This is a genomic window from Methylorubrum salsuginis, assembly GCF_900114375.1.
GTDB classification, from domain to species: domain Bacteria; phylum Pseudomonadota; class Alphaproteobacteria; order Rhizobiales; family Beijerinckiaceae; genus Methylobacterium; species Methylobacterium salsuginis.
The window spans coordinates 112347-170017 of sequence record NZ_FOSV01000004.1 but is presented as its reverse complement, the minus strand read 5'-3'; the positions used below and the strand labels follow the sequence as shown (position 1 = coordinate 170017).

Annotated in this window: 47 protein-coding genes and 1 riboswitch (2 of these 48 cut by a window edge); of the genes, 25 read left to right on the top strand and 22 right to left on the bottom strand. The window is 70.6% G+C overall.

Annotation, left to right across the window (positions count from 1 at the left end):
- Together BM140_RS07515 and BM140_RS07510 are read right to left on the bottom strand one after the other, a co-directional pair.
- Positions 1-333 carry the 5' end (the start) of a phage portal protein gene (locus BM140_RS07515; protein ID WP_091943617.1) on the bottom strand. 828 nt of this gene lie to the left of the window's left edge, so 333 of the gene's 1161 nt are visible here — the first part of the coding sequence; the start codon lies at positions 331-333; its stop codon lies beyond the left edge, outside the window.
- Between the two features lie 67 nt (positions 334-400).
- Entirely contained in the window at positions 401-1705 is a 1305-nt protein-coding gene (locus BM140_RS07510) for a DNA-packaging protein (RefSeq protein ID WP_091943615.1), read from the bottom strand.
- Between the two features lie 631 nt (positions 1706-2336).
- Between BM140_RS07510 and BM140_RS07500 the strand changes: the two genes are divergently transcribed.
- The gene (locus BM140_RS07500; protein ID WP_091943613.1) at positions 2337-2867 is read left to right on the top strand and encodes a hypothetical protein; all 531 of its coding nucleotides are present in this window, start codon (positions 2337-2339) and stop codon (positions 2865-2867) included.
- A 25-nt stretch (positions 2868-2892) separates the two neighbouring features.
- Here the strand turns inward: BM140_RS07500 and cobJ are convergent, their stop codons facing one another.
- Genes cobJ through BM140_RS07450 form a run of 10 tightly spaced genes read right to left on the bottom strand, consistent with a single transcriptional unit; the run spans position 2893 to position 13155 of the window.
- The gene (gene cobJ / locus BM140_RS07495; protein ID WP_091943612.1) at positions 2893-3666 is read right to left on the bottom strand and encodes a precorrin-3B C(17)-methyltransferase; all 774 of its coding nucleotides are present in this window, start codon (positions 3664-3666) and stop codon (positions 2893-2895) included.
- Complete coding sequence (locus BM140_RS07490; RefSeq protein ID WP_091943610.1) at positions 3663-4457, bottom strand: precorrin-2 C(20)-methyltransferase; 795 nt, start codon at positions 4455-4457, stop codon at positions 3663-3665. The genes cobJ and BM140_RS07490 overlap by 4 nt, the downstream gene beginning before the upstream one ends.
- The gene (locus BM140_RS07485; RefSeq protein ID WP_091943609.1) at positions 4457-5089 is read right to left on the bottom strand and encodes a precorrin-8X methylmutase; all 633 of its coding nucleotides are present in this window, start codon (positions 5087-5089) and stop codon (positions 4457-4459) included. Before BM140_RS07485 ends, BM140_RS07490 begins: the two co-directional genes overlap by 1 nt.
- A complete protein-coding gene (gene cobG / locus BM140_RS07480) occupies positions 5086-6372 on the bottom strand; it encodes a precorrin-3B synthase (protein ID WP_091943607.1) in 1287 nt (428 codons plus the stop codon). The genes BM140_RS07485 and cobG overlap by 4 nt, the downstream gene beginning before the upstream one ends.
- Positions 6369-9827 (bottom strand): cobaltochelatase subunit CobN, encoded by a 3459-nt coding sequence (cobN, locus tag BM140_RS07475; RefSeq protein ID WP_091943604.1) that lies wholly within the window; start codon positions 9825-9827, stop codon positions 6369-6371. Before cobN ends, cobG begins: the two co-directional genes overlap by 4 nt.
- Before the next feature lie 13 nt (positions 9828-9840).
- Positions 9841-10722 (bottom strand): DUF4349 domain-containing protein, encoded by an 882-nt coding sequence (locus tag BM140_RS07470; protein WP_244535333.1) that lies wholly within the window; start codon positions 10720-10722, stop codon positions 9841-9843.
- A gap of 38 nt (positions 10723-10760) precedes the next feature.
- Positions 10761-11795: a cobalamin biosynthesis protein CobW gene (gene cobW, locus BM140_RS07465; protein WP_091943600.1), complete on the bottom strand. Its 1035-nt coding sequence runs from the start codon at positions 11793-11795 to the stop codon at positions 10761-10763.
- Positions 11792-12202 (bottom strand): DUF1636 family protein, encoded by a 411-nt coding sequence (locus BM140_RS07460; RefSeq protein ID WP_091943598.1) that lies wholly within the window; start codon positions 12200-12202, stop codon positions 11792-11794. Before BM140_RS07460 ends, cobW begins: the two co-directional genes overlap by 4 nt.
- A complete protein-coding gene (locus tag BM140_RS07455) occupies positions 12195-12950 on the bottom strand; it encodes a CbtA family protein (protein WP_091943596.1) in 756 nt (251 codons plus the stop codon). Before BM140_RS07455 ends, BM140_RS07460 begins: the two co-directional genes overlap by 8 nt.
- Before the next feature lie 28 nt (positions 12951-12978).
- Positions 12979-13155: a CbtB domain-containing protein gene (locus tag BM140_RS07450; RefSeq protein ID WP_091943594.1), complete on the bottom strand. Its 177-nt coding sequence runs from the start codon at positions 13153-13155 to the stop codon at positions 12979-12981.
- A gap of 44 nt (positions 13156-13199) precedes the next feature.
- A riboswitch (cobalamin riboswitch) is annotated at positions 13200-13430 on the bottom strand.
- Positions 13431-13522: 92 nt separating this feature from the next.
- On the opposite strand from BM140_RS07450, the gene cobU reads away from it, so the two are divergent.
- The 4 genes from cobU to BM140_RS07430 all read left to right on the top strand — a co-directional run bounded on the left by cobU (position 13523) and on the right by BM140_RS07430 (position 16296).
- The gene (gene cobU / locus BM140_RS07445) at positions 13523-14044 is read left to right on the top strand and encodes a bifunctional adenosylcobinamide kinase/adenosylcobinamide-phosphate guanylyltransferase (protein WP_091943591.1); all 522 of its coding nucleotides are present in this window, start codon (positions 13523-13525) and stop codon (positions 14042-14044) included.
- A complete protein-coding gene (gene cobO / locus BM140_RS07440) occupies positions 14041-14640 on the top strand; it encodes a cob(I)yrinic acid a,c-diamide adenosyltransferase (protein ID WP_091943589.1) in 600 nt (199 codons plus the stop codon). Before cobU ends, cobO begins: the two co-directional genes overlap by 4 nt.
- Positions 14641-14738: 98 nt before the next feature.
- Entirely contained in the window at positions 14739-15077 is a 339-nt protein-coding gene (locus BM140_RS07435; protein WP_091943587.1) for a helix-turn-helix domain-containing protein, read from the top strand.
- Positions 15064-16296 (top strand): type II toxin-antitoxin system HipA family toxin, encoded by a 1233-nt coding sequence (locus tag BM140_RS07430; RefSeq protein ID WP_091943585.1) that lies wholly within the window; start codon positions 15064-15066, stop codon positions 16294-16296. The genes BM140_RS07435 and BM140_RS07430 overlap by 14 nt, the downstream gene beginning before the upstream one ends.
- Before the next feature lie 83 nt (positions 16297-16379).
- On the opposite strand, the gene fae is transcribed toward BM140_RS07430, so the two are convergent.
- On the bottom strand, positions 16380-16919 hold the full coding sequence (gene fae, locus BM140_RS07425; RefSeq protein WP_091943583.1) for a formaldehyde-activating enzyme: 540 nt from the start codon (positions 16917-16919) through the stop codon (positions 16380-16382).
- Between the two features lie 281 nt (positions 16920-17200).
- On the opposite strand from fae, the gene BM140_RS07420 reads away from it, so the two are divergent.
- Complete coding sequence (locus BM140_RS07420) at positions 17201-17434, top strand: hypothetical protein (RefSeq protein WP_091943581.1); 234 nt, start codon at positions 17201-17203, stop codon at positions 17432-17434.
- 67 nt (positions 17435-17501) lie between these two features.
- On the opposite strand, the gene BM140_RS07415 is transcribed toward BM140_RS07420, so the two are convergent.
- Positions 17502-17954 carry a hypothetical protein gene (locus tag BM140_RS07415; protein WP_091943579.1) on the bottom strand — a complete coding sequence of 151 codons (453 nt, stop codon included), beginning with the start codon at positions 17952-17954 and terminating at the stop codon, positions 17502-17504.
- A gap of 450 nt (positions 17955-18404) precedes the next feature.
- Here BM140_RS07415 and BM140_RS07410 point away from each other — a divergent pair, with 450 nt between their 5' ends.
- The 3 genes from BM140_RS07410 to BM140_RS26555 all read left to right on the top strand — a co-directional run bounded on the left by BM140_RS07410 (position 18405) and on the right by BM140_RS26555 (position 21990).
- Positions 18405-19430, top strand: a complete 1026-nt coding sequence (locus BM140_RS07410) for a sulfurtransferase (protein WP_425287046.1) — start codon at positions 18405-18407, stop codon at positions 19428-19430.
- Positions 19427-20716: a YeeE/YedE thiosulfate transporter family protein gene (locus tag BM140_RS07405; RefSeq protein ID WP_342030024.1), complete on the top strand. Its 1290-nt coding sequence runs from the start codon at positions 19427-19429 to the stop codon at positions 20714-20716. Before BM140_RS07410 ends, BM140_RS07405 begins: the two co-directional genes overlap by 4 nt.
- A gap of 158 nt (positions 20717-20874) precedes the next feature.
- On the top strand, positions 20875-21990 hold the full coding sequence (locus BM140_RS26555; protein ID WP_091943577.1) for a GGDEF domain-containing protein: 1116 nt from the start codon (positions 20875-20877) through the stop codon (positions 21988-21990).
- A 347-nt stretch (positions 21991-22337) separates the two neighbouring features.
- Here the strand turns inward: BM140_RS26555 and BM140_RS07395 are convergent, their stop codons facing one another.
- The 3 genes from BM140_RS07395 to BM140_RS07385 form a co-directional block, all read right to left on the bottom strand.
- Entirely contained in the window at positions 22338-22673 is a 336-nt protein-coding gene (locus BM140_RS07395; protein WP_091943575.1) for a calcium-binding protein, read from the bottom strand.
- Between the two features lie 269 nt (positions 22674-22942).
- Positions 22943-24337, bottom strand: coding sequence for a BNR repeat-containing protein (locus BM140_RS07390; RefSeq protein WP_091943573.1), 1395 nt, complete (start codon positions 24335-24337; stop codon positions 22943-22945).
- Positions 24337-25521, bottom strand: coding sequence for a sialidase family protein (locus BM140_RS07385; RefSeq protein ID WP_091943571.1), 1185 nt, complete (start codon positions 25519-25521; stop codon positions 24337-24339). Before BM140_RS07385 ends, BM140_RS07390 begins: the two co-directional genes overlap by 1 nt.
- Before the next feature lie 455 nt (positions 25522-25976).
- On the opposite strand from BM140_RS07385, the gene BM140_RS25080 reads away from it, so the two are divergent.
- The 3 genes from BM140_RS25080 (at position 25977) to BM140_RS07365 (ending at position 37549) form a co-directional block, all read left to right on the top strand.
- Complete coding sequence (locus tag BM140_RS25080; protein ID WP_114435983.1) at positions 25977-31568, top strand: calcium-binding protein; 5592 nt, start codon at positions 25977-25979, stop codon at positions 31566-31568.
- 1338 nt (positions 31569-32906) lie between these two features.
- Positions 32907-34181, top strand: coding sequence for an efflux RND transporter periplasmic adaptor subunit (locus tag BM140_RS07370; protein WP_091943567.1), 1275 nt, complete (start codon positions 32907-32909; stop codon positions 34179-34181).
- A 203-nt stretch (positions 34182-34384) separates the two neighbouring features.
- Entirely contained in the window at positions 34385-37549 is a 3165-nt protein-coding gene (locus BM140_RS07365; RefSeq protein ID WP_091943565.1) for an efflux RND transporter permease subunit, read from the top strand.
- 208 nt (positions 37550-37757) lie between these two features.
- Here the strand turns inward: BM140_RS07365 and BM140_RS07360 are convergent, their stop codons facing one another.
- Entirely contained in the window at positions 37758-38741 is a 984-nt protein-coding gene (locus BM140_RS07360; protein WP_091943563.1) for a LacI family DNA-binding transcriptional regulator, read from the bottom strand.
- A 179-nt stretch (positions 38742-38920) separates the two neighbouring features.
- Between BM140_RS07360 and ptsP the strand changes: the two genes are divergently transcribed.
- The 4 genes from ptsP to BM140_RS07340 all read left to right on the top strand — a co-directional run bounded on the left by ptsP (position 38921) and on the right by BM140_RS07340 (position 45942).
- Positions 38921-41482, top strand: a complete 2562-nt coding sequence (gene ptsP, locus BM140_RS07355) for a phosphoenolpyruvate--protein phosphotransferase (protein WP_091943561.1) — start codon at positions 38921-38923, stop codon at positions 41480-41482.
- A gap of 3 nt (positions 41483-41485) precedes the next feature.
- On the top strand, positions 41486-42430 hold the full coding sequence (pfkB, locus tag BM140_RS07350) for a 1-phosphofructokinase (RefSeq protein ID WP_091943559.1): 945 nt from the start codon (positions 41486-41488) through the stop codon (positions 42428-42430).
- Between the two features lie 73 nt (positions 42431-42503).
- Positions 42504-44234 (top strand): fructose-specific PTS transporter subunit EIIC, encoded by a 1731-nt coding sequence (locus BM140_RS07345; protein WP_091943558.1) that lies wholly within the window; start codon positions 42504-42506, stop codon positions 44232-44234.
- A gap of 211 nt (positions 44235-44445) precedes the next feature.
- Positions 44446-45942 (top strand): carbohydrate porin, encoded by a 1497-nt coding sequence (locus BM140_RS07340; protein WP_207549441.1) that lies wholly within the window; start codon positions 44446-44448, stop codon positions 45940-45942.
- Positions 45943-45966: 24 nt separating this feature from the next.
- Here the strand turns inward: BM140_RS07340 and BM140_RS07335 are convergent, their stop codons facing one another.
- The gene (locus BM140_RS07335; RefSeq protein ID WP_091943557.1) at positions 45967-46833 is read right to left on the bottom strand and encodes a C40 family peptidase; all 867 of its coding nucleotides are present in this window, start codon (positions 46831-46833) and stop codon (positions 45967-45969) included.
- Between the two features lie 260 nt (positions 46834-47093).
- Here BM140_RS07335 and BM140_RS07330 point away from each other — a divergent pair, with 260 nt between their 5' ends.
- Positions 47094-47471, top strand: coding sequence for a hypothetical protein (locus tag BM140_RS07330; RefSeq protein WP_091943556.1), 378 nt, complete (start codon positions 47094-47096; stop codon positions 47469-47471).
- 10 nt (positions 47472-47481) lie between these two features.
- On the opposite strand, the gene BM140_RS07325 is transcribed toward BM140_RS07330, so the two are convergent.
- Positions 47482-48177: an SDR family oxidoreductase gene (locus BM140_RS07325; protein ID WP_091943555.1), complete on the bottom strand. Its 696-nt coding sequence runs from the start codon at positions 48175-48177 to the stop codon at positions 47482-47484.
- Positions 48178-48321: 144 nt separating this feature from the next.
- Between BM140_RS07325 and BM140_RS07320 the strand changes: the two genes are divergently transcribed.
- The 4 genes from BM140_RS07320 (at position 48322) to BM140_RS07305 (ending at position 51984) form a co-directional block, all read left to right on the top strand.
- Positions 48322-49527, top strand: a complete 1206-nt coding sequence (locus tag BM140_RS07320; protein ID WP_207549440.1) for a YihY/virulence factor BrkB family protein — start codon at positions 48322-48324, stop codon at positions 49525-49527.
- 97 nt (positions 49528-49624) lie between these two features.
- Positions 49625-50038: a peptide-methionine (R)-S-oxide reductase MsrB gene (msrB, locus tag BM140_RS07315; protein ID WP_091943554.1), complete on the top strand. Its 414-nt coding sequence runs from the start codon at positions 49625-49627 to the stop codon at positions 50036-50038.
- A gap of 202 nt (positions 50039-50240) precedes the next feature.
- On the top strand, positions 50241-51491 hold the full coding sequence (locus BM140_RS07310; RefSeq protein WP_091943553.1) for a hypothetical protein: 1251 nt from the start codon (positions 50241-50243) through the stop codon (positions 51489-51491).
- 214 nt (positions 51492-51705) lie between these two features.
- Positions 51706-51984 carry a hypothetical protein gene (locus BM140_RS07305; protein WP_091943551.1) on the top strand — a complete coding sequence of 93 codons (279 nt, stop codon included), beginning with the start codon at positions 51706-51708 and terminating at the stop codon, positions 51982-51984.
- Between the two features lie 100 nt (positions 51985-52084).
- On the opposite strand, the gene BM140_RS07300 is transcribed toward BM140_RS07305, so the two are convergent.
- Positions 52085-53011: a DMT family transporter gene (locus tag BM140_RS07300; RefSeq protein WP_244535332.1), complete on the bottom strand. Its 927-nt coding sequence runs from the start codon at positions 53009-53011 to the stop codon at positions 52085-52087.
- Positions 53012-53170: 159 nt separating this feature from the next.
- Here BM140_RS07300 and BM140_RS07295 point away from each other — a divergent pair, with 159 nt between their 5' ends.
- A complete protein-coding gene (locus BM140_RS07295) occupies positions 53171-53431 on the top strand; it encodes a hypothetical protein (protein ID WP_091943549.1) in 261 nt (86 codons plus the stop codon).
- A gap of 6 nt (positions 53432-53437) precedes the next feature.
- On the opposite strand, the gene BM140_RS07290 is transcribed toward BM140_RS07295, so the two are convergent.
- On the bottom strand, positions 53438-54103 hold the full coding sequence (locus tag BM140_RS07290; protein WP_091943548.1) for a MarR family winged helix-turn-helix transcriptional regulator: 666 nt from the start codon (positions 54101-54103) through the stop codon (positions 53438-53440).
- 233 nt (positions 54104-54336) lie between these two features.
- Between BM140_RS07290 and BM140_RS07285 the strand changes: the two genes are divergently transcribed.
- The 3 genes in view from BM140_RS07285 to rfbG are tightly spaced (at most 31 nt apart) and all read left to right on the top strand, a layout consistent with a single transcriptional unit that may run on beyond the window.
- Positions 54337-56499 carry a glycosyltransferase gene (locus BM140_RS07285; RefSeq protein WP_091943546.1) on the top strand — a complete coding sequence of 721 codons (2163 nt, stop codon included), beginning with the start codon at positions 54337-54339 and terminating at the stop codon, positions 56497-56499.
- 31 nt (positions 56500-56530) lie between these two features.
- The gene (gene rfbF / locus BM140_RS07280; RefSeq protein ID WP_091943544.1) at positions 56531-57298 is read left to right on the top strand and encodes a glucose-1-phosphate cytidylyltransferase; all 768 of its coding nucleotides are present in this window, start codon (positions 56531-56533) and stop codon (positions 57296-57298) included.
- A gap of 8 nt (positions 57299-57306) precedes the next feature.
- A protein-coding gene (gene rfbG / locus BM140_RS07275; RefSeq protein WP_091943809.1) for a CDP-glucose 4,6-dehydratase crosses the window boundary here: on the top strand, positions 57307-57671 show its 5' portion. Its footprint extends 739 nt past the window's final position; 365 of the gene's 1104 nt are visible here — the first part of the coding sequence; it begins with the start codon at positions 57307-57309; the stop codon falls past the right edge of the window.

Below are 57671 nucleotides of genomic sequence, written 5' to 3'. Positions count from 1 at the left end.
ATAGGCGTTCCCCGAGACGAGCAGATGTCCGTAGACGCGGTCGAGAAAGCCGGCGCCGCCCTCGCGCGGGTTGGGTCGGGCGAGCAGGGACATCAGCGGATGCGCATCGTCGGCCCCCGCGAGCGTGAGCGGCAGAGAGGAGGCCGCCTCCGCCACCAGCCGCACCGCGCGATGAACCACGGCGTTGCGCTGAAAGCCCTCTCGGGCGAGCGCCCCGTGATCCCGCGATGTCCAGACCGGGCGCCCCTCGCCATAAAGGGCGAGCAAAGGTGCCGCCTTCTGGGCCGGCGCGTAGCCGGCGGCGCGGGCGAGGCGTGCGATCAGGCCAGCCATCGGGACTCTCCGGGCAGCGAATGTTTCACGTGAAATTAACCATGGCGGCCGGTTTCACGGCCTCATTTCAGAGGCGGCGAACCCGCGGCTCGAACGACGGCGCCAGCATCAGGTGCGTGATTGCCCAGACCAGCGCATCGAGCCGATCCGGCGATCCGCCGCCGGACAGGCCGCCGGGACCGAAATCGCACATCTCGTCTTCGAGCGCGGGCAGCGGCCCGACATGGCGGACGCGGCCCTGCGCGTAGAGCAGCGAGACCGGCTCGGCCCGGATCATCTTTCCGCGCGTCGCTCGGACCGGCAATACCGGAACATTGGCGTCCGCCTCGGCCAAGACGGCGGTGACCATCTCGCCGCCCTGATTGACCTCCGCCACGAGGGCGTCGGCCTCCAACCGGTGATAGAGCGCGAGGGCCGCCCGCGCCCAGGCCGCGGGGCTCGCCCGCTCCAAGGTCGCGTCGGCCAGCACGTAGGCGGTGCCGTCGGCGGCCAGACCGGCCGCGACGATCCCGCAGGCATCGGCTCCGGCCCGCGAGGAGGCCGGCGGATCGACCGCGACCGCGATCCGTTGCAGCACGGGCGCTGCGCCGACGCGGGCGCGCTCGATCCCCTCGCGGGTCCAGAGCGCGTCCGGCCGATCCTCGATCAGTTCGCCGTCGAGTTCCTGCCGCCCGAGCCGGGTGCCGGCGTAGCGGCCGACCACCTCCTGCAGAAAGACCGGCGCGAGGTTCTCGGCATTGTCGGCGGTGCGCGAACGCGTGACCACCGTGCGCGGATCGGACAGCAACCGCCGGATGAGCGGCACCGGCCGCGGCGTCGTGGTGACGAGACCGCGGGGGCGTTTTCCGAGCCGCAGCCCGAACTGAATCATGTCATAGGCGGCTTCCGCCTCGCGCCACTTGGCGATCTCGTCGGACCACGCCGCGCCGAACTGAGGCCCGCGCAGGGAATCCGGTTCTTCGGCCGAGAAGGCCAGCGCCACCGCACCGTTGTCGAACACCAGCCGCCGCCGCGACGGCTGCCACGCGGGCGGAACATGGCCGAGCGAGGGCAGGCCGAGCAGGCCCGACGGCCCCTCGATCATCACGTCGCGCACGTCGGCAAAGGTCTCGCCGATGAGCGCGATGCGCCCCACGGCCGCGTCGGTGAAGACCGGATCGCCGTGGGCCAGCCCCCTCACCCACTCGGCACCGGTGCGGGTCTTTCCGGAGCCGCGCCCGCCGATGACGGCCCAGGTGGTCCAATCGCCCGGCGGGGGAAGCTGGTCGCACCGGGCACCGTGGAGCCAGTCGGTATCAAGCGCCTGGAGGTATTTCGGCGGGAGGTTGGCCAGGAACGCCGTTGTCTCGTCGTTCTGCTGCGAAAGCAGCATAGCGTCGCGCGATGTCTGCACGGATCGCCATAAGGTCGAGGGGAGGGCCGCCCGCTCCATGACCGGCCCCCTCTTCCATCCGCAGTTCGTCGAGCAGACTTTTGAGCCCGCGCAGATCCCGCAGCACCTTGGCCGAGTCGAACCCGCTCGGCGTCACCTCGGCCTCGAGGGCGACGTCGAAGCGGTCGATCTGGCGCTCCACATGGGCGAGAAACTTCGCCCGAAGCCGCTTGGCAGTCGGGGCCGGTCGCTTCCTCGGCGGACGTGGCATGGGGCTCGCAGGCGGCTCGGTTCGAGGTTCGGAGCTTCGCGACATCGCGGTGTCTCCATCCACACTTCTTGAGCGTGGGATATCTCTAGCTCAGGAGCGTCGCGCTGTCAACGCTAAAATTCCTATGACAGGCAAATATGCCGGACAGGCGCTTTGCTAGGTCGAAGGCCGCGATCGCCTGTCGCCGGGACCGTTCCGGCCAAAAGATGAGCGCGGAGCGCAGGACTCGACGGCATTTCGTCAGACAAATTTTGCGACGATCCGGCAAATCCACTGAACAACCGGCTCGGTCATCCGCGCCTTCGGCCGGCGTTAACGCGGTCGATCTAGGAAGCCTCCAGTAACAAACAGGGGGCCTCCATGAAGAACATCAGTCATGCGACGACCGGCCGGAACGGCGTGATGCTGGCACGCGCGGTAAGATGTGTCGTCCTCGGCGGCTGTGCGCTGACGCTGTCGGCCTGCATCAGTCCGAAGGAGCAACTGGCGATGGATCGCGGCCGCTGCTCCGATTTCGGCTACGCGCCCGGCACCGATGCTTTCGCCGACTGCATGATGGGCGTGTCGCAGCAGCGCGAGATCGTGCAGGAACAGCGGAACCTCCAGTTCCAGGCGCAGATGGCGGCGGATCGCCGGGCCCGGGAACTGCAATCCGAGCGCGACCGGCGCGCCCGCGATCTGGCGTGGCAGGCCGCGACCGAGCGCAAGCCGAGCGGCTTCGCCGCGACCGTCCCTGCCACCGTTCCGGCCACGGTCCCCGCGACGACCTCGGCGCCCACCTTCTCGTCCGGCTCGGCCTTCTCCAGCACGCCGCGCAATCAGAATTGCACGAGCAACGTCGTGGTCAACGGTAACAACCGTACGACGACGTGGAACTGCCGCTCGAACTGAGAAAGCGGCTCGTCCGGCCGGGCGATCAGCGCCCGGCCACGCTCCGCGGCGTGTAGACGAACGGCACCTGCCCTTCGCGCTCGATCAGCCGCGTCGTCGCGGTGCCGATCAGGATCATCGTCGCCATGTCGGCAGGCGCGGTGCGGGCTTCCGCCAGTGTCAGGACGCGGACCGATTCGTCGGGCCGGGTCACGGCGCGGGCGAAGATCACCGGCGTCGTGGCGGGCAGGATCTCGGCGGCGAGCGCCAGGGCGCGCCCGAGCTGCCACGGCCGCGCGGACGAAATCGGATTGTAGAGGGCGACCGCGAAGCCGGCGCGGAACACCGCCTCGAGCCGGGCGGTCACGACCTCCCAGGGTTTCAGGTTGTCCGAGAGCGAGAGCGCGCAGAAATCACCCCCGAGCGGCGCCCCCAGCCGGGCGGCGGCGGCGAGCATCGCGGTGATGCCGGGTTCGACCCGGATGTCGAGGGCGCGCCACGCCCGCGGACCGTGCTCGACGGCCTCGAACAGCGCCGCCGCCATGGCGAAGACGCCGGGATCGCCCCCCGACACCACCGCGACGTGACGACCCGAGACCGCGAGTTCGAGGGCGTGGCGGGCGCGGTCGAGTTCGACCCGGTTGTCGGTGGAATGGCGGATCAACCCTTCGCGCTCGGCCACGCGGGCGACGTAGGGGTGATAGCCGATCAGGTCCTGCGCGGCGTCCAGCGCGGCGCGGGCGGATTCGGTCAGCAGGCGCGGATCGCCGGGGCCGAGGCCGACGACCGTGACGCTGCCCTCAGAATTTGCCCGAGTCACGGTCGGCGGCCTTCCCCGGGCACCAGCACCATCGAGAAATAGGGGGCGGAATCGTCGGGTTTCTGGGCCAGCGGGATCACCCGCTCGCCCGCCATGGTGCCGCGCTCGACATAGACCGCGCGGTCGAGGAAGCCGGTCTCGGCGAGCACGCCGCGCACCTTCGGCAGATGGCGCCCGAGCTTCATGATGACGGCGGCGTCGGTGCCCTTCAGGCGCTCGACGAGCGCGGCCCGCGGCAGGGTCGCGGGCAGGATGGTGAGCACGTCGTCGCCCCAGGTGATCGGGGTGCCGGCGCGCGTCCAGCAGCCCGACATGCCGGTGACGCCGGGGATCACCTCGACGGGGAAGCGGTCCTTCAGCCGCCGCCACAGATGCATGAACGAGCCGTAGAAGAAGGGATCACCTTCCGACAGGATCGCCACGTCGCGGCCCGCATCCAGATGCTCGGCGAGCCGGTCGGAGGCCTCGTCGTAGAAACCCGCGAGCGCGGCGACATAGTCCGGGTGATCGGGGGGAAGCTCGGTGGTGTAGGGGTAGGCCAGCGGAAACTCGCGGGTGGGGTCGCGCATCACCGCGTCGGCGATGGTGCGGGCATTGCCGCGCTTGCCCTGCTTGCAGAAGTGGACGAGCACCGGCGCCCGCTCCAGCACGCGCATCGCCTTCACGGTGAGATAATCGGGATCGCCCGGCCCCATGCCGACGCCGAAGAGCGTGCCGGTGGTCTGGCGCACAGGGTCCTCCCCCGCGCCGTCGGTCTCGGCCGGGGCGTCGATGCGCACGCTGCCCTCCATCACTCGACCTCGTTCGCGAGCGCGTTGATCGCCGCCGCCGTCATGGCGCTGCCGCCGCGGCGGCCATGGACCACCACGAAGGGCACGCGGCCATCGCGCGCCAGCGCTTCCTTGGATTCCGCCGCCCCGACGAAGCCGACCGGAATGCCGATGACGGCTGCGGGCGGCGCGACGCCTTCGTCCAGCAATTCGAGCAGGCGAAACAGCGCGGTCGGCGCGTTGCCGACGGCGACCACGCTGCCGGGCAGGTGCTCGCGCCACAATTCCATCGCGGCGGCCGAGCGGGTGGTGCCGAGTTCCTGGGCGAGCCCCGGCACGCGCGGGTCGCCGAGCGTACAGACGACCGGGTTGTTGGCCGGCAGCCGCGTGCGGGTGACGCCGTCGGCGACCATGCGGACATCGCACAGGATCGGCGCGCCGGCCTTCAGCGCCGCCTCGCCGGCTTGCGCGAAGTTTTCGGACATCTCGACGTCCTTCGGCAGGTCGGTCATGCCGCAGGCGTGGATCATCCGCACGACGACGCGCTCCGCCGCGCCCGACCAGCGCGCGAGGTCGGATTCGGCGCGGATCATCGCGAAGGAGCGGGCGTAGATCGCGCCGCCGTCGCGGATATAGTCGTGCCGGGCACTCATGGGGGGTCGTTCCGAAAAGCCAGATCCAGCGCCGGGCGACCGGCCGCGGCGGCCTTCCTTATCCGGTCCAGCGCCGCCTCGAAAGCGAGACGCGTTGCCGGCTCGTCGCCGGGCTCGCCGCGGGGCACCACGTCGTAGGCGCCGTCGCGGGCCACCAGCGTCAGGTCGGCGGGGCCGGGATGGGCGCAGCCCTTGTGACAGCCCGAGACATGCGCCGTCACGAGGCCGGCAAGCGGGGCCAGCGCCTCGGCGAGCCGCGCGGCGTGGTCCGGCACCGGCGTCGTGCCGGAGCGGCAGGCCGGCGCGCCGGGGCAGGCAAAGACTGCGCGGCGGGGATCGTCGGGGCTCACGATGAAGCCGGCTTGCCCCAGGGCCGCCTGGAATGCGGCGGTGCCGCCCTTCGGTGCGACGAGGGCGAGGCCGCGCTCGGGGCTGAGGCGCGCGCCCTCCGGCCCGGCGAGCGCCGCGACGCGCTCCAGCCGATCCGCGGTGCAGCGGCCGAACGGCGCCTGGACCAGAACCGCGGCGCGGCCCTCGGGCAGGGGTGCGAGCCCCGGCGCGGCGGGCGCCGGCGCGGGGGCGAGCGGCGCCGGCTCGAAGGGGTGGAAGCCGGCGGAGGCCGCGACGAGGGCACGCTCGGCGGGATCGAGATCGCGCACCCGGCGCTTGCCGGTGCCGGCGAAGGCCGCGAGCGCGAGGCCGAGCGCTCCGGCAGCGCCGCGTTCCGGCAGCAGGCCGCAGCGCAGCGGTCCGTCCGCCCCCGCCAGCCCGAAGGCGACCTGCGCCCGGCCCGTGGCAAAGAGAAAGAAGTCGGCCTCGACGACACCGAGGCCGAAGGCACCGCCGCCATCGACCGCCACCAGGGTCTTGGGCGGCAAGCCCGGCACGGCGAGGCCCACCGCCTCGACCGCACGAGCGAGCGCCGGCACGTCGATGGCCTCACGCTCGTCGAGGCCGGCGAGCGGCGCGGTGAGCGTCAGGCGCTGCGGGCCGCCGTCGTCGCGGGTGTCGGCCAGGCCCGCTTCGGCCAGCGCGCAGGCGAGGCGTGGGGCGCTCTCTTCGCTGACGCCGCGGATCTGGAGGTTGCCGCGGGCGGTCACGTCGACATGGCCGTTGCCGTAGGTACGCGCCCCTTCGGCGACCGCCCGCAACTGCGCGGGGGTGAGGCGCCCGAGCGGCGGGTGGACGCGGGCGAGCAGGCCGTCCCCGGTCGGCATCGGCCGGGCCAGCGACGGGCACCAGCCGCGGCGGGCGCCCTCGGGCAGGGTGCGTCGGGCGCTCATTCGGCGGCCATCAATGCGTCGGCGGGGGCGGCGTTGCGGCGGCTCTGCCAGAGGCCGCGGGCGCGCATCTCCTCGAAGCGTTCGAGAATGGCGCGGGTCGCCTCGGGGTTGGCCGCGCGGAGCGCCTCGAAGGTCTCCGGGTCGGCGATCCAGGCGCCGTAGAGCCGGTCGAGATCGGCGCTCGCCACCGCGTCGGTGGCGGCGGCGAGCACGAACACCGCATCGATGCCTTGAGCGAATTCCTGCGCCCCGCGATAGCCGTGGCGCAGCTGCGCCGCGATCCAGCGCGGGTTGCCGAGCCGGCCGCGGATGAGACGAGCCACGTCCTCGCGGGCGGTGCGGGGGCGCGGCGCCTCCGGGTTCGAGACGTCGAGGCTGTAGAGGGCGGGCGTCCGCCCCTCTGACGCGGCCGCTGCAAAGAAACCGCCCATGGCGTCGGCGGCGGCATCGCCGTCGAGCAGATCGCGCTCGGCCACGTCGAAGGCGTGGACATAGGCGTCCGCCGCCGCGACGCGGGCGGCGAAGTTCGCGTCCTCGCCCTCCGCATCACCGTAGGCGTGGGTGGTGGCGGACAGATACGCTGCACCGAGATCGGCCCGCCCCTCCCAGGCGCCGTCGAGCGCCTGTTCGGCCGCGCCCGCGCCGTAGCGGCCGGGCGCCGCGCCGTAGATGCGGGCTGCGGATTCGCCCCGGCGGCGGGCGGCGGCGAGCGGGTTCTCGTCGTCGTCCTCCTCCTCGCGGGCGGCGACCGCGCGGGCGGCGCGGTCGAGCAGCGCCAGGGTCTCCGGGAAGGTGTCGCGGAAGGCGCCGGAGACCCGGCAGGTCACGTCGATGCGCGGCCGGTCGAGGAGGGCCAGCGGCAGCACCTCGAAGCCGGTGACGCGGGTCGAGGCGTGGTCCCAAACCGGGCGCACGCCCATCAGGCTCAGGGCATGGGCCACGTCCTCGCCGCCGGTGCGCAGCGTCGGCGAGGCCCAGAGATCCATGACGATGCGGGCCGGATACTCGCCCTCGTCCTGCAGGTAGCGGCGCACCACGGCGTCGGCCGCCTTGGTGCCGAGCATGGTGGCGGCCCGCGTCGGCAGGGCGCGGGGGTCGAGGGTGGTGAGGTTGCGCCCCGTGGGCAGCACGTCGGCGCGCCCGCGCGAGGGCGAGCCGGCGGGGCCCGGCGCGACGAAGCGGCCGTCGAGCGCCGCGATCAGCGCCGCGCGCTCGGCTTTCGCCGAGGCCCGCACGGCCTCGGAGGCGTCGTCTGGGGCGCGGCCGAACACGTGCAGGCCGTCGCGCATCGGCGTCTCGCCGAGATCGCACAGATGCGCGTCGAGCGCGGTCAGCGCGTCGGCCATCGGCGTGTCGGCCGCGATCCCGGCGCCCGCAAGCAGCCCGGCGGAGGCGGCCTCGTCCAGGATCGCGCGGGCGATCAGGTCCGCGCGGCGCGGATCCAGCACACTCGCGGCAGAATACTCTTCCACGAGTTCGCGCAGCGCCGCAGCCTCCGGCGTCAGTCCCGCGGCCTCGACGGTCGGGGTGAGATGCCCCAAAGCCACGCCGCCGAGCCGGCGCTTCAGCGGGGCGGCCTCGCCCGGATCGTCGACGATGAAGGGATAGACCACCGGCAGCGCGCCGACCGCGAGCGCCGGCCAGCAAGTGGGGGAGAGCGCCACGGCCTTGCCGGGCAGCCACTCGGTGGTGCCGTGGGTGCCGAGATGGATCAGCGCATCGGCGTGTGTGCGCAGGCCGAGATAGAACGCGAGATAGGCGTGCGTCGGCGGCTCGTCGGGATCGTGATAGCCGGCCTTGCGGTCGGCGGCACGGCCGCGGTCGGGTTGGAGGAAAACAGTCAAGCGCCCGTCCCTCCCCCCTCCGCGGGGGAGGGTGCCTGCGGAGCAGGCGGGAGAGGGGAACCACGGTTCCGCCTGGCCGCGTTCGACAGTGAATTCTCCGGAAACGGCGCTCCCCTCTCCCGACCCGCTTCGCGGGCCACCCTCCCCCGCAGAGGGGGGAGGGTTATGCTGCCCGCGCACCATCCGGAAGCGGAACGCGCCGTCGCGGCAGCACGGATCGGCTTCCGGCGCGCCCCAGCGCTCGGTCAGTTCCACCTGGCGCTCCTCCGCTAGCCCTGCAAACCACGCTGCGTACTCGGCGAGCGAGACTGAAAAACCCGCCTCACCCTCGGTCAGCGCCGCCATCAGCGCCCCGGCCTCCGGCAGTGCACCCGCCGTAAACCCGGCCGCCGCGAGGTCGGTCGCGATGGCGCGTGCGCTCTCCGGCGTGTCGAGGCCGACCGCGTAGCCGGCCCGTCCCCCGCGGGCGGGATAATCGGACAGCACCATCGCGAGGCGGCGTGTTTCGCGCGGCGTGCGGCGCAAGGAAATCCAGGCGGCGGCGCGGTCGGCGAGCGCGGCGATCCCGGCCGCATCCGGCACGGCGCGGCGCTCGGAAAAGCCCTCGACCGCCTCTCCTTCTTCCTTGAACGACACCGGGAACCCTGAGAGCCGCCCGTCGAATTCCGGCAGGGCCACCTGCATGGCGAGGTCGGAGGCGTTCATGCCGCGACCCGAGGCAGCCCAGGCGTCACGCGGCGCGCCGATGGTGTAGGCTTGAAGGACAGGAACATCGGCGGCGTCGAGGACGAAGCCGGCATCGTCGCGGGCCGAGAAGGCGGTGGCGGCGAGCACGATGTCGGGCCGGCGCGCGGCGAGCGCGGCGCGCAGAACGGCGACCGCCTCCGGGTCCTTCAGGCTCGACACCGCGAGCGTCAGGCAACCGATCCCGCGTTTCCGCAGGGCGGCCGTGAGGTGGACGGCCGGGGCGGTCTCGCCCGAGAGCACGGCGGAGCGGTAGACGAGGAGCAACGCCAGCGGCCCCGGCCCTGCCGCCTCCGCCGCCCGCTCGACCGGGACCGGGCCGCAGCCCGCGCACCACGCGAAGCCCCGCGGCAGCGCGCGGGGCGGCTCGGGCGCCAGCGCATGGCCGGCTTCCGAGCCGAGGCGGCGCAGCAGGTTTTTCAGATTGTCCGGCCCGCCCGCGCGGAAATACGCGTCGAGGGTGGCGCAGGTCTCCGGCGGCAGGGTCGAGAAGGCGACAAGCCGCGGGTCGGGCCGGTCGTCGCCGGGCAAAACCGCGAGGCGGACCCCGTGGGCGCGGGCGGCGGCGCTCGCCCGCTCGATGCCGTAGCGCCAGTAATCGAGCCCGCCGAGGCAGCGGATGACGCAGACCTTGGCCCGCGCGATCACGGCATCGACGTAGAGATCGACCGACATCGGATGGCGCAGTTGCGCCATCTTGGCGAGCCGCAGCGACGGAAGAGCGGGGTCAGAAGCGTGGGCCCGCGCGATCGCCGCCAAGTCCGTATCGGTGAACGACAGAAAAACGATCTCGCCGGGGGTCTGGCCGAGATCGACCGCCGCCTCGCCCTCGTCGAGGGAGACCGTATCGATGCGGATCAGGTGCATGGCGCGGGCACCCTCACGGCTCGATCCGCAGGCGGGAAGGACGGCGGCGCCTGCGCCGGAGACGCCAGACCCACCGCAGCAGCAACAGCCCGATCAGAGCGACCGGCAGCCAGGGCAGGCTCGCGACGGCGAAGCGCAGGGCCGAGGCCGCGCTCTGGCCGAAGATCGGGCCGCTGCGCGCCCACACCTCCTGAACAGGCGCGAAGGCGCCGGCCTGCGCCCGTGTCGCGCGGTAGTTGACCGTGACGATCTCGTTGTCCACGCGCTCGTCGAGGCCGCGGCGCTCGCCGTCCACCTCCTCGATCTGGCTCTGGACCTGGGCCAGCTCGCTCGCGATCCTGATGAGGTCCTCGGCCCGGTTGTCGGACTTCTCCGACAGCGCGGTGAGGCGGGTGCGGTAATCGTTGAGCTGGGCGAGGCGCCGCACGGTGTCGGCGAGCGCCCGCGTCAGGTCCTCGGCGCGAGTCGCCTGATCCTGAAGCACCACCTCGTCCGCGGTCTCGCCCGGCAGCGGCGCGGTGGCGGCGGCGACGAAGGCTGCGACCGACGTGTGGGCTAAGCGCACCTGCACCGTCGCCTGCGGCTGGCTGGTGCCGCTGCCGCCGCGGATCGAGGATTGCAGCAGCGTGCAGGTCAGGGCCGCGTCGGTAAGGCAGCGGTCGCGGGCGGCGGCGAAATGGGGCGCGACGCGATCCGGCGCCAGCGCGACGGTGAGATCGTGGCGGTAGGCGAGCTTGGGGCCGTTCTCCTGGGCCCTGGCATCCTGCCGGGCGACCTCGGCGAAGGGCGCGGCCGGCGGCGGGCCCTCCGCGCGGTTGCGCTCGGACCCGGAGCAGCCGGCCAGCAGCACGAGGGCGGGGAGCAGGGCGCAGGCGAGGCGTTGCCGGCCCATCATGGACCTGCCTGCCGTCGCCTGCGGCCCTGCGAAAAGAATCATCCCCTCAGCGCGGCGGCCACCGCGTCCCGATCGAAGCCTTTCAGGCCGATGACGACGAGGCGGCCGTCACGGGGCTCGGCGCCCTTCCAAGGGCGGTCGTAATGGTGGGCGACGCGGCGGCCGACGCCCTGCACCACGAGGCGCATGGGCTTGGCCCTGACTTCGGCAAAACCCTTGATGCGCAGCACGCCTTCGACCTCGGCGGCCTTCTCGACGCGGGCGGCGAGGTCCTCCGGGCTGCCGGCGATGCCGACGGGGAGCGCGACCGATTCGAAGTCGTCGTGATCGTGGTCCTCGCCCTCCCCGTGATGCGAGGGGCGGGCGTCGAGGTCGTCTTCCGCCGCCGCCGCGATACCGAGCAGCACCCGCGGATCGAGGCGGCCGTGCTCGGTCGCGACGATCTCGACGGCGCGCGGCAGATGCGCCTCGATGTCGGCGCGGACCTTGTCCTGGGCCGCCGCGTCCAGAAGGTCGGATTTGTTGAGCACCACGAGGTCGGCGCAGAGAATCTGGTCCTCGAACACCTCCTCCAGCGGGTTGTCGTGATCGACTGACCTGTCGGCGGCGCGCTGGTTGGCCAGCGCATCCGGGTCGTCGGCGAAGAGACCCGAGGCGACGGCCGGGCCGTCCACCACGGCGACGACGCCGTCCACCGTCACCCGCGAGCGGATCGACGGCCACTGGAATGCCTGGACCAGGGGTTTTGGGAGCGCGAGGCCCGAGGTCTCGATCAGGATGTGCTCCGGCGGCTCGGGCCGGTCGAGGAGCTTGGTGAGCGCTGGCACGAAGTCGTCGGCGACCGTGCAGCAGATGCAGCCGTTGGGCAGCTCCACCACCGAATCCTCGGTGCAGCCCTCGACGCCGCAGGCGGCCAGGAACGAGCCGTCGAAGCCGAGATCGCCGAACTCGTTGACGATGACGGCGAGCCGCCGGCCGCGGGCCTGCTCGATGGTGTGGCGCACCAGCGTCGTCTTCCCGGCCCCGAGGAAGCCGGTGACGATGGTGCAGGGGATTTTTTCGACCAAGCTCATGATGCGGTATCCCCTCGAGCCGCCGTCAGCGGCGGGATGCGGGCGACGACGCCCTTGCGGAAGGCTTCGGGGCGCTCGCGCCAGGGCACGAGGCCGTCGGGGGTTTTTTGATAATTGCGCAGGCCCGCCAGGATGATGCGGGCGGATTCCTCCGCACATTCCAGCGCGTCGAAATCGCCGTAGACGTAGGTCCAGCGGCCGGGAGAGGCCACCGCCACCGTGCAGGGCCGCTTGCAGACCGAAAGACACTCGGCGCCCTCGATCCGCAGGCCCGGCACCGGCTCGCGGTCGGCCTCGGCCCGGAGCGCGGCCAGCAGCCGGGCGCCGGCCCGCGGCTCGGCGGTGTCGCCCGTCGCCCGGCAGGTGGTGCAGACCGAGAGGACGGTCTCGGGCGCGTCTTCAGGCATGGGCGCGGCCGCCCGCCTCGCGGCCGAACAGGCCCCAGGCCCAGCCATAGGCCAGCCCGATCAGCGCCCAGAACACGAAGCCGATGGCGAGCGAGCGCGCCACGAACTGCGCCGCGACCGCGGGCGGCACCTGCGAGCTGACCGTATCGATCGATTGCGGCGCGCCCGCCAGATGCGGGGCGACGATCAGGATCAGGCCGCCGAGGATCGTGATCGGCACCCGCCGCACCGCGATCAGGTAGAGGCCGATGCCGGTCGCCGCGACCGTCATCACCCACCAGGTCTGGCGCAGGACCAGCGGCGCGGCGCCCATGCCGGGCAGTTCCGGCGGCAGGCCGATGGCCGGGGCCAAAGCCACCGCGAGGAAGCCACTGATGCCGACCGCCAGACCGCTGCGCGGGGTCGGCTCGCGGCGAAGCGCCAGCATCACCGCGGCGAGGAGCAAGGCGTAGCCGACGCCGCCGATCAGCGTGGCCAGACCGGTGAAGGCCATGCGCTGGAAGCCCTCGGCGGGCTGCCATTCGTCTGGCTTGGCCTCGCCTTCGGCGGCCTCGCCGTGGCCGTGGGCATGGGCCTTCACGATCAGGGAAGCGGGCGCGACGGTCGGTGCGTGAGCATGCGAATGCCCGCCCTCGAACGTCTCGGCCTGGAGGATCAGGGGCGAGGTCAGGGCGAGCTGAAGGCCCGTCGCGACGACGGACGCGAGGAAGCCGGCGACAAGAGCCGCCGACAGCAACCGGACGATCATGGAACCGCTTTCGAGCGTCGGAAAGCGATCAGTGGCAGGGGAAGTTCTGCGCGTGGCGGAAATCGTGCGCCGCGTTGTGCAGCACGCTCGCCGGGGCGAAGCCCGCGAGGAAGACCAGTCCGAGGCCGAGGAAGGCGGCGACGAGCAGGGCGCGGGCGCCCTCGTTGGAACGGACGGCGGAGGTCTGAAGGGTCGCGGTCGTCATCGGGTCACGGGCTCCGGCCGCCCCACCGGCGGCGTTCGAGGAAACGTCTTTCACAGAGGACGGCAGGTCTCCTGGCTCGCGGTTGCCGAGTGCCTCAACGAACCAGTTCGTCAAGGAACGCTCGTTCGCGCCTGCCGCCTTCCCGGGTCGCCCCGGTGGCTCTCGGCAGGAACTCGCCGCTCACAGTTGCGGGGGCAGCTGCGGTTTCGAGGTCGCCCCCTCACCGCATTCCCTTTTCACCCCGTCGCCGGGGCACCGTCCTATCGCTCGCTTCTAGCGCGAGCGGAGGCCCCTTGCAAAGCGCCATTGCGTGAACGGGCGCCTCCGGTGCAAACCGGCCCGCATGGATGCCCGCCCTCCCGACCGGATGACGCTGGTGCTCGGCGGCGCCCGCTCCGGCAAGAGCGCCTATGCCGAGCGGCTGATCGAGGCCTGCCCCGCGCCCTGGCTCTACCTCGCCACCGCCCAGGCCTGGGACGACGAGATGCGCGCGCGCATCCACGAGCACCGGGCGCGGCGCTCCGCCGGGTGGCGGACGCTCGACGTACCGACGGCTTTGCCCGAGGCGGTCGCGGCCTCGACCGGGCCGGTGCTGGTCGATTGCCTGACGCTCTGGGTCACCAACCTGCTTCTGGCCGAGGCCGATCTCGACGCCGCCACCGAGGCCCTGGCCCGCGCCTGCGCGGCGGCGCCCGGCCCGCTGGTGCTGGTGGGGAACGAGGTCGGGCTCGGCATCGTCCCGGACAACGCGCTGGCCCGCCGCTTCCGCGACGCCGCCGGGCGCCTGCATCAGCGGCTGGCGCGCGAGGCCGACCGCGTGGTCCTCACCGTCGCGGGCCTGCCGCTCACCGTCAAACCCTCCGCCGAGAATCCAGGGAATCGCCCATGAGCGACGACGACCGCCACCGCGAAAAGATGGCCAAGCGCAAGGCGGTGCAGGATGCCGAGGTCGCCTCGAAGACGATCGAGAAGGGCCTGCTCATCGTGAATACCGGCCCCGGCAAGGGCAAGACGACCGCCGCGCTCGGCCTCGCGCTGCGCATGCTCGGCCGCGGCCACCGGGTCGGCGTGGTGCAGTTCATCAAGGGCGCCTGGGACACCGGGGAGGCCCGCGCGCTCAAGACCTTCGGCGACCGGATCGCGTGGCACGCGCTCGGCGAGGGCTTCACCTGGGAGACCCAGGACAAGGCCCGCGACATCGCCGCCTGCCGCAACGCCTGGGAGCAGGCCCGCGCCCTGATGGCGGATGCGAGCATCCGCCTCCTCGTCCTCGACGAGCTGAACATCGCCCTGCGCTACGATTATCTCGACCTCGACACGGTCGTCGCCGAATTGCAGGCGCGCCGGCCCGACCTCCACGTCGTCGTCACCGGCCGCAACGCCAAGCCGGCGCTGATCGAGGCCGCCGACCTCGTCACCGAGATGGGCAGCGTGAAGCACCATTTTTCGGCCGGCGTGAAGGCGCAGGAGGGGATCGAGTTTTGAGGGCGCGGCACCGCCACGGCCTCTTTTCGATGGTAAGCGCCCCTCAGAGGTAGAAACTCTACTTTCACATAGAGCGGCTTGCATGCAAGAACGCTTGCATGACGAGCGAACGCGCGGTCCATACGCCCTTCGAGGTCTCGAATGGGCTTCGCGAGATGGGGCAGGCCATCCGGGCCGCGCGCCTGCGTCGGCGCCAGCCGGCCTCCGACCTCGCCTCGCGCGTCGGGGTCTCGCTCCCGACCCTGCGCAAGCTCGAGAACGGCGACCCGACCGTCTCCTGGGGCGTCTTCGCTCGAGCCGTCTGGGTCCTCGGCCTGTTTCCGGCGGTGCGGGACGCGGTCAGCCCCGAGAACGACCGCTTGGCGGCCGCCATCGAAACCGGCCGCCTGCCCCGCCGCGCGCGTCGCCCGCGCGAGGTGAACCTTGACGATCTCTGAGGTCTACGTCCACGCTCGCCACGCGGACGGCGCCACCGACTTGGTCGGCCGGTATCGGCTCGTCGCGCCAGCGGCCGGGCTGTCCTACAGCGAGTTCGCCTATGTCGGCTCCTGGCGCAGGAACGATCACGGCCGAGCCTTCGCCCTCGACCCGGAACACCTGCCGCTTCAGCCGGGGCCGTTCCGAAGCACCGGCCGCGGGCGGCTTCCGGGTGTCCTGGCCGATGCTACTCCGGACCGCTGGGGCCGCCGGCTCATCGAGTATCGGCGACCTCCCGGCTCTCCCTTAATGACGGCGTGCGACTGGCTGCTGACCACCGGCGACGAACGCGTCGGCTGCCTCGCCTTCTCGCAGACCCCGGACCCGCCGCCGCCGCGTCCGGGCTCCGCCACCGAGGCCGACCTCGACGGCATCGCCGACGGGTTCGAGCGGCTGGAGCGGGGCGAGGCGGTCGAGGGGCTGGCGGCCCGCCTGTGGAGCGCAGGCGCGAGCATGGGCGGCGCCCGGCCGAAGGCGGTCGTGACCCACGCGGGCGCCCTGTGGATCGCCAAGTTCCAGCGGCGGGACGACACCTACGACCAATGCGGCGCCGAGCACGCGGCCCTACGCTTAGCCGCCCGATGCGGGATCGACGCCGCCGAGACCAAGCTGCTTGCAGTCGGGCCGCGCAGGGTCGTCCTGGTGAAGCGCTTCGACCGCGATCCGGCGACGCACACGCCGACCTGCCATTACATGAGCGGATTGACCGTGCTCGGCCTGGACGAAACCTCGGATTCCGGCTCCTACCCCGATCTCGCCCTGCTCCTGTTGCGGCACGGCGCGCGGCACGTCTCCGACCGCCGCGAACTCTTCCGCCGCATGGTGTTCAATGTCTTGTGCGGCAACCGGGACGATCACCTCAAGAACCACGCCCTCCTCCGGCGTAACGGTGGATGGCACCTGTCCCCGGCCTTCGACGTGGTCCCTCAGCCGGATATGGATCCCCAACAGGCCATCGGGGTCGGTCGATCCGGAAGCTCCCCGACGACCGGCAATTGCCTGACGCGAGCCCAGGATTTCGATCTCTCGCCGGACGAAGCCCGAGCGATCGTCTCCGACCTAACCGCCCGCATGCGACGCTGGCGGCAGGATTTTTCCGCCGACGGTGTCGATGACGCGACGATCGGGCGGCTCGCACGCGCTTTTTCGAAAGACCTCGACAGACTGGCTGCGCCCTGAAGCGATGCCATCGCCGAGGCTCCGACGTACCGATTTTTCTCGAAAGCGCGGGACGCGGCCTGAGCCGCGCCCCGCTCCCAAAATCAGTAATCGATCACGCCGTCGAGCGCGTAGTGCTTCACCGTCTTGCGGTTGGCGATCAGTTCGTCGATCGTCGGCTCGCCGCGGATCGCCCGGCCGATGGCGAGCTTCGTGGCCTCGTAGTTGGTGCGGTAGAGGTCCTTGCGGTCGAGCTCCTCGTGGCTGCCGCAGCGCTCGTCGAGCCAGATCGTGATGATCATGCACAGCTCGTCGAGGCCGTCCTTGGGCAGGATGCCCTCGATCACGCAGTCCACGATGGCGTCGCCGGTGGCGGCCTGCACCACGCCGCCGAGCAGCTCGGCATATTCGGCGGTGTGGATCGTGACCTTGGTGGTCATGAGGGTGGCGGGGCGGACCAGCTGGTTGAGGTCGCGCACCACGAACATGCGGGTGTGACCCTGGACCTGGCCGAGCATGCTGGCGAAGGCCTGCCCCACGGGGCCGCGGACGGAGCCGATCAGCACCTCCGGCATCGCGTCGGTGTACTGCCCCTCGGCGGCGAGCACGGTCGCCTCGCCGGTGCGGAACCAGATCTCGGACATGGTGGTCGTCCCTGCTCTCTCGTGAAAACGTTTTGCCCCGCGGGCGGGTCGCCGCGCAGACATCATCCCCCGCCGCCGCCGTCAATCGCGCCGTCCGCGGCCCTGCCCGGCCCTCTGGTCCGGGCCGCGAGGACCGACCATGTGAAGGCTCGTACGCCGGGGCCGTGTCCGGCCCGATTGCATCGGACCCGCCACGGCTCTAGGCCTGCCTTCTCACGCGCCGTCTTTCACCGAACCGACATCCCCTTGGTCGGAAAGCGCTTCGAAGAGGATTCGTCCCGATGAGCGAGTCCAACGCAAGCCAACCCCCTGCGGACAAGCGCGGCTGGAGCCTGTCGGCCACCCCGGAGGGCGAGGGCGTGCGGCTCGAACTCGGCCTGCCCGATCTCGATGGGCGCCCCGTCACCGCGATCCTGAGCCTGGAGCGGGCCGAGGCGCGGGCCTTCGCCCGGGCGCTGCTGGCGGCGGCGGGCGACGCGACCGAGCGGACCTTCGTCGGCCCGGCCGAGCCGTAGAGCATCGGCCCGAAAGGTGGGCATCGGCTTTCGGAAAAATGCCGATGCGGCACAAAAACAGAGAAAATCAGCGGTGCAGGCGCCGGCCCGGCAGGCGCGGCACCTTGGTGCCGCGGGGCTCGACCGGCGCGTCGCAGGTATAGACGAACTCCGACTGCAGATCGCTGAACACGGTCTCGCCGGTAATCGTGCAATCCTCGCGCACGGTCTCGTCGAGATAGGTGCGCGCCGCCGTGCGGAATCGGGTGGCGCGGGTCTCGGCGGGCGGGCGGCCCTCGCCGAGGCGGCCGACATCGCAGCCCGTCACTTCCCGCAAGGCGTTCGAGACCACCAGCACCCGCCGCTTCTGGCGGTTGTCGTAGATCTCGTAGGGCTCGTTGCAGCCGATGGTGACGACCTGCGGCACCTGGGCGACGTAGGTCTTGGAGATGTAGGCGAAGCCCGTGCAGCCGGACGCCGTGAGGCCGAGGCCGAGGCCGAGCGCCAGCGGGAGTGCGAACCACCGAATCGTCGTCGCCATCTGCCGCCTCGCGCGCCTCGTCCCCGGCCGGATGGCGGAGCCGGCGCATTGAAACAGCTGAGCTTGCCCGGTCAAGCGCGGTCGGCGGGAACCGGAACGAGGGAGGCCCTCACCGTGTCCCCGGCGCATCCCCCCATGCGGGCGGGCCCCGACCACGTCGCGGCGCCCGGGATAATCCTTCACGAAGTTGGGTCAGGGGGCAGAAGTACTCACGCCTAAGCCCCTGAAGAACGGACGATTATTCCGTTGACCGGACGGCTGCGGCGCGGCCAGATTGGCGTGCGGTCCGGCCACGCCCGGCCCTTCCGAGGAGACGCTTCCCCCACGGCGTTCCCTTCGCGGAGCGGCCGGGACGCCGCCGGACCTGCCCATCTTTTCCCCCATGCGAGACCCCGACGGGGCGGCGCCGAGCCGCCCCGAACGGCCGCCGCTGCCCCTTCGGAGCTTTTCGTGCTGCGCCCATCCGCCTTCCTGTTCACCGTCGCGGCGGCCCTGCTCCTGTCCGCGGCCCCGGCCGCCGCACAGGAGCCGGCGGCCAAGCCCGCCCAGGGAAGTCCCGCCAAGGACAACCCGGCCAAGGACACCGCCGCCAAGGACACGGCTGCGAAGGACACCGCTGCGAAGGACAGCCCGCTGGTCTCCACCGAGTGGCTGGAGAAGAACCTCGACGCCAAGAACCTGCGGATCGTCGAGGTCAGCGTCGAGCCGGGCGTGTTCGAGCGCGGCCACATCCCGAACGCGCAGAACGTCGCGTGGCACACCGACCTCGTCGAGACGGTGAGCCGCGACATCGCCGGCCCCGAAAAGTTCACGGCTCTGGCGCGCCGCCTCGGCATCGATCGCGACACCACGGTCGTGCTCTACGGCGACAACAACAACTGGTTCGCCGCCTGGGGCGCCTGGGTGTTCGCCCAGTACGGCCTCACCGACACCGTCAAGCTGCTCGATGGCGGGCGCAAGAAGTGGGAGGCCGAGAAGCGCCCCCTCGACACCCGCACCGCCGAGGTCCCGGCCTCGACCTTCACGGCGCAGGCGCCCTCGGGGAAGCTGCGCGCCCGCTTCGCCGACGTGCTGGCGGTGGCGAAGAAAGAGCGCGACGAGCAGATCCTCGACATCCGCTCGCCCGACGAGTTCAGCGGCAAGATCATCGCGCCCGCCGGGATCCAGGAGCTGGCGATCCGCGCCGGCCACATCCCCGGCTCGGTCAACATCCCCTGGGCCAAGGCGGTGAATCCGGACGGTACCCTGAAATCGAAGGAGGAGCTGAAGGCGCTCTACGCGGCGGCCGGGATCGACGGCTCCAAGCCGATCATCACTTCCTGCCGCATCGGCGAGCGCTCCAGCCATTCGTGGTTCGTGCTGAGCCGCATCCTCGGCTACGACGCCCGCAACTACGACGGCTCGTGGACGGAATACGGCAACGCGGTCGGCGTGCCGGTGGTCAACCTCGCCGGCACGGTGTGGGGCGGCAAGTGAGCCGATACGACGCTCTGGCGGAGCCGATCGGCTCCGTCGGTTTCGCAGCCAAGCCGGCCCGGCGCCTGAGCGGGGCCGGGGTCGTGCCGGCCCTAAGCAGGCCGGCACCTGTCCCGGCGTCGCGCGGCCTCCCTCTGCGCGCAACAATCGCCGCCCTCGTCGCCGCCGGGCTCGCCGCCGGGGCGTGGCGGCTCTCCGGCGAGGCGGGCGGCACCCGGCTCGCCCTTTCCCTCGTCTTCGGCGCCCTGTTCGGCCTCGTGCTCCAGCGCAGCCGCTTCTGCTTCTATTGCCAGTGGCGCGACTTCCTCGTGCTCGGCGATCCCCGCGGGATGCTCGGCATCCTGGCGGCGCTCGCCACGGGAATTGCCGGCTATGCGGTGGTGCTCGGCGCCTGGATGCCCGACCCGTCGGGCACGCGGCTGGCGCCGGACGCGCATATCGGCCCCGTGGGGCCGGTGCTGGTGCTGGCCGGGCTCAGTTTCGGGGCCGGCATGGCCCTGTCGGGCTCCTGCATCAGCGCCCACCTCTACCGCCTCGGCGAGGGCTCGCCGATGGCGCCGTTCGCGCTGCTGGGCACGGGCCTCGGCTTCGGGCTCGGCTTCCTGACCTGGAACCCGCTCTACCTCGCCAGCCTCTCGGAGGCTCCGGTGCTGTGGCTGCCGCGCCATCTGGGATATGCCGGCACCCTCGGGCTCTCGCTGGCGCTCATCGCGGCGCTGGCCTGGCCGCTGCTGCGCCGCCTGCCCGCGCCGCAGCCGGCCTCGCGGCCCGATCCGCTGCACGCCGCCTTCGTCGCGCGCTGGCCGGTCTGGCTCGGCGGGCTGGCGGTCGGGGCCATCGGCACGCTCAGCTATCTCCGGGTCGGCCCGCTCGGCGTCACCGCCGAGATCGGGGGACGCACCCGGCAGGCGGCCGGCGCCCTCGGGCTGCTGCCGGAGCGGCTGGAAGGCCTCGACACGTTTCGCGGCTGCGCCACGGCTGTGCGAGAGGCCCTGCTCACGCCCAACGGCCTGTTCGTGGGCGGCCTCGTGCTGGCCGCCTTCGCCGCGGCGCTGGTGGCCGGCCAATTCCGCCCGGCCTGGCCGAAGCCGGGACAGGTCGTTCGGGGCCTGAGCGGCGGCCTGCTCCTCGGCTGGGGCGCGATGACCGGTCTGGGCTGCAGCGTCGGCACGCTGCTGTCGGGCATCATGGCCGGGGCGGTCTCAGGCTGGGTGTTCGGAGCGGCGATGTTCGCGGGCGCCGCGGCCACGCTGTGGCTCGGGCGGCGGGCGGGCGTCCTGAGTTGAGGCGGCGTCTGCGGAGGGGCCGCGCCTCGTCAAGTCAAGACGAAAGAGCGGGCACCGCGCGGCCCCCGCGACCAGATTTGAGGCGGCCCGCATCAGTGTCTCGGTAACGCCTTCGTGACAAAATCCTCCGCGGCCGCGACGGCCGCAGGAGGGCCGACGTGCAGAGCCGCCGGGACAGCAGGATCGAGAGCGGGGCGGTCCGCGCCGCGCTCGTCGCCGACCTCGCGTATTCGACGGTGCCGACCTCGATCATGGGCTGCACGCTCGTCGGGATCGCCGTCTACACGTATCTCCAGACCGGGCTGCGCCTCTTCCTCGTCACGGCCCTGTGCGGCGGTGCGGCCTCGGTGGCTCGGATCGTCCTGATGCGATTCCAGGCGCGACGCACGACCCGGGATGCCCTCGATCAGGACGATCCGCGTCCCTGGGAGCGGGCCCATGCAGTCCTGGCCACCATCGTCGCATTGTCGGTCGGCGTCAGCGCCGCGTCGATGTTCCGGCTGCACGATCTGCATCTTCAGATGCTCGCGACGGGCCTGATGTTCGGCTATTGCTCGGGCATCGTCGTCCGGGTCGGCATCCGGCCCTGGATCGCTATTCCGACCCTGCTCATGGCCGCGCTGCCGCCCATCGCCGCCGTGGCGTCGTGGAACGATCCGCCCCATCACATCACCGCGGCGGCCTTCTTCGTATTCCTGCTGGGCGGCTTCGACAGCGTCCGCCACGTGCACCGCAATGCGGTCTGGCATGTCGACATGCGCCTGAAGATGGCGCGCCTCGCCCAGCGGGACGCGCTGACGGGGCTCGCCAACCGGATCGGCCTGCGCGCGGCGTTCCGGGCCATCGACGCCGAAGCGCCCGTGGCGGTGCTGTGCCTCGACCTCGACGGCTTCAAGCCGGTGAACGACCGCTACGGCCACGCCGCGGGCGATGTGCTCCTGACGATGGTCGCCGAACGCCTCGCCGCGCTCGTCCCGGCCGAGGCGACCGTGGTCCGGATGGGGGGCGACGAGTTCGCCGTGCTGCTGCCCGGCCCGCGGGGGCCGGAGGCGGTCGCGGCCCTGGCCCGGCGGATCGACGCGCGCCTGCGCGAACCGTTCGCCCTCCCGGACGCGACGGTGACGATCGGGGCGAGCGTCGGCCACGCCGCGGCGGCCCGCAAGCCGGACGATGTCGAAGCGCTGCTCGTTCAGGCGGACGAGGCCTGCTACCGAGCGAAATCCGAGCGGGACGCCGGACGGCGCGCCGTCTCCGTGGTCCTGGGCGACGCCTGAGACCGGGCCTCGCCCCCGGGCCGTTCTTTCGGCTCATCGGCCCGGCGCACAGGGACGAGAGGCAGCCTGAGGGAGACGTCACGGTCCCTTCTCGTCGGCGAGAGCCATCGCCCGACCCGACCGCAGCCCCCCACCCCTTGGTCTACCGCACCGGCCTGCAACGCACCGGTCACCGCGCCGTCGCAACATGCCTAAGGAACCAAGTTTGGCACGCCAATCTGACAAGGACCTGTCGCGATGGGATCGCCGCCGGATCTCAGCCGGCCAAGCGCGACGGCCGCCCGGATGCCGAGTCCGGACGGCCATTCGCGTTTCGCAGAGGTCCGAGAGACCTGGGAAGCCAGCGCTCAGAGCAGCATGTCGCCGTCGTGGAAGGTGATGCGGCCCTTCAGTGTGATGGCGAAATCGGCCTTGCCATCGCTGTTCACGTCGCCGCTGAGCACCGTGTCGGCGCCCGAGAAGGCGGCGCGCACTTCGCCAGCATGGCGGCCGAAGGCGTGGTCGCCGATGAAGTGGAACGCTTGGTTGCCGCCGTGATGAGTGTCGGCGTCGATGCTGCGCAGATCGATGCGGTCGTGCTGCTCGTGGTGGAAGTCCTTGATGAGGTCGCGGCCAGCGTGATGCAGGGTGCTATCCCCGAAATTGGCGAACACGAAGGTGTCGGCGCGGGCGCCGCCGTTCATCGTGTCGTGGCCCCGCCCCGTACAGGGAGTCGTCGCCCGATTTGCCGAACAGCTGGCCGGACTCGACAGCCCGGCCGTAGCTTCGCAAAATATTATCAGCTTTTACAAATATAAAACAGGCATGTCGCGATACATATCTTGACTAAATGCGAATAAAATTCCCTATTTTGGTTTCATGCCCACGCATTTAAAAGCATTGTCGCGGGTCGAAAACCCGCAAAGTTCATCTCCCCACAGAAATATACACTCGATAGCGACCAAAATTATCGTCAATGGCCGCCCTGAACGAAGTAGACTGGCGAGGGAGGCGGATCGCAGGCTTTCGGCGCGTCGGCCGTGCAGGCGACCGGACGATCCCCGTTTCCGGCCTGCGCAAAGAATTCGAATCGGCCGGGCAGGCGCTGGCCGCTTGCGGCGTCGAGGACGGGCACACGGCGCAGGGCGCTTCGGCCCAGGCCGGGGATCGGGCGCGCCGGGCTCGGTCGGCTGTCCGCCGCCCGGGCGCGCACCGCCGAACCGCGCGGCTCGAGCGTGACCGGATCGAAGCCGTAACGGAAGGCCGCCCGACCGGGGAAGGCGACGAGGATCGTGCCCTCGTCCGGGTCCAGTTCGCGCAGTCGCGGGACGTCGGGCAGCGTCCCCGTCCCCTCGATCGGTACGCGCCGATCCGACTCGACGAGGAGGTGCGTCGTCCATCCGCTCCCCTCGGGCTTCGCCAGGAACACGGCGTTGTTCCCACCCGGGCCGTACCGCGTGTAGGCCACCATCGGCTGGCCGCGCTCGTCGGCTGCGGCGATGGGGGCGTTGAGCAGGCCCTGGCCTTCGCCGCGCCGCTCGATGGAGTCGGCCGTGTCGGGGGTGAGCGGCGCCGTGAGCCGGCGCCCGTCCGCACCCCGCCAGGTCTGGAAGTCGCGGGTCGCCGCGTAGCTTACGGCGAAGTTCGTCGCCGCGTCGCCGGTGTGGCGCCAGACGATTGCGACGTGGAACACGCCCCGCTCGTCCGCGACGAAGGGGCTCGGATAGGCGCTGACGGGCCGGCCCTGCCAGTTCGCCGCGAAGACCGGCTGCGCGGAGACGCGCGCCCACCGACCGTCCGCCCAGCGGTTGACGATCCACTCGCCGCGACCGCTCGCGCCGGAACGGTAGACGAACAGCAGGTTCCCGTCGTCGCCCCGCACGAAGCGGGGATAGGTGACACGGGCCTCGTCCGTCCCGACCATCCCGGCCGGGCGCAGCGAGGCCACGTCGTCGGGCTCGCTGGCGCGCGCATAGATCAGCCCGGTCCCATGCATGTTGCCGGCGACGTGCAGGCGCCCGCCCGAATCGAACGCCATCACGATCCCATTGTGACTGTCCCATCCGCCGAAGACCGCATCGAGGGTCCGCACGCACAGGCGCCGGGACCGCGGATCGAGGGAGGCGACCGTCAGGCGGCGTTCCGCATCGTAGTAGCCGAAATAGACGATCCCGCCGCGCTGCAGGGCGGCGTAGCCGACGGTCGTCCCGGCCCAGGTCGGGTCCATCTCGACCGCCCCGTCCCGGCTCTCCGCGGTCCGGCACTCGTTCGCAGCCGCCCCGCCCGCCTGCAAGGCGAGCGCGCCAAGCAAGAGCGCGGCTCCCCGGAGCGGGCCGCCCCGCCGCCATGTCGAAGTGGTTGCGCGCATCACTCCTCCCCGGGCGCCGACGCGCCCTGCCGATCGACCACGAAGCGTTCGGGCCGGGCCGCCCCCTGCGACAGGGCCGATTCCGAGACGAACGCGCCAGCGATTTCCCGCTTCGTTGCGCGCCCGGTATCCCAGACGGCAATCAGGGTGCCGTGCTCGTCCAAGGTGAGGTCAGGGTAGCTCGCCGCCCCCCCCGTCAGTAGCTGTGTCTTGGCGAGGGTGCGGCCGCCGTCGGTGGAGAGAGCCAACGTCATCCGCTTGCGCCGCCTCGGATCGTCGTTGAAGGCCACGGCCAGGGTGCCGTCCGGCAGCGGGATGAGGCGGGCCCGCGTCTCGGGATTAGGCGGCAAGGCCGCCCAACGCTCCGGGGGCGACCAGCGATTCAGGTCGGTGCCCTCCGAGCGGGAGACGTACTGACCTTCGCGGGTCCGGAACATGGCGAGGACCGAGCCGTCGCTGAGTGGGGCGAGAGACGTCTCCTGAAAGGAGAGGACGTCAGGCGTGTCGGGGATGCGGCCGACGCGGGTGAGACTGCGACGCTTGTAGTCGAGTTGGTAGATCCATTTCCCTGTCCCGCTCGGGAAGAGGGGCGAGCGTGGACTCTCGCGCAGGTCGACGGGCAGGAGCACCCGGCCCCCGATGAGAACCGGGCGGCCGGGAATGCCGGCATCCGCGAGACGCCGCACCACCATCGCCTTCGGATCCGGATCCCCGCCCGGCTTGTCGATCACCAGGGCATAGACGCCGTAGCGCAGATCGGAGACGCCGCGCGTCGTCGTGAAGAGAAGCCACAACGCGCCATCAGGATCGCGCCAGAGCTGCGGATCGAGGGCTCGCATGCCGGGCTCGTCCGTCACGACATAGCCGACCTCGCTCCAGCTGCGACCACGGTCGTCCGAGCGCTTGAGGACGATGAAATTGCCCGGCCCTTCCTCGGCGATCCGGTCGTCCCCATAGAACGCCACCCAGAGCCGGCCATCGACCGAGGCCACCGCCGGCACCCCCTGGAAGCTGCGCTGGGCCCGATCCGGCTCCGCGGCTGCGGAGACGAAGTGTGGCGCACCGGCCTCCACTGCGAGGGGAGCCGGCAGGGGCCTCGCGACGGCGACGCGACCGCCATCGGCCGTCACGGCCAGTGCCAGCAGAAGAGCGGGAAGGCCGAGGCGGCGAACGGTCCAACTCATGTGGAGATGCTCCCTGGAATGGCCGCGACGAAACACGGTAGCGTGAACCGTTCCGACCGGTCGAATCGGAATGCGTCATGCCTCGCTCCCTACGTCGGCGACGTTGGCGGGAGAGGGCAGCGCGGGGCGGCTGCGGGCCCCTGACTGGACCGGCAACGTGGCGCGGGCGTGGCATTCAGGCGACAGGTGCTTCGCCGCGTGCGTCCGTCGCCCGCGCCCAGGACGACGGCCTCAGGCCTGCCTCAATCCGACGCTCCACCGGTTGCCGATGGGCGCTGCCAGCACCGTGGCCTCGACCAGACCTCTTCGCGAAGGAAAATTCCTAGGCCCGCAAGGGGGCGCTTCGCGTGCGCGATTCGGCAGTCGGGGCGCTTTGCCGTGTGGAGCGGTCTCGGCCGATTACGATCGGTTAATCTCGCCCTGGCAAGCGTCTGGGGAGGATTCGGAGACTCAGGATGTCGACCTTTACCATCACGTCGGCGACCGACATCCTCGTCGGCGATGCCCAGGACGACCTGTTCGTGGTCGATGGCAGCCTCACGAAGCTTTCCGATGCCGACCGCATCGACGGTGGGGGCGGCAACGACACGCTGACCATCCGCTACGACACGATCAGGCTTGCCGCCTCCCGGCTCGCAGGATTGACCTCCATCGAGGCCCTCGACCTGACGGCGGGCACGGCGGATACGACGGTCGAACTCGATGCGCGCAGTGTCGGCCAGGCGGATGGCGACCAGCTGGAGCTGCGCTTCGGCGGCAACACCATGCTGCTCGACGTGTCGACGGTCGGCGCCGCCGGCAAGGTGGTGCTGAACGGGACCGGCCTCGTCACCCTGCGCGGCTACGAGGGGCAGGTCGTCACCGTTGCCGACGGCGTCAACGGGAACGTGGCCGGGGCGGGCGGCGGCGACGTGATTCGGGGGGGAAGCGGCAACGACCGGCTGTCGGGCGGGGACGGCGCCGACACGCTGTCGGGCGGTGCCGGGATCGATACGCTGTCGGGTGGCGCCGGGACCGATCTGATCATCCTCGGAGCCGGCGATCAGGCGACCGGCGGCGCCGACGCGGACCTGTTCGTGGTGCAAGCCGGGGGAACGGCCACCATCTCCGATTTCGATGCAGTGTCGCGAGTCGAGCGCATCGACTTGCGGGCGTTCGAAACCGTGCGAGGGATGGCCGACCTGACCCTGCAGGACGTGCCTGGGGGCGTCTCCGTCGGCATCGCCGGGACGACGCTGATGCTGCAGAACATCACCCAGAGTCAGCTGAGCGCGGCCGACTTTCTCTTCTTCGGCCAGACGCCGCCTCAGGCCTTCTACCTGACGAGTGGCGTCGACGCGTTCCAAGGTGGAGACGGCGACGATCAGTTCATCGTGGACGGGACCGCGACAAAGCTCGCATCGACCGATCGTATGAACGGTGGAAACGGCACCGATACGCTTACGTTCCTGGTGCCCTCGCTCAACGTGAATTCGGACCGCTTCGACGGGGCAACCTCGATCGAGGCGGTCGATATGACCGCCGCGACGCAGAGCCTCATCGTCGGCCTCGATGCTCACGCGGTCTCACAATCGTCCACGGACGTCCTGGAGCTTCAGTACGGCGGCAACGCCATGCTACTCGACGTGTCGACGGTCGGTGCCGCCGGCAAGGTGGTGCTGAACGGGACCGGCCTCGTCACCCTGCGCGGCTACGAGGGGCAGGTTGTCACTGTTGCCGACGGCGTCAACGGGAACGTCCAGGGTGCGGAAGCGGCCGACACGATCACCGGCGGCAGCGGTGCCGACAGGCTCGCCGGCGACGGCGGCCGCGACACGATCTCCGGCGGGCGGGGCAATGACATCCTGAAGGGTGAGGACGGCGACGACGTGCTCGACGGCGGCGCGGGCCGCGACACCATCGTCGGCGGCGCGGGTTTCGATCGGATCGTCCTCGGGGCCGGCGGTGCCGACACCGTGACGGGCGGGACCGAGGGCGATACCTATGTACTCACGGCGGGCGGCTCCGCCACGATCACCGACTTCGAGCTCGACGCTCTCCTCGAGCGCATCGACCTGCGCGCCTTCTCCGATGTCCACTCGATGGCGGACATGACGCTCACCGACACGAGCGCGGGCGTCTTGATCGCGGTCGGAAACGCCTCGCTCACCTTGAAGGGCATCGCCAAGGCACAGCTTTCCGAGAACAAGTTCATCTACATCGATAGCGACCCGACGGTCTTCAAGGTCGCGGCCGGAACGAGCGTGGAGGTCGTGCAAGCTCTCATCGACGGGGCGGGGGCCGGCGTGACGATCGAGCTCGCCGCTGGCGACTACTACTGGGATCACCGCCTCACGATCACCGACGACAACGTCACCCTGAAGGGTGCGGGCGCGGGAAAGACTGTCATCCACTCCACGATCAAGTCGGCGGAAGCTGAAAGCGCGATCCTGGCCTATGCCAAGGGCGAGCGAACCGCAGTCGGCACCTTTACGGCGAGCACCGCCATCGACGCGACCACGATCAAGGTCACTTCGACCGGCGGCATCAAGGTCGGTGACGTCGTCTACGTATCCCAGCTCAACGACAAGGCCTATATCGCCGAGACCGGGAACCAGGAATGGGCCAGGGTCCACGGTGCCGAGGCGTATCAGGATAAACTGACGCTTCGCGAGGCGCTCGTGCGGGTAACCGCGATCTCGGGCAACGAGGTGACGCTCTCGCACAAGCTTCCCTACGCCTTCGCGGCCGGCAAGGCGACGCTCTCGACGCTGCCGATGCTGAGCGGCCTCGATATCGGCGGCTTCACCGTGCGCACCGACGGAGCGGCACCCGACCCGCACTACTTCGACAATGTCGACAACAACTGGCTGAGCGTCCCGACAATCGAATTCCGCGGCGTTCAGGACTCGCAGTTCAACGACGTGAGCGTGATCAACTCACATTCAGTTCCGATCAAGTTCCAGACGACATTCAACATGTCCGGCAGCGGCTTCCTGGTCGATGGAGCCTATAACAAGCTCGGCGGGGACGGGTACGGCTTTTATCTTCAAGAGTCGTTTGCCAATACGTTCAAAGATGTCACGACCTTGAACGTTCGCCATGGCGTCATCACTTCGGCAGCAAGCGCAGAGCATTATAACACCATAGAGGTAACCTACACCAACCGCGACGTGAACTTTCACGGCGGCCCGGACTCGCGCAACACGATCCTCGTGAAGGAGATGGTGCTCGAATACGGCCCGAGCGGCGAACAGCAATGGCGCGCCGTCTCGCCGGGCTCGCCGCCGGAGCACCCGAAATCGACGATCGACGCCAATGACGTCCGCTTCGTTCGCATGACCGGCGGCGACCGCCCTGACACCGTCTATGGTGCCGACGGCAATGCCTACCTGAACGGCATGGATGGCAACGACATCCTCTACGGGGGCAGGGGGAACGACACCATCATCGGCGGTTTCGCCTCCGACCTTCTCTCGGGAGGGGATGGCAACGACACGATCCAGGGCGATTCCGGTGTCGACACCGTGCTCGGCGGTCTGGGCAACGATCAAATCTCCGGCGGCACGGAGAACGACATTCTAAGCGGCGAGGGCGGAAACGACCGGATCACGGGCGACGCCGGCGACGACACTCTGAACGGCGGCAGCGGCGCGGACATTCTGACGGGCGGGCTCGGCAGCGACCGTATCTCGACCGGCGCAGGCAGCGACCGTATCGAGCGCAGCTTCGGTGAGGGCAACGACATCATCACCGACTTCACGGCCGGGGTCGGCGGCGACGTGCTCGCCCTGAACGGCTTGGCGATCAAGAGCTTCGCACAACTCAAGCTCATCCAAGTCAACGGTGGCACGATTCTCGACCTCGGGAACGACGGGAAGATCACGCTCTCCGGGGTCACCGCCAAGGCCCTGACCACAGCGAACTTCGCGTTCGGGACGATCGGTAAGGCGACGGCGATACTTGGGGGGAGCGGCTTCTCGCGGATCGTAGGAACCGATGGCAACGATACGATCGAGCTCAGCCGGACCTACCTGAGCAACAAGACGCCGATCTATGGCGGAGCTGGTTTCGACGTCGTCAAGCTGTCCGGAAACGTTGCGCTCGACGCAGCGACCTTCGATCTGCGGGGCGTCGAGGCCTTGGATCTCACCGCCGCCTCGACCGTGCGCGTCGTCATGAACGACACTCAGATCCGGCAGGCTGACACTGGCGTATTCGGTCTGCGTGTCGGAACGAAGGGCGAGATGATCCTCGACGCCGGAATCGCGGCGGCAGGGCTGACGCTCGCGGTCGAGGGGACGCGCCTCGTCAAGCTGACGAGCAACCGCGACCAGACGCTCACGATGACGTCCACCGTCGGCAGCCAGCTGCTGGGTGGGGCGAAGACCGATACCGTCCTGGGTGGCGCGGGGGCCGACCGGTTCGACGGCGCAGGCGGCAACGACGTGCTGTCCGGAGGAGCGGGCCGCGACACGCTGATCGGCGGCCTCGGCGACGACAACTTGGTCGGCGGGCCTGCTGGTGACACGCTTGACGGCGGCGACGGTCTCGACTTCGCTTCGTATGCTTCATCTCGGACGGGCGTGGTCGCCAGTCTTGCCAATGGCACCGCGAATACGGGCGACGCTGCCGGCGACACCTACCGCTCGATCGAAGGGCTCCGGGGCTCCGCGTTCAACGACACCCTGCGGGGGGATGCCGGCGCGAACGTCCTGATGGGCGGGGCCGGCGCGGACCGCCTGGAGGGCGGTCGGGGCATCGATACGGCGAGCTACGCGGAGGCGGCCCTCGGCGTCGTGGCCAACCTCGCCCGTCCGATTGGGAACACCGGCGAGGCAGCCGGCGACACCTATTCGAGCATCGAGAACCTGATCGGCTCTCAGTTCGACGATCGTCTCACGGGAACGGCGGGAGACAACCTGATCGATGGTCAGGCGGGCCGCAACATCCTCGCCGGCGGAGGTGGCAACGACACATTCATCGGCGGCATTGGCACCGACCGCTACGTAGGTGGCGCCGGGTCAGACACGGTGACCTACGCCTCCGCCACGTCCGGCATCGTCGTGAGCCTCTCCGCGCCGGCCGGCAACACCGGGCTCGCCAAAGGCGACACCTTCGAAACCGTGGAGAACCTTGTCGGTACGGCCTTCGCGGACTCCCTGACCGGGGACGCGGGAAACAACGTCCTCGACGGCGGCCTCGGATCCGACAAGCTCAACGGCGGCCTGGGAGACGACACCTACTATCTCGACGTGGCAACCGACAGCGTCACGGATTCCGGCGGGATCGACCACGTTCTTGTCTCGTTCAGCTATTCTCTTGCCGGCACTTCGATCGAGAATCTAACGCTTCTCGGACTCGGCAACTTCAGCGCCACCGGAAACGCCTCGGCCAACACGATCACAGGAAATGCCGGCGCGAACCGGATCGACGGAGGGGTCGGCGCAGACAAGATGACCGGCGGACTTGGTGACGACGTCTACTGGGTCGACAACACGGGCGACCGGGTCGTCGAAGCCCGGAACGGCGGCACGGACGCCGTGATCTCCAAGGTTTCTTTCAGCCTCGACGGGACCTACATCGAGAACCTTACGCTCGACGGAACGGCGAATATCGACGCAGTCGGCAGCGCGGCTGCAAATATCATCCGCGGCAATGCAGGGAGCAACGACATCCGGGGCGGTCGCGGCGCCGATACGCTGTATGCCGGCAACGACAATGTCACCGACATCTTTCATTACGTCTCGGCCGGCGACAGCGGCCCTTCTCTGGCCGCAGCCGACCACATCCTACAGTTCGATGTCGCCTTGACAGCGAGCTATACCAAGTCAGACAAAATCGACTTGAGCGCGATGGATGCGGGCACGGCCGCCGGTGACCAGGCGTTCCGATACGTCAACGAGTTCGTGTCCGCACGCTCCGGGCAAGCACAGGGCCAGATTATGGTCAAGGCCGTTGGCACAGATGCCCATGTCATGATCGACATTGATGGCAACAAGACAACGGACATGCTGATCATCGTCGAGAATACGCCCAGCCTGACGGCTTGGGATTTCATCCTCTGATTTCGACCAGCGGGGCGACGCATTTAGAGCGTCGTCCCGAAAGTTGGCTTGCGGCCTTCGGAAGAAGACGATGCGAACCAATAACGTAGAGCATCGTGCTGGATCCGATATCCAGGACGATGCTCTAGAACCGTATCCGACCTGATTGCATCAGGCCAGGTACGGCTTTCGCTTTATGTTCGGTCATGCATTCTTTCGACGAACCGGCATCTACGTCGTCGAAACGCGTTCCGGCCATTGGCCACATTCGCTAAAGACGAACCGGCGGAAAACCTTCATCCAGCAAGAGCGCGAAACACGGCCGTCAGTCGTGTTTCGCACCGCTTCATGCACCCAGGCATTGGACTAGGGTCGGCCAAGCCGTCAGGCTCGCCGACGGACGTCGTCCGCAGCGAGCCTACCAACATCAATGGCACTCAGTAATAGGGCCGGTAGTACGGACGCGGACGCGGATACCCGTAGGGACCACCATAGTAGCGACGCGGCCCATAGCCGTAGATCGTCCGCACATTAGGCATGCACCGACCATAACCATAGTGGCGGTGAAAGCCCGGGCCACAACCGTCATATGCGCCCGCTCGCTCTATATTGGCTCCGTCAGTAAGTTGGCTGACAGCAGCCGGACCGATCGGCATGGCATGTGCGGCCGAGACCGCCCCACCGGAACCGGCGAGGGCAGCAAGCATCGCAAGCAGTGACAAGCGCTTCATGGTTTCCTTTTCCCTATCAAGCGAGCCCTACTGAGGGACGCCCAACTTAGGATCCGTGGTGTGAACCGAAAGTGAGCGACGGCGCACTGCCAAACAGTCTCGATGGAGTTGAGTTCCAGAGCATGGGCCGGGAGCGGCAGCGGGGTATGATGGCAGCGTTACCGATCGATGATCCTGGCCGCATCCGCCTCGCAGGTCCACACCTGCGTCGCTGGGCCTTCGATCCTCACGCCGCAACGGGCTCGTTGCTCACGTTGCGCAAGCAGTCACAGCCCCTTCGTCAGGCCGAGGCCGCGGGTCACATCGGGGATGCCTCACCCCTACGCGTTTGGGGTGCCAGGCCGCCGCTCGGCGACTACACCCTCGGGCTTGTGTTGCGTCGTTCTTCTCCGCTCGTCCGCGTCCTGATTCGAAAACCATTTTGAGAGCGGACCGCTCCCAAAGGGACCGACGAGACCGGCGAGCATTCATGACCCATGGCTCCCACGCGCAGACCGTCACGCGCCCGTCAAGTCGCCACGGTAACGGCGCAATTCGCGTGCTTCGGTCGCGCACAACCAAAGGGCCGAGCGAATCGGCCGCGCCGACGGGCCGACCCGTGATGGGTCCAGCCGGGAATCATGGGTCGATGAGCGGATCGCACGAGGAAGAGCACCTGTCGCCCGAGAGCCTGACGCCCAAGCGCATGGCTTGGCCGATTCAGGCCGTCGTCGCGGTCGCGCTGTGCGCGGGGGCGGGCGCCGCCATCTGGTACGGCCGGCCGAAGGAAGTGGACGCCGCGGTGCCGGCCCCCGCCGCCGTCACCGCCGCGGCCGGTGCCGGCGGGCGCTTCGTGCTGAACCCGAACCAGCTCGCCACGGTCACCACCGCCCCGGTCGAGCAGCGCCTGTTCTTCGAGGACATCGCCACCGAAGGGAAGATCGGCGTCGACGAGTACCGGGCGACCCCGGTCTTCTCGCCCTATCCGGGGCGGGTCATCACCATCTTCGCCCGCTCCGGCGAGCGGGTGCGCCAGGGCGACAAGCTGTTCTCGCTCCAGGCCAACGAAATGGTGCAGGCGCAGAACGACTACCTGGCCGCCCTCAACGTGCTCAACAAGGCGCGCTCGCAGCTTTCCTACGCGACCAACACCGAGAAGCGCCTGCACGACCTCTACGATTCGCGCGTCACCACCCTTCGCGAACTCCAGACCGCGCAGAACGACCTCGCCACCGCGCAGAACGACGCCAAGACCGCGGAAGTCGGCCTGGAGGCGGTGCGCAACCGCCTGCGCATCCTGGGGCTTCGCGACGACGACATGACCGCGCTCCAGACCAAGGGCGCGATCAACCCCGAGACGACGATCAACGCGCCGCTCTCCGGCACCATCATCTCGCGCAAGATCGGCCCCGGCCAATACGTCAACACCGGCGGCTCGGACCCATCTTACATCATCGGCGACCTGTCGAAGGTCTGGATCATCGCGCAGCTGCGCGAGACCGACGCGGCCAAGGTCGATCTCGGCGAGCGCATCCGCTTCAAGGTCCTGGCCTATCCGAACCAGACCTTCGAGAGTCGGATCAACTTCATTTCGTCCTCGGTCGATCCGACCAGCCGGCGCATCTACATGCGGGCCGAGGTGGACAACAGCAAGGGCCTCTTGAAGCCCGAGATGTATGCCAGCGTCCACATCATCAACGAACGCGAGACCGTCTCCCGCGCGATCCCGCGCCATTCGGTGATCTTCGAGGGCGACAAGGCCCGCGTCTGGGTGCTCAAGCCCGACAACGCGGTCGAGAGCCGCGCGATCAAGACCGGCCTCGTCGACGGCAACGACATCGAGGTGACCGACGGGCTCTCGGTCGGCGAGCGGGTGATCGCCCGCGGCGCTCTGTTCATCGACGGGATGGTCGATCCGGGCTGAGGGCCCGGACACGACGGAAAGATCCGCGGCCGCGCGAGCGGCCCCACGGCGCGAAGAGCGCCGCGCTCGAGCGGGCTCGGGCGTGAGCCCAGGCCGCCGGAGCCCAAGCCCGCGGAAGCGGGCACCGGCGACCGAAGCAAACAATCAAACCGGGCAACGCCCGGCATGCCGCCCCGGCGGCATGCGGTTTGGAAACCAACGGCATGAACGGCATCGTCGCCCTGGCGCTCCGGCAGCGCCCCCTCGTGGTCCTGTTCTTCCTGCTGTTCGTGGTGGGGGGCGTGGCCGCCTTCCAGAGCCTCAACATCGAGGCCTATCCCGACCCCACGCCCCCGCTCGTCGATGTCGTGACCCAGACCGACGGCCTCTCCGCCGAGGAGATGGAACGCTACGTCACGATCCCGATCGAGCTGATCACCTCGGGGATGCCCAACCTCAAGCAGGTCCGCACGATCTCGCTCTACGGCCTGTCCGACGTGAAGCTCCAGTTCGGCTTCGAGTTCGACTACCTCCAGGCCGAGCAGCAGGTGCTGAACCGCCTGCAGCAGCTCGATCCCTTGCCGGCCGGCGCCAAGCCCACCATCTCCCCGATGAGCCCGATCGGCGAAATTTTTCGGTATAAGCTCACCGCCCCGCCCGGCTATTCCGTGCTGGACCTGCGCACCCTTCAGGAGTGGACCCTCAAAAAACGCTTCCGCACGGTGCCGGGCGTGATCGACGCCATCGGCTGGGGCGGCAAGACCAAGACCATCGAGATGTCGGTCGATCTCGACCGGCTGATGGCCTACGGCCTCACGCTCTCGGGCGTCGTGAAGACCCTCAACGACAGCAACCTCAACGTCGGCGGCAACCGCGTCGCCATCGGCGGCCAGTCGGCGGTGGTGCGGGCCGTCGGCCTGATCCGCGACATCGAGGACATCAACGGCACGGTCCTGGCCCAGGTCGGCGGCGCGCCGGTGCTGGTCAAGGACGTCGCCACCGTCACCATCGGCCACCAGCCGCGGCTCGGCATCGCCGGCATGAACGACGAGGACGACATCGTCCAGGGCATCGTCCTGATGCGCCGCGGCGAGAAGAGCACCCCGTCGATCGAGGCCGTGAAGGCGGAAGTCGCCGAGATCGAGGCCGCGGGCCTGCTGCCGCCGGGCGTCAAGATCGAGCGCATCTACGACCGAGCCGACCTGATCGCGGTGACCACCCACACCGTGCTGCACAACATGGTGGTCGGCATCCTGCTGATCCTGGCGATCCAGTGGCTGTTCCTCGGGAACCTCCGCTCGGCCCTGATCGTGGTGGCCACCATCCCGTTCGCCCTGTTCTTCGCCGTCATCATCCTCGTGGCGCGCGACGAATCCGCCAACCTCCTGTCGGTCGGCGCCCTCGATTTCGGCCTGATCGTCGACGGCACCGTCATCATGGTCGAGGCGATCTTCCGGCGCCTCTCCGGGCACGGCATCCCCGGCTACCCGCCGCCCGACCTCGGCGAGAAGGACGGGCGCATCGCGCTGGCCGCCGGCGACGTCTCGCGCTCGATCTTCTTTGCCGCCGCGATCATCGTCACCGGCTTCCTGCCGCTCTTCACGCTGACCGGCGTGGAGGGCCACATCTTCGGGCCGATGGCGACGACCTACGCCTACGCGCTGCTGGGCGGCCTCATCGCCACCTTCACGGTCACGCCCGCGCTCGCCTCCTACCTGCTGCCCGCCCACGTGAAGGAGACCGAGACGCTGCTCGTGCGGGTGCTCGACCGGCTCTACCGCCCGGCGGTGCGCGCCGCGCTCGGCGCCCGGCTCGTCACGGTGGCGGTCGTGGCGCTGATCGCGGTCGGCGTGGGCGTGGCCGCCCGCAATCTCGGCTCCGAGTTCCTGCCCAAGCTCGAGGAGGGCAACCTCTGGGTCCGCGCGACCATGCCGGCGACGATCTCGCTGCGCGAGAGCAACGGCTACGTCAACGAGATGCGCAAGATCATCGCCCAGATCCCGGAGGTCGAGCGCGTCGTCTCCCAGCACGGTCGCCCCGACGACGGCACCGATGCGGCGGGCTTCTTCAACGCCGAGTTCTTCGCGCCGATGAAGCCGCTGGAACAGTGGCGCCCCGGCATCGACAAGGACAAGCTCACCGAGGAGATGCTGCACAAGCTCCAGGCGGCCTTCCCCGGCGTCGAGTTCAACCTGTCGCAATACCTTCAGGACAACGTCGCCGAGGCGGTCTCTGGCATCAAGGGCGAGAACTCGTTCAAGCTGTTCGGGCCCGACCTGCAGAAGCTCACCGAGACGGCCAAGCGGGTCGAGAAGGTGCTCTCGACGATTCCCGGCGTCGAGGATCTGGCGGTGTTCAAGTCGCTCGGCCAGCCGACCATCGAGATCGACGTGGACCGCGTCCGGGCCGCCCGCTACGGCCTGACGCCGGGCGACATCAACACCACGGTCCGCACCGCCATCGGCGGCGATTCGGCCGGCGACCTCTACGATCCGGGCTCCGAGCGCCATTATCCGATCGTCGTGCGCCTCGCGCCGCAATACCGCACGAGCATCGAGGCCATCGCCAACCTGCGCATCGCCGGCCAGAATCCCGGCGGCGGTCCGCCGGTGCAGCTGCCCTTGAGCGCGGTGGCGAGCGTGCAGCTCGTCTCCGGCCCGGCCTACATCTACCGCGAGGGCCAGGAGCGCTACCTGCCGGTGAAGTTTTCCGTCCGCGGCCGTGATCTGGGCAGTACGATCGAAGAGGCGCAGCGCCGCGTCGCCAACGAGGTGCAGTTGCCCCAGGGCTACCGGCTGGAGCTGGTCGGCGAGTTCAACAACATGAAGGGCGCCATCGCCCGCCTCTCGGTCACCGTGCCGGTGGCGGTCGGGCTGATCGCGATCCTGCTGTTCATGAACTTCTCGTCCGTGATCGACTCGCTGCTCGCCCTCAGCGTGATCCCGATGGCCATGGCCGGCGGCATCGTCGCGCTGTCCATTACCGGCACCTCGTTCTCGGTCTCGGCGGCGATCGGCTTCATCGCGCTCTTGGGCATCGCGGTGATGGACGGCATCATCGTGCTCACCCACTACAACGGTCTCGTCGCGGCCGGCGTCGAGCGCGTGCCGGCGATGCTGCGCACCTGCTACACGCAGATGCGCCCGGTGGTGATGACCTGCGTGGTCGCCGGCGTCGGCCTTCTCCCCGCGGCGTTCTCACAAGGCGTCGGCTCGCAGGTGCAGAAGCCGCTGGCGCTGGTGGTCGTCGGCGGTATGTGCCTCGCGCCGCTGCTGATCCTCTTGGTGCTGCCGGTGCTGATCCTGACCTTTTCGCGGCGCCAGCCGGGGCGGCCGGTGGCCGCAGAAGGCGCACCGACGCAGGCGCCTGCGCCGGCTTCGGCGCATTGAGGCTGTCTCACATCACCGTCATTCCGGGGCTCGCCAGAGGCGAAAACCGGGAATCCATGACTGGCCTCGACGTATCGTTCAGCCTCGCATCACGGGTGGATTGCACGCCTCCGGCGCGCCCATCCGGGTCCGGGTTCCGCTGCGCGGCCCCGAAATGACGGCGGACTTCATGCGCAAGTCCGGCGAAGGTGCGGCGTAGCGGCAGCCCTCACCCCCGCCGCGTCGAGCCCCGCAACACCGCCCGCCCGCTCAACACCACCTTGCGCACCGGCTGGTCCGGGCTCTCGATGCGGTCGAACAGCAGGCGCATCGCCTGAGCGCCGATCTCGGCGACCGGTTGCTCGATCACGGTGAGGCCGGGCTCGACCAGATCGGTCCAGGGCTCGTTGTCGAAGCCGGCAAGCGCCAAGTCGCGGGGGATCGTGAGCCCGAGCGTGCGGGCGGCGCGCACCGCGCCCATCAGGATCAGACCGTTCGACAGGATCAGCGCCTCGGGTCGGTCCGCCTGGGCCAACCAGCGGGCGGCCTCCCCCTCCGCCGCCGCGGCGTTGGGGGCGACCGCGCGCACGAGCGGCGCGAGGCCGTGGCGGGCCATCGCCGCTTCGTAGCCGGCCTGTCGCTCGCGGGCGGTGGAGCTGGTCGAGCCGAACAGGCCGCCGATGCGAGCGAATCCCTGACCCGCGAGGTGATCGACCAGGGCACCCGCCGCGGCGACGTTGTCGAGGACGACGCTGTCATGCGCGCCGGGCAGGCCCGAGCGGTCGATGAACACGGTGGGGAAGCCGAGGCTGTCGGGGGTCAGCGCGTCGGCGGTCGCCTTGGTGGGGGCGAAGATCACGCCGGTGACGCGCTCCTCCTCCATCAGGCGCAGGTAGAGCGCCTCGCGGGCCGGATCCTCGTCGGTGTTGCACAGGATCACCCGTAGGCCCGCCGCGTAGGCCGCATCCTCCACCGCGCGGCTGACGGCGGTGAAGAACGGGTTGCGGATATCGGCCACGATCAGGCCGATCGTCTGCGCCGCCTTGGAGCGCAGGCGCCGGGCCGAGAGGTTCGGCCGGTAGCCGGTGGCGCGCACCGCCGCCTCGACCTGCTCGCGCACCGCGTCGCTCACCGGCCCGCGCCCGAGCGCGCGCGACACGGTGGCCGTCGAGACGCCCGCCGCGCGGGCCACGTCGCGGATGCCGACACTCATGGGGCAGGAAACGTTTTCAGCTGCATGCGACCCTTGTGGCAGGGGGCGACATTCTCAGCAAGCCGGCGCCTGCACTTTTTTGCCGGGTACGCTTGACGGAAACCGTGAAAACGTTTTCATAGGCATAACAACGCCGGAGACCAGCGAGTCGGTCGGCGCACCAGGGAGGAGAGCACGCCATGCTCGCGCCGACGCCGAACTTTTCCGCTCCCCGCACCGGCCCGCGGCTGCTCGTGCGCCTGAACGCGGCGCCCGCGAGCAAGGAGGCGGCGATCCGCGAGGCGGCTTCGCTCCTGACGGCGGCGGGCTGCATCGACGCCGCCTACGGCGCGAGCATGCTGCGGCGGGAAGACGTGTCGAACACCTATCTCGGCCACGGCGTCGTCATCCCGCACGGCATGGTCGACGACCGCCATTGGGTGCGCGAGAGCGGGCTCGCCGTGCTGCAGGTGCCCGGCGGCATCGAGTGGCACGACGGCCAAGTGGCCCATCTCGTCGTCGCCATCGCGGCGCAGTCCGACACCCACATCACCGTGCTGCGCCGCCTCACCCGCCTGATCCAGGACGAGGACCGGCTGGAGCGCCTGCGCTCGACCGCGAGCGAGGCCGAGATCGCACGCGCACTCACCGAGGATTCGGCGGCGCCCGCCAGCACGGGCCCGGCGACCGACCTGCGCCAGCGCTTCGACTGGACGGTGGATTACCCGACCGGCCTGCACGCGCGGCCCGCCTCGCACTGGGTCGAGACGGCCCGCACCTGCCCGGCCCGCATCCAAGTGCGCCACGGCGATGCGGTGGCGGACGCCAAGAACCTGATCGCGCTGCTGCAACTGGGCCTGCGCTGCGGCGACGAGGTGACGATCTCGGCCGAGGGCGACGACGAGGCCGGCGCGCTGGCCAAGATCTGCGCCGCGGTGACGGGCCTCAGCGCCGGCGAGAAGGCGGCGGCGCAGCGCGCAGCAGAAGCCGCGGCCAAGGCCGCAGGCCCGGTGGCGGGCTGGAACCCATCGGACAAGCCGCGCGTGATGGCCGGCCTCGGCGCGAGCCCCGGCCTCACCATCGGCCCGGTCCACGTGCTGGCCGCCGCCGAGATCGTGGTGCCGGACGAGCCCGAGCCCCTGACGTCGGGCGCCGACCGCCTGCACCGGGCGCTCGCGACCACCGGCGACCAGCTCCGGGCGCTGGCCGACGACACCGAGCGGCGGCTGGGCAAGGCGGATGCCGGCATCTTCAAGGCGCAGGGCGAACTCATCGCCGACACCGACCTGATCACACTGGCCTGCCAGCTCATGGTCGAGGGCCACGGCGTGGCGTTTGCCTGGAACGCCGCCGTCGAGCGGATGGCGGGCCAGCTCTCGGCGCTCGGCAACCCGGTGCTCGCCGCCCGCGCCGCGGATCTGCGCGATGTCGGCCGCCGGGTGCTGGCGCAGATCGATCCGGCACTGAAGAGCGGCCATGATCTGCCGGACGTGCCCTGCATCCTGATCGCCCCCGATCTCGCCCCTTCGGACACGGCCGGGCTCGACCCCGCCCGCGTCATCGGGCTCGCGACGGCGCAGGGCGGGCCGACCTCGCACACCGCGATCCTGGCCCGCACCCTCGGCATCCCGGCCATGGTCGCGGGCGGACCCGGCCTGCTCGCCATCGAGAACCACACCCGCGCGATCCTCGACGGCACCACGGGCCGCCTCTACCTGAGCCCAAGCGAGGCCGACATCGCCTCGGCGGAAGCCTGGCGCGCCAAGCAGCGCGAGCAGGCGGAAGCCGAGGCGCGGGAGCGGGCGCAGCCGGCGCAGACCCGCGACGGCCACCGCGTCGCGGTTGGCGGCAACGTCAACAACCCGGATCAGGTGCCGCTCGCCCTCGACCAGGGCGCCGAGGGCGTCGGCCTGATGCGCACCGAGTTCCTGTTCCTGGAGCGCGGCGACACGCCGAGCGAGGACGACCAATACGCGACCTATTCGGCGATGCTGAAGGCGCTCGGCGGGCGCCCGCTGATCGTGCGGACGCTGGACATCGGCGGCGACAAGCAGGTGGCCCACCTGCATCTGCCGCGGGAGGAAAACCCTTTCCTCGGCGTGCGCGGCGCCCGCCTGCTGCTGCGCCGGCCCGACCTGATGGAGCCGCAGCTGCGCGCCCTCTACCGCGCGGCCAAGGACCATGTTCCGGCCGACGCCCCCAAGGGCAAGGACGCCCCGCTCTCGATCATGATGCCGATGATCACCTCGGTCCCCGAGGTCGTGAAGCTGCGCGAGATCTGCGAGCGCATCCGCCAGGAGATCGGCGCCCCGGAGGTGCCGCTGGGCATCATGATCGAGGTGCCGGCCGCCGCGATCCAAGCCGACGCGATGGCCCGCCACTGCGACTTCTTCTCGATCGGCACCAACGACCTGACGCAATACGCGCTCGCCATCGACCGCCAGAACACCGACCTCGCCCCCGAGGCCGATTCGCTTCATCCGGCGGTGCTGCGGCTCATCCACATGACCTGCGAGGGCGCCGCGCGCCACAACCGCTTCGTCGGCGTCTGCGGCGGCATCGCGGGCGATCCGTTCGGGGCCTGCCTGCTCGCGGGCCTCGGCATCGACGAGCTGTCGATGACGCCCCGCGACCTGCCCGGCGTGAAGGCCCGCTTACGCGCCTCCGACATGGCCGAGCTGAAGGCCCTGGCGCTCCGCGCCTGCGAGCAGGAGGACGCGGCTGCCGTCCGCGCCCTCGACACCAACGCGCCCGGAGCCTGAGCGATGATCGCCACCCTCACCCTCAATCCGGCGATCGACCAGACCGTCACGCTCGACGCGCTCAAGCCCGGATCGGTCCACCGCGCCCGCTCGGTCTGGTCGGATGCCGGCGGCAAGGGCGTCAACGTCGCCTGCTGCCTCGCCGATTGGGGGCTGCCGGTCGCCGCCACCGGCGTGCTCGGCCAGGACAACGCCGCGCCGTTCGAACAGGTGCTCGCGGCCAAAAACATCGACGACCGCTTCGTCTGGATTCCGGGCGAGACCCGCACCAACCTCAAGCTCTTGGATGCCGGCACGGGCGAGACCACCGACATCAACCTGCCCGGCCTCGAATTCGGCCCCTCGACGCTGGAGGCGGTGCGCGCCGTCCTCTCGGAGCTGGCCCAGGACGGCAGCCTCGTGGTGCTCGCCGGCAGCCTGCCGCGCTCGCTTGCCCCCGACACCTACGCCCGGCTGACCGGGGAGCTGCGCGCCCGCGGCGCCCGCGTGGTGCTCGATGCCTCCGGCCCGGCTTTGAGCGCGGCGCTCACCGCCGGCCCCGGCGCCCTGCCCCACGCGATCAAGCCCAACCGCCACGAGTTGGAGGAATGGGCCGGCCGGCCGCTCGCCGACCCCGCCGCCCTGCTCGACGCCGCCCGGCGCTTGCAGGCATCCGGCATCCCGCTGGTCTGCGTCTCGCTCGGCGAGGATGGGGCGCTGTTCGTCTCGTCCGACGGCGCGCTGCGGGCCCTGCCGCCCGCGACCGAGATCGCGAGCACCGTCGGCGCGGGCGACGCGCTGGTCGCCGGCCTCGTCGCCGGCCTGCACGACGGGCTGGCGCTCCCCGACCTCGCCCGCCGGGCGCTGGCCTTCGCCGCGGGCAAGCTCAGCCGCACGGGGGCGAACCTGCCGGGGCGGGAGGCGGTGGAAGCCATCGCCCAAGACATCCGGGTGGAATCGCTGACCTAAGAAACCCTCCCCCCTCTGCGGGGGAGGGAAATGCGGCGGGACCCGAATAAGAACCTAATCACAGGAGGAACCCATGGCACAGCTCCTGGCGGTGGTGGGAGGCGGCGACCTCTCGACCCACGCCGTCCTCGCGGCCGAGGCCCTACGCAAGGCGGCCGGGCGGCGCAACGCGGCGCTGGCGCTGGAAATCCGCGGCAAGGGCGGCGGCAACCCGATCCCCGAAGCCGCGATCGCGCAAGCCAAGGCCGTGCTCCTCGTCGGCGAGGGCGATCTCGGCGAGGGCCGGTTCGGCACCCTGACCCGCGCACGCGCCGCCATCGACGACGTGCTCACCGACGTGAACGGCGTGCTCGACCGGCTGCTCGCCGGCACCGCCAGCGCCCCGGCCGCCGCCGCTTCCGCGAGCGCGACGGCCAGTCCCAAAAGAATTGTCGCGATCACCTCCTGCCCCACCGGCATCGCCCACACCTTCATGGCGGCGGAAGGCCTGCAAGCCTCGGCGCAGGCGCTCGGCCACGACATCCGCGTCGAAACCCAAGGCTCGGTCGGCGCCCGCGACGCCCTGACGGCGGCGGAGATCGCGGCGGCCGACGTGGTCATCATCGCGGCCGATACCGGGGTGGACCGGGCGCGATTTGCCGGCAAACGGCTCTACGCCACTAACACCAAGGCGGCGATCCGCGACGGCAAGGGCCTGATCGCCACCGCGCTCGCCGAGGCGCAGCTCCAGGCGGCCGGCACGACTGACGCGAAGGCGGAGGGGCCGGCGCGCCCGGCCGCCGCGGAAAAAAAGGCCGGCGCCTACAAGCACCTGATGACCGGCGTGTCGTTCATGCTGCCCTTCGTGGTGGCGGGCGGCCTTCTCATCGCGCTCGCCTTCGCGTTCGGGGGCATCGACGCGATGAAGCCGGAGAATGCCGGCACGCTCGGCTTCGCGCTGGGTGAGATCGGCGCCAAGGCGGCCTTCGCCCTCATCGTCCCGGCGCTCGCCGGCTACATCGCCTATTCCATCGCCGACCGCCCCGGCATCGCGCCGGGCATGATCGGCGGCATGCTCGCCGCCAACCTCCAGGCCGGTTTTTTGGGAGGTATCGCGGCGGGTTTCATCGCCGGCACCATCACTGCGTTCCTGAACCGGCACATCCGCCTGCACCGCAATCTCGAAGGGCTCAAGCCCGTCCTGATCCTGCCGCTGCTGGCCACCACCATCACCGGCCTCCTCATGGTCTACGTGGTCGGCGTGCCGGTGGCGGCCGTGCTCGCCGCGCTCACCGAGTGGCTCAAGGGGATGCAGGGGGCGAGCGCGCTGGTGCTCGGCCTCGTGCTCGGCGGCATGATGGCGGTCGATATGGGCGGGCCGATCAACAAGGCGGCCTACGCTTCCGCCGCGGCCCTGCTCTCCTCGGGCGTCGATGCCCCGATGGCCGCGGTGATGCTCGGCGGCATGACGCCCCCGCTCGGCATCGCGCTCGCCACAAGGCTGTTTCCGAACCGCTTCTCCAAACCCGAGCGCGAGGCCGGCGGCGCGGCCGCCGTGCTGGGTGCCGCCTTCATCACCGAGGGCGCGATCCCCTTCGCGGCGGCCGATCCGCTGCGGGTGATCCCCTCCATGGTGGCAGGCTCCGCGGTGGCCGGCGCCCTCGCGCTGACCTCCGGCGTGACCCTCAAGGTGCCGCATGGCGGCCTGTTCGTCCTGCCGATCCCGAACGCCGTGACGAACCTGCCCGGCGCGCTGATCGCCCTGGTGGCCGGGACGGTGGTGACGGGGTTGCTGGTCGGGTTGCTGAAGAAGCGGGCGGCGTGAGCGTTTGTCCCCTCCCCCTTGTGGGGAGGGGAACAGCCCGCACAACCCTGATGCGGCGTCCGGGCTACGCCCGTCGGTAAAACCGACACAGATTTGAAAACGCGGCGAAGACTTCTTTCGCGAAGTCCATCGCCCCGTAAACTTCCGGCTCCGGCGCAGATCGGAGGCTCGGACGAGCTGAATTGAAAAATCATCGACACGGGGGGACGACATGAAGGGGGTGACAGCGGTATGGGCCATGCTCGGCCTCGGTGCGGCGCTCGGCACGCAGGCGCACGCGCAAGGTGCAGCACCCGAACCCGGCCTCGCACCGCCCGCCATCGTCGTCGCCCCGGCCGCCCGCCGCCCGGCGGTCCGCCGCGTCGTCCGCCGGCCCCCGTCGCGAAGAATCTTCGGCAACGACGGCAGCGCGGCGGCCGCCGCCGACGTGCTCGGCCAGAGCGCCACGCCGCCGACCCTGCCGCCGGGCACGTTCGATCTCGGCAACGGCCTGACGTTTCTGGCGAACTACACCGGCCAAGCGGCGGGCAACCCCGTCGGCGGCATCCGCCAGGGCACGGCGTATGCGGGCCAGCTGTTCTTCGGCATCGACGCCGATCTCAACCGGCTCGCCGGGATCGCGGGCGGCTCGGTCCATGTCGCGGTCACCAACCGCCACGGCCGAAGCCTGTCGCAGGACCTGATCGGCAACAACACCAGCGTGCAGGAGATCTACGGCGGCGGCCAGACCACCCGGCTGACCCTGCTGTCCTATCAGCAGAAGCTGTTCGACAACCGCCTCGACATCGAGGTCGGGCGCTTGGTCGCCAACATCGCGTTCCTCAATTCGCCGATCTACTGCAATTTTCAGACGAACTCGGCCTGCGGCAACCCGACCTTCGTGTTCAAGACCTCGAACTTCACCTTCTGGCCGGTGGCGAGCTGGGGCGGGCACGCCAAGGCGTGGCTGACCGACAAGGTGTTCTTTCATGTCGGCGCCTACGAGGTAAACCCGCTGCATCAGCAGCCCGGCGACAACGGTCTCGACTTCTCGACCAAGGGCGCGACCGGCGCGATCCTACCGTTCGAACTCGGCTACTCCACGACCTTCGCCAACGACACGCTGCCGCGCAATTACGGCATCGGCGGCTGGGTCGATCGCTCGGATTACGCGGACCCGGTGCGGGACGTGGCGGGCGGGCGCGCGGTGCTGACCGGGCTCGATCCGCGCACCCGGTTCGGGCGATCCGGGGTCTACGCCCGCTTCGACCAGATGGTGTGGCGCCCCGATCCGACCGCGATCCAGGGCCTGACGCTGTTCGGCGTCGCCATGACCGGCACCGGCGGACGACTGGTCGAGGATTATTTCCTGGAGATCGGCGCGCTCCAGACCGGCACCTTCGCCGGGCGGCCCTACGACACGGTCGGCTTCGTCATCAACACCCAAAAATTTTCGCCGCTGGCGCTGTCGAACATCTATGCGGCCCAAGCCTCGCTCGGCATCGACCGGAAAATTCCCGAGCACCAGATCATGATGGAGCTGAACTATGGGCTTCAGGTCTCGCCCGCGATCCGGCTGACGCCCAACCTCCAATACATCGTCAACCCGGACCAGACCCGGTTCCCCTTCCGCACCAAGAACATCCCCGACGCCTTCGTGGTCGGCGCCAAGCTCTCGGTCGATCTGTTCACGCTGGCCGGTCTCGGCCGCGGGCCGGGGAGCCCGTGAACCGTCCCCGGCGATCCGGGGCCGTCAGGCGGCGGCCCCGTCCGCCCACCGCCGGATCGAGGTGACGGCCCCGAAACTCTTCTCGGCGATGCGCTCGACCGCCACCGCCAGGGGCTCGACCGCGACCGCCATGTGATGACCGTTGGCGTGGATGAGACGGGTCGCGTCGAGCATCATCCCGACATGGCCCTTCCAGAACACGAGGTCGCCGCGCCGCAAGCCGTCGAGGCCGGGGGGGAGCGCGGTGCCCAGCGCCCGCTCCTGCTGGTCGGCGTCGCGCGGGCAGGTCAGCCCGGCGCATTCCAGGCTGATCTGGACGAGGCCGGAGCAGTCGAGCCCGAGACTGGTGCGCCCGCCCCAGAGATAGGGCGTGCCGACGAGCCGCTCGGCGACCGCCACCGCGTCCGGCTCGGCGTGATCCAGCGGCACCGCGTGGCCGGCGAAGACGTAGCCGCCATTGGCCAGCCGCCAATACTCGCCCTCGCGCCCGTCCACCGCGAAGGCGGCGCCGAGACTCAGATGCGCGACATGCGGGCGCTTCAGATCGGGGGCGGGGTAGACGAAGGTGCGGAGCGCCGCGACCCGGTGGGTGGGGGCCGGGTCGGCGGGACCGAGGGCGGCTTCAGGCAGGTAGCCGACATAGCCGTCGCGGGCGATCTGGGCGAAGGCGAAGTTTTGGCTCACGTCGTAGACCGTTACGGCGTCGCCCATCACGACTTCCGTATCAAGCCCGGCCTGCGGCTCCGGCCGGCGGCGTAGGGGGGCGGAGGGCACGGCGATGCGGGCGCGCCGGCCCTCGACGAAGCGCGCCGCCTCGACTTGTCCCCGCAGGCGGATGTCGGCGAGGTCGGGCCGGGCGGGGGTGAGGCGGGGATCGAGTTCGGGCGGCATCGTTCCGGTTGATCTCACGATCCGGGCGGGATTTCGGCATTCGCCCAACGCAAGCTTGGCTTGCTGCGATGCGGCATATTGACCGGAATCGGCCGATCCGCCGCAGCCGCAACGAATGTGCTGGCTTCGCGCCATACTCGGCGCGCATCCTGCATGTCTCGCAAGCGGGAGCATCCGCCGGGCAGCCATGCGGCCGGCGGTCCGTCACGCCCGAGCTTGATGCAATGCACAAACCGGGCGGACCGTCCTAAGATCGGCGCATGAACACCGCGAGTCGTGCCGTGAAGAAGACGTCCAAGAGCTTCCAGGACCTGCCGCCGATCCGGGTGCGCCGCGAGCCGCCGACGGTGGCCGAGGCGGTCGCCGCCGCGCAGGACCTGGCCGACGACATCGAGCAGCAGGTCGAGATCGCCGCCGGGCTGATCGGACTGCCCTCCGACGAGGTGCGTCCGCACGTGGAGGCCGCCGCCCAGGCCGCCGCGTCGCGCCCGCCGCGGATGCCGGAGCGCATCGAGCAGCGCATTCTGGCGCCGGTGAGCCCCAACCGCGCCCCGCCCCGGGCCGTCATCGTCGAGCGCCGCAGCCGCCCGGCCGTGGTGGTGGAGCGCCGCGGGCGCCCGCTGGAGCCGCGGCGCTGAGGCCATTCGGCTACCACGCCAGCGTCTCGCCCTTGTAATCGAGATACGCCACGTCCCGGCGGCCCGCGAAGGCCTCGATCACCGCGACCATGCCGTTCACGCTGGTCTCGACGTCGAGGTCGGCCTCCGCGCCGCCCATGTCGGTGCGGACCCAGCCCGGATGGACGAGCAGGATGCCGTAATCGCGCTCGGCGTGGCGCACGGCGAAGCTGCGGGCGTTGGTGTTGAGCGCCGCCTTGCTGGCCCGGTAATTCTCCCAGCCGCCATCCTCGTTGAGCGCGACGCTGCCGAGGACCGAGGACATGAAGGCCAGCGTCCCGCCGGGAGCGAGCGTGTCGGCGAAAGCCTCCGCGAACAGGATCGGGCTCACCGCATTGGTGAGGTAGACCTGCGCGCTCACCGCGCGGGAGACCGCGTGCAGTGGCTTGTCCGCTTCGGTCGCCACGCCTGCCACCACGAAGACGAGATCGAATTTTTCTCCCGCGAGCCGCTGGCGAAGGGCCGCGACGGAGGCGTCGTCGTCGATGTCGGCGGTCTCGACGCGCACGCCCTTGCCGGTCAGTCGCTCCAGATCGGGCGTGGATCGACGCTGCGTCGCGACGACCTGCCACCCGTGCGCCGAAAAGGTTTCGGCGAGCCCCAGCCCGAGCCCGCGCGAGGCTCCGACGATGAGCGCGCGCCGCTCCGATGCCGCCTGATCCGCCATGGTGTCGTCCCGTTCCCTCAGGTTCCGGCCCTCCGACGCGCCGGGACCGCCCTCGGTTCCCAGCGGACCGGGAGCGGACCGGGAACGGCCAAGCCTGAGTGACGTTGAACGGGGTCACTCACGCCGTCCACATTGCCGCAGCCGATGTCCGCCTCGCCCAGCCCCACGCCCCGGCCGGCCGGGGAGACCCCTCCGTCCCCCGCCGCCCCCGTCCTCTGGACCGTCTTCGCCGGGCTGGCGCTGGTGGCGCTCGCCGCCGCGCCGCGCCGCGCGCCCACGGCCCTCCCGGCCGAGGACGAAGGCGACGCGCCCCGCGACGCCGGCCGCGACGCGCCCAAATCCAAGGGCGGCTCCAACGGCGGCGCCCATTCGCACGAGGGCCGGGCCGCCCGCTGGGTGGCGGCGACGCAAGGAGACCGCGGACGCGACGCCGACCACCCCAAGGACATCCCGGCCCCGGGCTGGTGGGACATCGCGGTGCGGGTCTATCAGGAGTTCCTGAGCGACCGGGTGATGTCGGTGGCCGCCGGCGTCACCTTCTTCTCGCTGCTGTCGCTGTTTCCGGCGATCGCCGCGCTGGTGACCTGCTACGGCCTGATCGCCGACGTGAACACCATCAACGTCCACCTCGCCCTGCTGCACGGCGTGCTGCCCGAGAGCGCCATCGAGATCATCGGCGAGCAGGTGAAGCGCATCGCGGCCAAGGGCGGCGGCACGCTGGGCGTCACCTTCTTCACCAGCCTGACGCTGTCGCTGTGGAGTGCCAACGCCGCCATGAAGGCGATGTTCGATGCGCTCAACGTGGTCTACGAGGAGGAGGAGAAGCGCAACTTCTTCTGGCTCAACGTCCGCTCGCTCACCTTCACGGCGGGCGCCTTGCTCTTCGTCATCCTGGCGCTGACCGCCATCGTGGTGCTGCCGGTGGTGTTCAACTTCCTCGGCCTAGGCGACGGGGCACGGCTGATCGCGCTGGCGCGCTGGCCAGCCCTGCTCGCGGTGCTGCTCGGGGGGCTGGCCGTGCTCTACCGCTACGGGCCGAGCCGCGAGCGGGCGCGCTGGCGCTGGGTCGGCCCCGGCAGCCTCGTGGCGGGCGTGCTCTGGCTGATCGCCTCGCTGCTGTTCTCCTGGTACGTCGCCAATTTCGGCAATTACAACGAGACCTACGGCACGCTCGGCGGCGTGATCGGCTTCATGACCTGGATGTGGATCTCGGCGATCATCGTGCTGGTCGGCGGCGAGATCAACGCCGAGATCGAGCACCAGACCGCCCGCGATTCGACCACGCGCCCGGTGCAGCCGCTGGGCCGCCGCGGCGCCCGCATGGCCGATACCGTGGGCGCCGCGGCCTGATATCTGGTATACCAGCCGGGACCGCGCCGCAGGGCCGCACTCGTGGGCCTTCTCGGCTGCGCCTACCTTTGAACGAACAAGAACCCCGGAGACCGTCATGGCCGGAAGCGACGCGCTGAGCGCCCCCGAAACCCGCACCGACGAGGAGTGGCGCGCCGCCCTCACCCCGGAACAGTACCGCGTCCTGCGCGAGCACGGCACCGAGCGGGCCGGCACGAGCTGTCTCAACGCCGAGAAACGGGCCGGCACGTTCTTCTGCGCCGGGTGCGGCGCGCCGCTGTTCGAGAGCGGCACGAAGTACGAGTCGGGCAGCGGCTGGCCGAGCTTCTTCGCGCCGCTGGAGGGTGCGGTGGAGACGACACTCGACCGCAGCCACTGGATGACCCGAACCGAGGTTCATTGCGCCCGTTGCAAGGGCCATCTCGGCCATGTCTTCGAGGACGGCCCGGCGCCCACGGGCCTGCGCTACTGCATGAACGGCGTCTCCCTCGATTTCGAGCCCGCCGACTGAAGTCGGCTCCACGAATCCTCGCCGTACCCTCACGAAATCAACGGCTTTTTGCCCTCAAGGCTTGCCGTGTGGTGGTTTGCGCGCCATCACTGGCGCAAGAATGCCATGGTCAAGACTTGGTGAAGGCTCGGGACCGTCGGCGCCCTCCGCCCCGGCGGAGCGGAGCCCGCGCCGGATGCGAGCCGGCTCCGGAGGGAAGTGTATGAGTGTCGTTCGCCGCTTTCTCGTGGCGCCCTCGCTGGTCCGCCTGCTGCGCAAGGAGCGCGGCGGGGCCCGCATTACCGAGGGCTATTTCGCGCCCCAGGCCGGCCGGACCTCGTTCGTGCGGCTGCAAGGCAACAACTGCTTCCTCGTCCTCGTGACCGGGGCCGAGGGCGCCACCGCCGAGGAGCGCACCGAGGTGCCGCGCGCCCACGGCGACGCGCTGCTCGACGTCTGCGCCGGCAAGGCGATCTACGAGCGCACCGCGGTGTCGCTGGCCGGCAACGAGGCGCTGGTCGATCGCTACGTGCGCCCGGCCGGGCTCGATCTCGTCAGCCTCGTGTTCGAGGAGGCCGAGGCCGCCAAGGCCTTCGTGCCGCCGGTCTGGTTCGGTGCCGAGGTGAGCACGGACGCCGCCTATCACGGCCAGGCGATCGCGCTGACCGGCGTGCCGTCCGCCGGCGAGGTGCCGCTCTCCAACGCCGCCCTGGAGGCGGTGCTGGATCTGATCGAGCCGCGGTTCGGATCGAGCCGCTCCACGATCCCGCCCTGGCCGCCCACGCCCCCCGCCAAGCCCTACACCCCGCCGAAGCCGGCCGAGGACGCCAAGCCCGCCGAGGCGGCGGCCCCCGAACCGCAAGCGGCCCCGGAGGCGTTGCTCGCCCCGATCGAACCGCCGAAGCCGGAGGAGGCCGCCGAGCCGCCGAAGGCCGAAGAGCCTCGACCGGACGAGCCGGCGCCGCAACCGGAGCCCCCGAAGGCCGAGGAGCCCGCGGAGGCCCCGAAGGCGGCGGCGCCCGAGCCGGCACCGCAGCCCGAGCCGCCCACAACGGCTGAACCCGAAAAGCCGGCTGAGCCCGAGAAGGCGGCTGAGCCCGAGAAGCCAGCCGCGTTGCCGGAGCCTGCCAAGGCCGAGGCGCCCAAATCCGAAGAGCCGAAGCCCGAAGAGCCGAAGCCCGAAGAGCCGAAGCCCGCCGAGGCGAAGCCCGTCGAGGCGAAGCCCGTCGAGGCGAAGCCCGTCGAGGCGAAGCCCGTCGAGGCGAAGGCCCCGGAACCCGCCCCGGCCGCCTCCGGCGCTCCGCCCGCCGAAGAGCGCCTGCCGCCGGATGCCCGGATCGACGACGTGATCGAGAGCCTGTCGAAGGCGCTCGGCGCGGCGATCCGCAATCCGCAGGAGCCGAGCAAGGACGAGGGCGTCACCGAGGCGTTCGAGCGCTGGCAGGTCCGCCCCCGCCGCACGCAGCAGACCTGAAGCCGTTCACGCCGAACGGATCGATGGAGCCGGCCTCGTCCCGCGAGGCCGGCTTTTTCGTGCCGTGTTACCGGCGGGCGGCATCGGGCGGCATCGGGCGGCAAGCCCGCCCCGCGCGGAACCGGAATGCTCAAGCTTCGTTGGCTTCCCGACCGGGGACGTTGGCCGCGAGGTGCCGTCGGGCCCGGGCTCCAGGGATGAAGGGAACGCCGACATGATCCGTCTCGCCGCCGCTGCAGGGCTGATGCTCTGCCTCATGCCGCTCGCCGGCGAGGCTCAGGCCCAGGGCGTGCCCGGCGGCATGCAGCGCGGCGCGGCCGAGGGCAACCGCGTCGGCGGCCCGATCGGCGCGGTGGTGGGCGGCGCGGTCGGCGGGGCCGTCGGCGGCGTCAACGGCGTGCTCGGGATCGATCCGGGCCGGCGCGCCTACCGCACCCGGATGCGCTCGCACCGCGGCTACCACCATCACCGCCGTCACCGCCACTACCGCTGAGCGTCTTAGAGCGCCTCACAAAACTGCCGTTCACAGCCGGTGTCCTCTCCGGGCGCGACGGCGCAGCGGGAGTTTTGTGAGAGACACTTAGGCGGCGGGTTCACGCTCGCCGCCTCGCCCTCCTCTTCGTCCAAGAATCCTCGGCGATGAGGACGAGGCCCGAGGCGACGATGATGAGCGCGCCCGCGAGCGTCCAGGCGCCCGGCACGTCGCCGAACACGCCGTACCCCAGGAGCACCGACCACAGGATCTGCGTGTAGATCAGCGGCGCCAGCAGGCTCGCGGGTGCCCGTGCGTGCGCCAGCACCAGGAGCCAGTGTCCGGCGGTGCCGAACAGCCCCACCGCCACCAGCATCCCCCAGACCTGAAGCGATCCCGGCGCCGCCCAGATCCAGGGCAGGAGCGGCGTCATCAGGGCGAGCCCGGCCAGCCCGGTGTAGAAGATCGTCGTTGCACTCGAATCGTACGCCGCGAGCTTGCGCGTCACGATCACGTAGAACGCGTAGCAGAGCATGTTGCCGAGGCTGAACAGCATCGCGGGCTTGGCCGCGAGCGTATCGGGCCGCACGATCACCAGCACGCCGACGAAGCCCGCCGCCACCGCCGCGAGCCGCAGCCGCGACGACCATTCCCCCAGCAGGGGTCCGGCCAGCAGGGCGACCGCCAGCGGCGCGGCGAACTGGATCGAGACGGTCTCGGCCAGTTGCAGCGAGCGCAATGCCAGGAAGTTGCAGGCGGTGGAGCCGAACAGCAGCAGCGAGCGCACCACCTGCAGCGACAGGCGCCGCGAATGCGCCACGCCCGGCCGCGTCACCGGGTTGAGGAAGGCCGTGACCAGCGCGACGTTGACGGCGTAGCGCATGAAGGTCGTCAGCAGGGGATCGACGCCCGCGCCCGCGAGCCACTTGCCGGTGGCGTCGAGGCTCGCGAACCCGATCGGCGCCGCGCACATCAGGGCGATGCCGACGAGACGACGCGGATCGCGCGCGCCCGCACGCTCCGTCTCGGCGGATGGTTGCGCGCCCACGCTCCGGCTCCTCCCGCGGCCTGCCGCTCGGATGTCCTCCTAGTCGATGGCGGATGCCATGGCATCCCCGCCGACGCGGAGCCGCGCCCATCCCGCGCGGGGAACGGATTTGCCGAAACGATCGTTGTCCGCCCCATTGACGCTGAGGAGACGAAGCCGATGACCAAGCTTGCCGTGATCCTGGCCGGCGCCAGCGCCGCCGCTCTGCTGGCCGGGCCCGCCCAGGCCTACGATTGGGGCGGGGGCACCTGCGTCGGCTACGGCTGCGCCCGCGTGCTCGACGACGGCTATCGCGACGGCTACCGGCCGGTGCGGCAATACCGTCGCGTCGAGGAGATCGAGGAGCGCCCGGTGCGCGTCATCGAGCGCCGCTCGGTCCGCCGGGTCTACGAGATCGACGAGGACGACGACGAGGATTGATCGGATTTACGTTTCCGTCGCCACGCCGTCGGTGGCGGGGCCGAGCAGGGCGTCGGCCTCGTCGTCGTCCGCCTCGCCGTCCATCTCGTGATCGGCCTCGTGGCCGGTCACGCCCGCGGCCTCGGCGAGGCTGCGGGCGACCCGACGCAGCAGCTTGCGCAGGCGCCGCCGCTCCTTGTTGTCGAAGCCTTCGAGCAGTTCGGCCTCGACCTCGTCCCAGATCCGCTCGATGGCCGCCGCCTTGGCCAGCCCGGTCTCGGTGAGGCGCACCCGCACGATGCGGCCGTCGCCGGCTTCCGCCCGCCGCTCGACGAAGCCGAGGGCGGCGAGCCGCGAGATCGTCTTGGAGGCGGTCGGCGGGCGCACCCGGAGGGTCGCGGCGAGGTCGCCCATCGTCATGCTGCCGGCCGCGGCCAGCGCCTGCACGACCTGCTCCTGGCCGGCGAACAGATCGAGGGCGGCGAGCCGGTCGCCGACCCGCGCCCGGTGGAGGCGGGCCGCCTGCACCAGCGCCCAGCCGACGCTCTTGGCCGCGGGCGGGCGCAACCGCTTGACGGTCTTGTCCTGATCCGCCTTCGCGCCCTTGTCCGAGCCCTTGTCGGAGCCTTTGCCGCCCCCCTTTTCGGACCCTTTGCCGCTCACGGCGAAAGCCTCGTTTGCCGTCGCCGACATGATCCAGATTCCTTGCGCGGAGGCGGGGCGAGCCGGGAGACCGCCACGGGGTGGTGGTTGTGACGGCGCTCCTCGCGGCAGCATCTGAAGCCTTGCGATGAAGCTTCGATGACAGAACGCCCGATCCGGCGGGCTTGCCTCACAGCTTTCGACGGAGGATGCACGGCGCGGATTACGGGAGGAGGACGATATCGGATGAGGCGCCTACGGATCGACCGCGCCGGAGCGCCGCGATGAGGCGTGGCGAGGCGCTCGGCCTCCACGCCCTGCGCGACCTGCATCGCGCGGCCGACGGCGCGTGGATCGCGACCGGCCCCGCTCCGGTGCTGGCGCTGGGCCCCGCCGCCACGGTCGCGGGCCTGTCGGGCGGGCGGGTGCGCATCCGCTGCCGCCACGAGGGGGCGGCCCCCGTGCTCGCCGTCGAGGCCGAGGGGCTCGACGCGCCGCGCCGCTACCGGCTGACCCCGCTCCCGTCCGGGCCCGGCACCGACGACCTGATCCGCCTGCCGCCGGCCACCCGCGCGCTTCACATCGAGCCCGGCGGCGCGCGGTTCCGGCTCGATGCGGTCTCGGTCGAGCCGGTGGGCCGCGCCGCCGCCGGGCTGTACCGGGCCCGGCGAATCCTCGAACGGCTGCCGCCTTCGGAGCGCAAGCCCCTGCGGCTCCTGCGGCGGGCCTTCGGCCTGCTGCGCACGGTGCCGCCGGGCGAGATCGTTCGCCGCCTCACCCGCGCCGGGGCGACCGCCCCCCCACCCGCCACCTATGCGGACTGGATCGCCGCGGTGGAGGCACCCGCGCTCCCCTCCACGGAGCGGATGCGGGCGCTGGTGCGCGCGCTGCCCGCCCGGCCGACGGTCTCGGTGCTGATGGCCGCGCGCGCGGCCGAGGCGGATCGCGTCACGGCCACCCTCGCGAGCCTGCGGGCGCAGGCCTATCCCGACTGGGAGATGTGCCTCGCGACCGAGGCGCCCCCTCCCGCCGACGAGCCGCGCATGCGCCCCTGCCGCCCGGACGCCCCCGGCGAGGCGGCGGCCCTGCAGGCGGCCCTGGCGGCAGCACAGGGGGCCTATGTGACGGTGCTGGAGCCCGGCGCCGTGCTTGCGCCCCACGCCCTCCTGGCTTTCGCCCGCAGAATCGCCGCCGAGCCCGGCCTCGACCTCGTCTATGCCGACGAGGACCGGCTCACCCCCGAGGGTGCCCGGACCGACCCGCATTTCAAGCCCGACTGGTCGCCCGAGACGCTGGAGGCCGCCTTCTTCATCGGCCGCCCCGCCCTCGCCCGCACCGAGCGGGTGCGCGCGCTCGGCGGCTTCCGGCCGGATTGTGCGGGCGCGCTCGATTACGATCTCGTCCTGCGGCTCACCGCGGACGAGGCGCGGGTCGGCCACATCGCGCAGGTGCTCGCCCACCGCCCCGCGGGCGCGGCCCTCGACGACGCGGCGGCCCTGCGGGCGCTGGGCACCCGCGCGGGCGGCGCCGGCACCGCGCGCCGCCTCGGGCCGGGCGCCTTCGCCGTGCGCCGGCCCCTCGCGGCGCGCCCGCTCGTCTCGATCGTGATTCCGACCGCGGGGCGCGACAGCACCATCGGCGGGCAAAAAGTCGATCTCCTGGCCGCCTGCCTCGCCAGCATCCGGGCCACCGGCACCTACGGGAACATCGAGATCGTCGCGGTCGACAACGGCGACCTGCGGCCCGAGACGAAGGCGGCGGTGGAGCGTCACGGCGCCCGCACGGTGACGTGGCCGAATCCGGTCTTCAACATCGCGGCCAAGATGAATCTCGGCGCCGGTGCGGCCGCCGGCGAGGTGCTCCTCTTCCTCAACGACGACGTCGACATCGTCACGCCCGACTGGATCGAGGCGATGCTGGCCCTGCTCGCCATCCCCGGCGTCGGCGCGGTCGGCCCCCGGCTCCTGTTCGAGGACGGGACGCTCCAGCATGTCGGCGTCGTGTTCGGCGAGGGCCTCCCGGACCATGTCCGCCGCGGCTTCCCCGGTGACGATCCGGGCTACCGCGGATCGAGCCTGGCCAACCGCAACTACCTCGCGGTGACCGGCGCCTGCGTGATGGTGCGGCGGGCCGATTTCGAGGCGATCCGGGGCTTCGACGAGACCTATCCGGTCAATTACAACGACATCGACCTGTGCCTGCGCCTGCACGAGCGGGGTCTGCGCACGGTCTATTGCGCCGAGGCCTGCCTCCACCATTACGAGAGCCAGAACCGCATCCCCGTGGTCGATCCGGGCGAGCAGGCCCGCTTCCGCCGCCGCTGGGGCGCCCTGCTCGCCCGCGATCCGTATTATCCGGACGCCTTCGGCACCCGGCCGCCCGCCTTCGCCCTCGATGCGGAGCGGTTTCCGCAAGCCGCGCGACGCATGGTAGAGGCCTGGCGATGATCAGGGCGATGCAACAGACCGGAGACGCGCCGTGAAAGCCGTCATCCTCGCGGGCGGGCTCGGCACGCGGCTCTCGGAGGAGACCGTGGTGCGCCCGAAACCCATGCTGGAGATCGGCGGACGGCCGATCCTCTGGCACATCATGCAGATCTTCGCCGCCCACGGCGTCACCGAGTTCGTGATCTGCCTCGGCTACAAGGGCTACGTCATCAAGGAATTCTTCCTCAATTACCGCCTGCATCTGAGCGACGTGACGCTCGATCTGGGCAGCGGCGATGTCCGCTTCCACCGCTCGGCCGCCGAGGATTGGCAGGTCTCGCTGATCGAGACCGGCGACGCCACCATGACCGGCGGGCGGTTGCGGCGGGTGCGCGACTATCTCGGCGACGAGGATTTCTTCATGACCTACGGCGACGGCGTCGCCGACATCGACCTCACCGCCCTGAAGGCGTTCCACCAGGGGCATGGCCGGCTCGCGACGCTCACCGCGGTGGTGCCGCCGGGCCGCTTCGGCGCCCTCGACCTCGACGGCGACGCCGTGCGGGCGTTTCGCGAAAAGCCCGCGGGCGACGGGGCGACCATCAACGGCGGCTTCTTCGTCCTGTCTCCGAAGGTGCTCGACTGGATCGAGGGCGACGCCACCGTGTGGGAGAGCGAGCCGCTGGAGCGCCTCGCCCGCGAGGGGCAGCTCCACGCCTATCACCACACGGGCTTCTGGCAGGCGATGGACACGCTGCGCGACAAGAAGCATCTCGAGGATCTGTGGGCGCGGGGCGACGCACCGTGGAAGGTGTGGTGATGGGGATGATGGGGGCCTTGCCCGATCCCGCCTTCTGGGCCGGCAAGAGCGTGCTGCTCACCGGGCACACCGGCTTCAAGGGCGCGTGGCTCGCGCTCTGGCTCGAACGGCTCGGCGCCCGGGTCACCGGCTTCGGCCTGCCGCCGCTGACCCGGCCGAACCTGTTCGACCGGCTCGGCTTCCCGCCGGAATATTCGCGCATCGGCGATATCCGCGATCCCCAGGCGCTCACCGAGGCCTTCGCGGTGGCGCGGCCCGATCTGGTGATCCACATGGCGGCCCGCTCCCTGGTGCGCCCGTCCTATCTCGATCCGGTCGGCACCTTCGCGGTCAACACCATGGGCACCGTCCACCTGCTGGAGGCGGTGCGCGC

Bases quoted from the DNA above. Each gene is read 5' to 3' on its own strand.
- BM140_RS07345 (WP_091943558.1), top strand. From the start codon at position 42,504: ATGGCACAGCTCCTGGCGGTGGTGGGAGGCGGCGACCTCTCGACCCAC.
- BM140_RS07455 (WP_091943596.1), bottom strand. From the start codon at position 12,950: ATGATCGTCCGGTTGCTGTCGGCGGCTCTTGTCGCCGGCTTCCTCGCG.
- BM140_RS07485 (WP_091943609.1), bottom strand. From the start codon at position 5,089: ATGAGTGCCCGGCACGACTATATCCGCGACGGCGGCGCGATCTACGCC.
- cobG (WP_091943607.1), bottom strand. From the start codon at position 6,372: ATGAGCGCCCGACGCACCCTGCCCGAGGGCGCCCGCCGCGGCTGGTGC.
- BM140_RS07285 (WP_091943546.1), top strand. From the start codon at position 54,337: ATGAGGCGTGGCGAGGCGCTCGGCCTCCACGCCCTGCGCGACCTGCAT.
- BM140_RS07415 (WP_091943579.1), bottom strand. From the start codon at position 17,954: ATGGCGACGACGATTCGGTGGTTCGCACTCCCGCTGGCGCTCGGCCTC.
- cobW (WP_091943600.1), bottom strand. From the start codon at position 11,795: ATGAGCTTGGTCGAAAAAATCCCCTGCACCATCGTCACCGGCTTCCTC.
- BM140_RS07365 (WP_091943565.1), top strand. From the start codon at position 34,385: ATGAACGGCATCGTCGCCCTGGCGCTCCGGCAGCGCCCCCTCGTGGTC.
- BM140_RS07420 (WP_091943581.1), top strand. From the start codon at position 17,201: ATGAGCGAGTCCAACGCAAGCCAACCCCCTGCGGACAAGCGCGGCTGG.
- cobU (WP_091943591.1), top strand. From the start codon at position 13,523: ATGACGCTGGTGCTCGGCGGCGCCCGCTCCGGCAAGAGCGCCTATGCC.
- BM140_RS07450 (WP_091943594.1), bottom strand. From the start codon at position 13,155: ATGACGACCGCGACCCTTCAGACCTCCGCCGTCCGTTCCAACGAGGGC.
- BM140_RS07370 (WP_091943567.1), top strand. From the start codon at position 32,907: ATGAGCGGATCGCACGAGGAAGAGCACCTGTCGCCCGAGAGCCTGACG.
- BM140_RS07290 (WP_091943548.1), bottom strand. From the start codon at position 54,103: ATGTCGGCGACGGCAAACGAGGCTTTCGCCGTGAGCGGCAAAGGGTCC.
- BM140_RS07305 (WP_091943551.1), top strand. From the start codon at position 51,706: ATGATCCGTCTCGCCGCCGCTGCAGGGCTGATGCTCTGCCTCATGCCG.
- BM140_RS07320 (WP_207549440.1), top strand. From the start codon at position 48,322: ATGTCCGCCTCGCCCAGCCCCACGCCCCGGCCGGCCGGGGAGACCCCT.
- BM140_RS07490 (WP_091943610.1), bottom strand. From the start codon at position 4,457: ATGGAGGGCAGCGTGCGCATCGACGCCCCGGCCGAGACCGACGGCGCG.
- BM140_RS07500 (WP_091943613.1), top strand. From the start codon at position 2,337: ATGAAGAACATCAGTCATGCGACGACCGGCCGGAACGGCGTGATGCTG.
- BM140_RS07335 (WP_091943557.1), bottom strand. From the start codon at position 46,833: ATGCCGCCCGAACTCGATCCCCGCCTCACCCCCGCCCGGCCCGACCTC.
- cobN (WP_091943604.1), bottom strand. From the start codon at position 9,827: ATGCACCTGATCCGCATCGATACGGTCTCCCTCGACGAGGGCGAGGCG.
- BM140_RS07330 (WP_091943556.1), top strand. From the start codon at position 47,094: ATGAACACCGCGAGTCGTGCCGTGAAGAAGACGTCCAAGAGCTTCCAG.
- BM140_RS07510 (WP_091943615.1), bottom strand. From the start codon at position 1,705: ATGCTGCTTTCGCAGCAGAACGACGAGACAACGGCGTTCCTGGCCAAC.
- BM140_RS07395 (WP_091943575.1), bottom strand. From the start codon at position 22,673: ATGAACGGCGGCGCCCGCGCCGACACCTTCGTGTTCGCCAATTTCGGG.
- BM140_RS07310 (WP_091943553.1), top strand. From the start codon at position 50,241: ATGAGTGTCGTTCGCCGCTTTCTCGTGGCGCCCTCGCTGGTCCGCCTG.
- BM140_RS07435 (WP_091943587.1), top strand. From the start codon at position 14,739: ATGACGAGCGAACGCGCGGTCCATACGCCCTTCGAGGTCTCGAATGGG.
- BM140_RS07325 (WP_091943555.1), bottom strand. From the start codon at position 48,177: ATGGCGGATCAGGCGGCATCGGAGCGGCGCGCGCTCATCGTCGGAGCC.
- BM140_RS07385 (WP_091943571.1), bottom strand. From the start codon at position 25,521: ATGAGTTGGACCGTTCGCCGCCTCGGCCTTCCCGCTCTTCTGCTGGCA.
- BM140_RS07460 (WP_091943598.1), bottom strand. From the start codon at position 12,202: ATGCCTGAAGACGCGCCCGAGACCGTCCTCTCGGTCTGCACCACCTGC.
- BM140_RS07470 (WP_244535333.1), bottom strand. From the start codon at position 10,722: ATGATGGGCCGGCAACGCCTCGCCTGCGCCCTGCTCCCCGCCCTCGTG.
- msrB (WP_091943554.1), top strand. From the start codon at position 49,625: ATGGCCGGAAGCGACGCGCTGAGCGCCCCCGAAACCCGCACCGACGAG.
- cobO (WP_091943589.1), top strand. From the start codon at position 14,041: ATGAGCGACGACGACCGCCACCGCGAAAAGATGGCCAAGCGCAAGGCG.
- ptsP (WP_091943561.1), top strand. From the start codon at position 38,921: ATGCTCGCGCCGACGCCGAACTTTTCCGCTCCCCGCACCGGCCCGCGG.
- fae (WP_091943583.1), bottom strand. From the start codon at position 16,919: ATGTCCGAGATCTGGTTCCGCACCGGCGAGGCGACCGTGCTCGCCGCC.
- BM140_RS07295 (WP_091943549.1), top strand. From the start codon at position 53,171: ATGACCAAGCTTGCCGTGATCCTGGCCGGCGCCAGCGCCGCCGCTCTG.
- BM140_RS07390 (WP_091943573.1), bottom strand. From the start codon at position 24,337: ATGCGCGCAACCACTTCGACATGGCGGCGGGGCGGCCCGCTCCGGGGA.
- pfkB (WP_091943559.1), top strand. From the start codon at position 41,486: ATGATCGCCACCCTCACCCTCAATCCGGCGATCGACCAGACCGTCACG.
- BM140_RS25080 (WP_114435983.1), top strand. From the start codon at position 25,977: ATGTCGACCTTTACCATCACGTCGGCGACCGACATCCTCGTCGGCGAT.
- BM140_RS07340 (WP_207549441.1), top strand. From the start codon at position 44,446: ATGAAGGGGGTGACAGCGGTATGGGCCATGCTCGGCCTCGGTGCGGCG.
- BM140_RS07360 (WP_091943563.1), bottom strand. From the start codon at position 38,741: ATGAGTGTCGGCATCCGCGACGTGGCCCGCGCGGCGGGCGTCTCGACG.